Annotated in this window: 55 protein-coding genes and 2 pseudogenes (3 of these 57 cut by a window edge); 32 read left to right on the top strand and 25 right to left on the bottom strand. The window is 64.3% G+C overall.

All coding sequences use genetic code 11. From position 1 onward, the window contains the following. On the bottom strand, nucleotides 1-1,695 hold the 5' portion of the coding sequence (locus BUE39_RS17635; RefSeq protein ID WP_073430001.1) for a fumarate reductase/succinate dehydrogenase flavoprotein subunit. It extends 39 nt beyond the left edge of the window; the window shows 1,695 of its 1,734 coding nt (coding positions 1-1,695); it begins with the start codon at nucleotides 1,693-1,695; its stop codon lies beyond the left edge, outside the window. Continuing rightward, nucleotides 1,692-2,471, bottom strand: a complete 780-nt coding sequence (locus BUE39_RS17630) for a GntR family transcriptional regulator (protein WP_073430000.1) — start codon at nucleotides 2,469-2,471, stop codon at nucleotides 1,692-1,694. Before BUE39_RS17630 ends, BUE39_RS17635 begins: the two co-directional genes overlap by 4 nt. A 207-nt stretch (nucleotides 2,472-2,678) precedes the next feature. Here BUE39_RS17630 and BUE39_RS17625 point away from each other — a divergent pair, with 207 nt between their 5' ends. The 8 genes from BUE39_RS17625 (at nucleotide 2,679) to BUE39_RS17590 (ending at nucleotide 11,358) form a co-directional block, all read left to right on the top strand. After that, nucleotides 2,679-3,593, top strand: a complete 915-nt coding sequence (locus tag BUE39_RS17625) for a LysR substrate-binding domain-containing protein (RefSeq protein WP_073429999.1) — start codon at nucleotides 2,679-2,681, stop codon at nucleotides 3,591-3,593. Between the two features lie 178 nt (nucleotides 3,594-3,771). Then, the gene (locus tag BUE39_RS17620; protein WP_073429998.1) at nucleotides 3,772-5,049 is read left to right on the top strand and encodes a dicarboxylate/amino acid:cation symporter; all 1,278 of its coding nucleotides are present in this window, start codon (nucleotides 3,772-3,774) and stop codon (nucleotides 5,047-5,049) included. Further along, a complete protein-coding gene (gene cuyB / locus BUE39_RS17615) occupies nucleotides 5,046-6,503 on the top strand; it encodes a cysteate racemase (RefSeq protein WP_073429997.1) in 1,458 nt (485 codons plus the stop codon). Before BUE39_RS17620 ends, cuyB begins: the two co-directional genes overlap by 4 nt. 103 nt (nucleotides 6,504-6,606) lie before the next feature. Further along, nucleotides 6,607-8,025, top strand: a complete 1,419-nt coding sequence (gene aspA, locus BUE39_RS17610; protein WP_073429996.1) for an aspartate ammonia-lyase — start codon at nucleotides 6,607-6,609, stop codon at nucleotides 8,023-8,025. Nucleotides 8,026-8,181: 156 nt separating this feature from the next. Next, the gene (locus BUE39_RS17605) at nucleotides 8,182-9,036 is read left to right on the top strand and encodes a MurR/RpiR family transcriptional regulator (RefSeq protein WP_073429995.1); all 855 of its coding nucleotides are present in this window, start codon (nucleotides 8,182-8,184) and stop codon (nucleotides 9,034-9,036) included. Nucleotides 9,037-9,145: 109 nt separating this feature from the next. Further along, nucleotides 9,146-9,700: a carboxymuconolactone decarboxylase family protein gene (locus BUE39_RS17600; RefSeq protein WP_073429994.1), complete on the top strand. Its 555-nt coding sequence runs from the start codon at nucleotides 9,146-9,148 to the stop codon at nucleotides 9,698-9,700. Nucleotides 9,701-9,898: 198 nt separating this feature from the next. Continuing rightward, nucleotides 9,899-10,324, top strand: coding sequence for an OsmC family protein (locus BUE39_RS17595; protein WP_073429993.1), 426 nt, complete (start codon nucleotides 9,899-9,901; stop codon nucleotides 10,322-10,324). Nucleotides 10,325-10,509: 185 nt separating this feature from the next. Further along, on the top strand, nucleotides 10,510-11,358 hold the full coding sequence (locus tag BUE39_RS17590; protein ID WP_073429992.1) for an isocitrate lyase/PEP mutase family protein: 849 nt from the start codon (nucleotides 10,510-10,512) through the stop codon (nucleotides 11,356-11,358). Between the two features lie 42 nt (nucleotides 11,359-11,400). Here BUE39_RS17590 and BUE39_RS17585 read toward each other — a convergent pair whose 3' ends face one another. Continuing rightward, nucleotides 11,401-12,174 carry an SDR family oxidoreductase gene (locus BUE39_RS17585; RefSeq protein WP_073429991.1) on the bottom strand — a complete coding sequence of 258 codons (774 nt, stop codon included), beginning with the start codon at nucleotides 12,172-12,174 and terminating at the stop codon, nucleotides 11,401-11,403. Nucleotides 12,175-12,424: 250 nt separating this feature from the next. Here BUE39_RS17585 and BUE39_RS17580 point away from each other — a divergent pair, with 250 nt between their 5' ends. Continuing rightward, nucleotides 12,425-13,345 (top strand): LysR family transcriptional regulator, encoded by a 921-nt coding sequence (locus BUE39_RS17580; protein ID WP_073430022.1) that lies wholly within the window; start codon nucleotides 12,425-12,427, stop codon nucleotides 13,343-13,345. Between the two features lie 116 nt (nucleotides 13,346-13,461). Here BUE39_RS17580 and BUE39_RS17575 read toward each other — a convergent pair whose 3' ends face one another. The 11 genes from BUE39_RS17575 to BUE39_RS17525 form a co-directional block, all read right to left on the bottom strand. Beyond that, on the bottom strand, nucleotides 13,462-14,457 hold the full coding sequence (locus BUE39_RS17575) for an isopenicillin N synthase family dioxygenase (protein ID WP_073429990.1): 996 nt from the start codon (nucleotides 14,455-14,457) through the stop codon (nucleotides 13,462-13,464). Then, nucleotides 14,450-15,532, bottom strand: coding sequence for a vWA domain-containing protein (locus BUE39_RS17570; RefSeq protein ID WP_227470941.1), 1,083 nt, complete (start codon nucleotides 15,530-15,532; stop codon nucleotides 14,450-14,452). Before BUE39_RS17570 ends, BUE39_RS17575 begins: the two co-directional genes overlap by 8 nt. An 8-nt stretch (nucleotides 15,533-15,540) precedes the next feature. Next, nucleotides 15,541-16,098 (bottom strand): hypothetical protein, encoded by a 558-nt coding sequence (locus BUE39_RS17565; protein WP_073429989.1) that lies wholly within the window; start codon nucleotides 16,096-16,098, stop codon nucleotides 15,541-15,543. Then, nucleotides 16,095-17,093, bottom strand: coding sequence for a vWA domain-containing protein (locus tag BUE39_RS17560; RefSeq protein ID WP_073429988.1), 999 nt, complete (start codon nucleotides 17,091-17,093; stop codon nucleotides 16,095-16,097). The genes BUE39_RS17565 and BUE39_RS17560 overlap by 4 nt, the downstream gene beginning before the upstream one ends. Next, complete coding sequence (locus BUE39_RS17555; RefSeq protein ID WP_143031982.1) at nucleotides 17,090-18,031, bottom strand: calcium incorporation protein MxaA; 942 nt, start codon at nucleotides 18,029-18,031, stop codon at nucleotides 17,090-17,092. Before BUE39_RS17555 ends, BUE39_RS17560 begins: the two co-directional genes overlap by 4 nt. Beyond that, complete coding sequence (locus tag BUE39_RS17550; protein WP_073429987.1) at nucleotides 18,028-18,897, bottom strand: DUF58 domain-containing protein; 870 nt, start codon at nucleotides 18,895-18,897, stop codon at nucleotides 18,028-18,030. Before BUE39_RS17550 ends, BUE39_RS17555 begins: the two co-directional genes overlap by 4 nt. A gap of 28 nt (nucleotides 18,898-18,925) precedes the next feature. Continuing rightward, complete coding sequence (locus tag BUE39_RS17545) at nucleotides 18,926-19,945, bottom strand: AAA family ATPase (RefSeq protein ID WP_073429986.1); 1,020 nt, start codon at nucleotides 19,943-19,945, stop codon at nucleotides 18,926-18,928. A 94-nt stretch (nucleotides 19,946-20,039) separates the two neighbouring features. Beyond that, nucleotides 20,040-21,227 (bottom strand): NAD(P)-binding domain-containing protein, encoded by a 1,188-nt coding sequence (locus tag BUE39_RS17540; protein ID WP_073429985.1) that lies wholly within the window; start codon nucleotides 21,225-21,227, stop codon nucleotides 20,040-20,042. Between the two features lie 3 nt (nucleotides 21,228-21,230). Beyond that, nucleotides 21,231-22,508 (bottom strand): nucleotidyl transferase family protein, encoded by a 1,278-nt coding sequence (locus BUE39_RS17535; protein ID WP_073429984.1) that lies wholly within the window; start codon nucleotides 22,506-22,508, stop codon nucleotides 21,231-21,233. Further along, nucleotides 22,505-23,026 (bottom strand): GNAT family N-acetyltransferase, encoded by a 522-nt coding sequence (locus tag BUE39_RS17530; protein ID WP_159442575.1) that lies wholly within the window; start codon nucleotides 23,024-23,026, stop codon nucleotides 22,505-22,507. Before BUE39_RS17530 ends, BUE39_RS17535 begins: the two co-directional genes overlap by 4 nt. Nucleotides 23,027-23,069: 43 nt before the next feature. Then, nucleotides 23,070-23,903 (bottom strand): HalD/BesD family halogenase, encoded by an 834-nt coding sequence (locus tag BUE39_RS17525; RefSeq protein ID WP_143031984.1) that lies wholly within the window; start codon nucleotides 23,901-23,903, stop codon nucleotides 23,070-23,072. Nucleotides 23,904-24,459: 556 nt separating this feature from the next. On the opposite strand from BUE39_RS17525, the gene BUE39_RS17520 reads away from it, so the two are divergent. From BUE39_RS17520 to BUE39_RS17505, 4 genes and pseudogenes are all read left to right on the top strand, one after another. Continuing rightward, on the top strand, nucleotides 24,460-24,942 hold the full coding sequence (locus BUE39_RS17520; protein WP_073429983.1) for a cupin domain-containing protein: 483 nt from the start codon (nucleotides 24,460-24,462) through the stop codon (nucleotides 24,940-24,942). A 71-nt stretch (nucleotides 24,943-25,013) separates the two neighbouring features. Next, a pseudogene (locus BUE39_RS35525) lies at nucleotides 25,014-25,220 on the top strand (TetR/AcrR family transcriptional regulator); the annotation flags it as partial. Beyond that, entirely contained in the window at nucleotides 25,210-25,410 is a 201-nt protein-coding gene (locus BUE39_RS17510) for a hypothetical protein (protein WP_073429982.1), read from the top strand. The pseudogene BUE39_RS35525 and the gene BUE39_RS17510, both read left to right, overlap by 11 nt. A gap of 483 nt (nucleotides 25,411-25,893) precedes the next feature. Continuing rightward, a complete protein-coding gene (locus BUE39_RS17505; RefSeq protein ID WP_073429981.1) occupies nucleotides 25,894-26,166 on the top strand; it encodes a YodC family protein in 273 nt (90 codons plus the stop codon). A 73-nt stretch (nucleotides 26,167-26,239) separates the two neighbouring features. On the opposite strand, the gene BUE39_RS17500 is transcribed toward BUE39_RS17505, so the two are convergent. After that, on the bottom strand, nucleotides 26,240-26,551 hold the full coding sequence (locus BUE39_RS17500; protein WP_073429980.1) for a superinfection immunity protein: 312 nt from the start codon (nucleotides 26,549-26,551) through the stop codon (nucleotides 26,240-26,242). A 192-nt stretch (nucleotides 26,552-26,743) separates the two neighbouring features. Between BUE39_RS17500 and BUE39_RS17495 the strand changes: the two genes are divergently transcribed. The 3 genes from BUE39_RS17495 (at nucleotide 26,744) to BUE39_RS17485 (ending at nucleotide 30,688) form a co-directional block, all read left to right on the top strand. After that, a complete protein-coding gene (locus tag BUE39_RS17495) occupies nucleotides 26,744-28,207 on the top strand; it encodes a M20 family metallopeptidase (protein ID WP_073429979.1) in 1,464 nt (487 codons plus the stop codon). Between the two features lie 73 nt (nucleotides 28,208-28,280). Then, entirely contained in the window at nucleotides 28,281-29,384 is a 1,104-nt protein-coding gene (locus BUE39_RS17490; RefSeq protein WP_073429978.1) for a malate/lactate/ureidoglycolate dehydrogenase, read from the top strand. A 419-nt stretch (nucleotides 29,385-29,803) separates the two neighbouring features. Then, the gene (locus BUE39_RS17485; RefSeq protein ID WP_073429977.1) at nucleotides 29,804-30,688 is read left to right on the top strand and encodes a crotonase/enoyl-CoA hydratase family protein; all 885 of its coding nucleotides are present in this window, start codon (nucleotides 29,804-29,806) and stop codon (nucleotides 30,686-30,688) included. Between the two features lie 54 nt (nucleotides 30,689-30,742). On the opposite strand, the gene pdeR is transcribed toward BUE39_RS17485, so the two are convergent. From pdeR to BUE39_RS34885, 8 genes are all read right to left on the bottom strand, one after another. Then, nucleotides 30,743-32,746, bottom strand: a complete 2,004-nt coding sequence (gene pdeR / locus BUE39_RS17480) for a cyclic di-GMP phosphodiesterase (RefSeq protein WP_073429976.1) — start codon at nucleotides 32,744-32,746, stop codon at nucleotides 30,743-30,745. A gap of 220 nt (nucleotides 32,747-32,966) precedes the next feature. Continuing rightward, nucleotides 32,967-37,670 (bottom strand): DEAD/DEAH box helicase, encoded by a 4,704-nt coding sequence (locus tag BUE39_RS17475; protein WP_412534864.1) that lies wholly within the window; start codon nucleotides 37,668-37,670, stop codon nucleotides 32,967-32,969. Nucleotides 37,671-37,767: 97 nt separating this feature from the next. After that, complete coding sequence (locus BUE39_RS17470) at nucleotides 37,768-38,346, bottom strand: FUSC family protein (RefSeq protein WP_073429974.1); 579 nt, start codon at nucleotides 38,344-38,346, stop codon at nucleotides 37,768-37,770. 87 nt (nucleotides 38,347-38,433) lie between these two features. Then, entirely contained in the window at nucleotides 38,434-39,753 is a 1,320-nt protein-coding gene (locus BUE39_RS17465; RefSeq protein WP_073429973.1) for a cation:proton antiporter, read from the bottom strand. Between the two features lie 166 nt (nucleotides 39,754-39,919). Further along, the gene (locus BUE39_RS17460; RefSeq protein ID WP_073429972.1) at nucleotides 39,920-40,330 is read right to left on the bottom strand and encodes a DUF3175 domain-containing protein; all 411 of its coding nucleotides are present in this window, start codon (nucleotides 40,328-40,330) and stop codon (nucleotides 39,920-39,922) included. Between the two features lie 178 nt (nucleotides 40,331-40,508). Next, nucleotides 40,509-41,036 carry a PRC-barrel domain-containing protein gene (locus tag BUE39_RS17455; protein WP_073429971.1) on the bottom strand — a complete coding sequence of 176 codons (528 nt, stop codon included), beginning with the start codon at nucleotides 41,034-41,036 and terminating at the stop codon, nucleotides 40,509-40,511. A gap of 251 nt (nucleotides 41,037-41,287) precedes the next feature. Next, nucleotides 41,288-41,425, bottom strand: coding sequence for a hypothetical protein (locus BUE39_RS35170; RefSeq protein ID WP_167363305.1), 138 nt, complete (start codon nucleotides 41,423-41,425; stop codon nucleotides 41,288-41,290). A 146-nt stretch (nucleotides 41,426-41,571) separates the two neighbouring features. Further along, the gene (locus BUE39_RS34885) at nucleotides 41,572-41,709 is read right to left on the bottom strand and encodes a hypothetical protein (RefSeq protein ID WP_159442574.1); all 138 of its coding nucleotides are present in this window, start codon (nucleotides 41,707-41,709) and stop codon (nucleotides 41,572-41,574) included. Between BUE39_RS34885 and BUE39_RS17445 the strand changes: the two genes are divergently transcribed. Next, on the top strand, nucleotides 41,708-42,004 hold the full coding sequence (locus BUE39_RS17445) for a hypothetical protein (RefSeq protein ID WP_073429969.1): 297 nt from the start codon (nucleotides 41,708-41,710) through the stop codon (nucleotides 42,002-42,004). The genes BUE39_RS34885 and BUE39_RS17445 overlap by 2 nt on opposite strands. Here the strand turns inward: BUE39_RS17445 and BUE39_RS17440 are convergent. Then, nucleotides 41,947-43,242 carry a DNA topoisomerase IB gene (locus tag BUE39_RS17440; protein WP_073429968.1) on the bottom strand — a complete coding sequence of 432 codons (1,296 nt, stop codon included), beginning with the start codon at nucleotides 43,240-43,242 and terminating at the stop codon, nucleotides 41,947-41,949. The genes BUE39_RS17445 and BUE39_RS17440 overlap by 58 nt on opposite strands. Before the next feature lie 160 nt (nucleotides 43,243-43,402). Between BUE39_RS17440 and BUE39_RS35165 the strand changes: the two genes are divergently transcribed. The 6 genes from BUE39_RS35165 to BUE39_RS17410 all read left to right on the top strand — a co-directional run bounded on the left by BUE39_RS35165 (nucleotide 43,403) and on the right by BUE39_RS17410 (nucleotide 46,799). After that, nucleotides 43,403-43,753 (top strand): chemotaxis protein, encoded by a 351-nt coding sequence (locus BUE39_RS35165; RefSeq protein ID WP_073429967.1) that lies wholly within the window; start codon nucleotides 43,403-43,405, stop codon nucleotides 43,751-43,753. A gap of 223 nt (nucleotides 43,754-43,976) precedes the next feature. Beyond that, a complete protein-coding gene (locus BUE39_RS17430) occupies nucleotides 43,977-44,528 on the top strand; it encodes a type 1 glutamine amidotransferase domain-containing protein (protein WP_073429966.1) in 552 nt (183 codons plus the stop codon). Nucleotides 44,529-44,624: 96 nt separating this feature from the next. After that, complete coding sequence (locus tag BUE39_RS17425; protein WP_073429965.1) at nucleotides 44,625-45,188, top strand: DUF4142 domain-containing protein; 564 nt, start codon at nucleotides 44,625-44,627, stop codon at nucleotides 45,186-45,188. After that, on the top strand, nucleotides 45,185-45,529 hold the full coding sequence (locus tag BUE39_RS17420) for a DUF1488 family protein (protein WP_073429964.1): 345 nt from the start codon (nucleotides 45,185-45,187) through the stop codon (nucleotides 45,527-45,529). Before BUE39_RS17425 ends, BUE39_RS17420 begins: the two co-directional genes overlap by 4 nt. Nucleotides 45,530-45,617: 88 nt before the next feature. Next, on the top strand, nucleotides 45,618-46,199 hold the full coding sequence (locus tag BUE39_RS17415; RefSeq protein ID WP_073429963.1) for a hypothetical protein: 582 nt from the start codon (nucleotides 45,618-45,620) through the stop codon (nucleotides 46,197-46,199). A 147-nt stretch (nucleotides 46,200-46,346) separates the two neighbouring features. Further along, nucleotides 46,347-46,799, top strand: coding sequence for a PA2169 family four-helix-bundle protein (locus tag BUE39_RS17410; protein ID WP_073429962.1), 453 nt, complete (start codon nucleotides 46,347-46,349; stop codon nucleotides 46,797-46,799). 166 nt (nucleotides 46,800-46,965) lie between these two features. Here BUE39_RS17410 and BUE39_RS17405 read toward each other — a convergent pair whose 3' ends face one another. Beyond that, complete coding sequence (locus BUE39_RS17405; protein WP_073429961.1) at nucleotides 46,966-47,304, bottom strand: BON domain-containing protein; 339 nt, start codon at nucleotides 47,302-47,304, stop codon at nucleotides 46,966-46,968. Between BUE39_RS17405 and BUE39_RS34880 the strand changes: the two genes are divergently transcribed. Next, entirely contained in the window at nucleotides 47,294-47,719 is a 426-nt protein-coding gene (locus BUE39_RS34880; protein WP_143031985.1) for a hypothetical protein, read from the top strand. The two genes, BUE39_RS17405 and BUE39_RS34880, sit on opposite strands and share 11 nt — an antisense overlap. An 88-nt stretch (nucleotides 47,720-47,807) precedes the next feature. Then, nucleotides 47,808-49,292 carry an RNA polymerase factor sigma-54 gene (locus BUE39_RS17400; RefSeq protein ID WP_073429960.1) on the top strand — a complete coding sequence of 495 codons (1,485 nt, stop codon included), beginning with the start codon at nucleotides 47,808-47,810 and terminating at the stop codon, nucleotides 49,290-49,292. Between the two features lie 161 nt (nucleotides 49,293-49,453). Further along, a complete protein-coding gene (locus BUE39_RS17395) occupies nucleotides 49,454-50,632 on the top strand; it encodes a pyridoxal phosphate-dependent aminotransferase (RefSeq protein ID WP_073430017.1) in 1,179 nt (392 codons plus the stop codon). Between the two features lie 223 nt (nucleotides 50,633-50,855). Then, on the top strand, nucleotides 50,856-51,602 hold the full coding sequence (locus tag BUE39_RS17390) for a FadR/GntR family transcriptional regulator (protein WP_073430016.1): 747 nt from the start codon (nucleotides 50,856-50,858) through the stop codon (nucleotides 51,600-51,602). A 203-nt stretch (nucleotides 51,603-51,805) separates the two neighbouring features. Continuing rightward, the gene (locus BUE39_RS17385; RefSeq protein ID WP_073429959.1) at nucleotides 51,806-52,549 is read left to right on the top strand and encodes a (Fe-S)-binding protein; all 744 of its coding nucleotides are present in this window, start codon (nucleotides 51,806-51,808) and stop codon (nucleotides 52,547-52,549) included. Further along, nucleotides 52,546-53,937 carry a lactate utilization protein B gene (locus tag BUE39_RS17380; RefSeq protein ID WP_073429958.1) on the top strand — a complete coding sequence of 464 codons (1,392 nt, stop codon included), beginning with the start codon at nucleotides 52,546-52,548 and terminating at the stop codon, nucleotides 53,935-53,937. The genes BUE39_RS17385 and BUE39_RS17380 overlap by 4 nt, the downstream gene beginning before the upstream one ends. Beyond that, the gene (locus tag BUE39_RS17375) at nucleotides 53,924-54,520 is read left to right on the top strand and encodes a LutC/YkgG family protein (protein ID WP_073429957.1); all 597 of its coding nucleotides are present in this window, start codon (nucleotides 53,924-53,926) and stop codon (nucleotides 54,518-54,520) included. Before BUE39_RS17380 ends, BUE39_RS17375 begins: the two co-directional genes overlap by 14 nt. A 142-nt stretch (nucleotides 54,521-54,662) precedes the next feature. Continuing rightward, nucleotides 54,663-55,051, top strand: the 5' portion of a protein-coding gene (locus tag BUE39_RS17370; protein WP_073429956.1) for a DUF6088 family protein. 37 nt of this gene lie beyond the right edge of the window; 389 of the gene's 426 nt are visible here — the first part of the coding sequence; it begins with the start codon at nucleotides 54,663-54,665; its stop codon lies off the right edge, out of view. After that, a pseudogene (locus BUE39_RS17365) lies at nucleotide 55,051 on the top strand (nucleotidyl transferase AbiEii/AbiGii toxin family protein) (it continues 950 nt past the right edge of the window). The gene BUE39_RS17370 and the pseudogene BUE39_RS17365 overlap by 38 nt, the downstream one beginning before the upstream one ends.

The raw sequence follows: 55,051 nt of genomic DNA, 5'->3' as shown, positions 1-55,051 counted from the left end.
CTGATAGGCGTGGCTCTCGCGATCGTCGAGCGGCACCACGTAAGGTTGCACGGCGCGTTTCTCGCTGACCATGCGGCCCGTTGCGTCTTTCCTCAGATGCGTGTGGCAAAACCACTCCGCGTCGTTGCGCTGCGGATAATCGACGCGATGGTGGTACAAGCCCCAGCGGCTTTCCGTGCGATACAGCGATGCATGCGCCGCCATTTCCGCGCAGTCGCGAATTGCCCGAACCTCGGCGGCGCGCATCAGTTCGTGCGGGTTGTCGGCCTTGATCTGCTCGATGTCGGCGGCGATTTCGGCGAAGCGTTGCAGGCCGATTTCCATCTTGCGCGTGACCTTCGACGGTTGAAGATAGTCGTTCACCATGCGGCGCAGCTTGTATTCGACCTGCGCCGGAGCCAGCCCCGTCTCCCGTTCGAGTGGTGCGTAGATGCGTGTCCGCTCGGCGTCGATCTGCTCGCTATCGAGGGCCGCATGTTCACGGCCTTCGACGTATTGCGCGGCGTTGCGGCCCGCGAACCAGCCATAGGTGAACGCGCCGAGCATATAGTTGTGCGGCACCGCGGCCATGTCGCCGGCGGCGTAGAGACCGGCAACCGTGGTCTCGGCGCGTTCGTTCACATAGACGCCGGAGGCGCTATGGCCGCTGCAAAAGCCGATCTCGGAGATGTGCATTTCGATCATCTGCTGGCGGTAATCGGTGCCGCGTCCCGCATGAAAACGTCCGCGGCTCGGGCGCTCGTTGGTGTGCAGGATCTGCTCGATCGTTTGAATGGTTTCCTCGGCGAGATGGTCGAGCTTCAGAAACACCGGACCATTGCCGCTCTGCAACTCCTGATAGAACTCCCACATCATCTGACCGCTCCAGTAATCGCACTCGATGAAGCGTTCGCCCTTGCCGTTCGCCGTGAAACCGCCGAGCGGGCCGGTCACATAAGCGCAGGCGGGGCCGTTGTAGTCCTTGATGAGCGGGTTGATCTGGAAACACTCGAGATTGGCTAACGCAGCGCCGGCGTGATAAGCCATCGCGTAACCGTCGCCGGCGTTGGTGGGGTTTTCATAGGTGCCCATCAGGTAGCCGGACGCGGGCAAACCCAATCGTCCCGCGGCGCCGCAACTGAGAATGACCGCCTTGGCGCGCACCACGTAAAAATCCGCCGTGCGGCAATCGAAACCCAGCACGCCGCACGCGCGTCCTTGCGCATCGGTCAGCACGCGCGTAACGACAATGCGATTGGTGATCGCAACGCGCGCGCGTTTGAGCTGCCTGTAGAGCACTTTCTTGATGTCGTGACCTTCCGGCATGGGCAGAACATACGAGCCCATGTGGTGCACTTTCTTCACCGCGTAGTCGCCGGTGCCGTCTTTCTCGAACTTCACGCCCCAGCGGTCGAGTTCCTCGATCGTCTTGAAGCTGTGCCGGGCGTAGGCGTACACGGCCGCCTGATCGACGATGCCGTCGTTGGCGATGGTGATTTCCTTCGTGTATTGCTCGGGCGTCGCATGGCCGGGGATGACCGCGTTGTTCAGGCCGTCCATACCCATCGAAATCGCGCCGCTGCGCTTGACGTTGGCCTTTTCGAGCAATAGCACCTTGAGATCGGGGTTCTGCTCTTTCGCCTTGACGGCGGCCATCGGACCGGCGGTCCCGCCGCCCACCACCACCACGTCGTACTCGATCACCTGTGTGTTCATGGCGTGTTCCTTGTGCTGTTCGGTTCTTTTTGACGGTCGACGCGCAAACGGTAGCGAAACGCATCGCCACGAAAATAGAGGTATTCGTAATCGATCGGCGTGCCGTCCGCGGCGTGCGTGAGGCGTTCGATCCGAAGTACCGGGCTGCCTTCCTCCACGCTCAATGCTGCGGCGATTTCGTCGTCGGCCAGAATGGCGTCGATCGAGACGTCGGCGTGGCCGAGCGGCACGCCGCAATCGTTCTCCAGAATCAGAAAGATGTCGCGCGTGACGAGGTCGGCGTTGGCAATGCGCTTGCCCAATGCTTCCGGCAGCCAGGTGATTTCGAGCGAGACCGGTTCACGATCGAGCAGCCGCACGCGACGGATTTCGGCGACCTTTGCGCTTTCCGGCAGATCGAGGCGACCGGCGATTCGCGCGTTGGCGGCGATGAAGCGGATCTGTCTGACCTGGTTGACGATTTCGTATCCCATCGACGACATCGCTTCGGCGAAACCTTGCAACGCGCTGACGTTCTGAAAGGCTTTCGGTTTGGAGACGAAGGTGCCCTTGCCGTGAAGCTTGAAGACGAGGCCTTCTTTCTGCAGATCGCCGAGCGCCTGGCGCACGGTGATGCGGCTGACGTTGAACATCGCGCACAGTTCGTTTTCAGACGGCATCCGCGCGTGCGCGGCATAACTGCCGTTCAGGATGCGCAGTCGCAGTTCCGTCTTGATCCGCTCGTAGAGCGGCGGCGCGGGAAGGGGCAGCACGATGGCCGGGGCGGGTTGTTGCATGGTGTCGTCGGGTTGCCTGTACTTGTTATGACAAGTTGCTTCACAGTCTAGTGACGGAGCGTCGGCGGGCGAACGAAGAATTTGTGGTTTGCTTTCCTGCGGTGACGCGTTGGAGTCGCTGTCCGCTTTCAATTCGATTGCATGACTTCGCGGACTCGCGCACCGGCTACAATCGGGCCTCCGTCAAAGGCTGACCCGAAGGCTCAAATGGAAATCAAATGGATAGAAGATTTCATCGCCCTTGCTCAGTACCAAAGCTTTTCGCGGGCAGCGGAGTTTCGCAATGTCACTCAGTCGGGCTTTAGTCGCAGGATTCAGTCGCTTGAACAATGGGTCGGCGCCGAGCTGATCGACCGCAGCAGCTTTCCGCCGGTCCTCACACCAGCCGGCCAACTGTTTCGCGAAGTCGCCGAAGACATCCTGGCCCGGCTATTCGATACGCGAGCCATCATCCGTACCGAGCAGCGCATCGCGGGCAAGAGCCTGCAGATTTGCGCGGGGCACACCATCGCTCTGAACTTCCTGCCGACGTGGCTCAAGGCGCTCGCTCCTCAATTCGGCGAAGTGCGTGCTCGTGTGATCCCGACAAACGTTCACGACTCGATTCTCATGCTCGTGAACGGCAACTGCGAGCTGATGTTCGCCTATCATCATCCTGAACTGCCTCTGCACCTGGATCCCGCCAGGTATGAGCATGTCACGGTCGGTCTCGATACCCTGATGCCGGCCAGCCGACCCAACGAGCGTGCCGGCCCGAAGTTCCGCCTGCCGGGGACGAAGCAGCGTCCGCTACCGCTTATCTCCTACACCGAGACCAGCTACTTTGGACGGTGCCAGGCCCTGCTGTTGAAGCGGACCTCGGACGCGTTGTCATTGCGTCTGCACTACGAGTCCGACATGGCGGAGGTTCTCAAGAAGCTGGTAATGGAAGGAGAGGGGGTGGCGTGGCTGCCGAGGAGCACCATCGCAAGGGAACTTGCCGATGGCGAACTCGTTCCGGCGGGACCCGCGAGCTGGCAGTTGCAGATGGAGCTACGCGCCTACCGCGACTCGACCAATCGCAGCGAATTTCTCGACACGCTCTGGCATCATCTCGGCGCCGGCGCGGCGGCGCTGGAATAGGGTTTTCCCACGTTATGCGAAACGCGCATGAGCGCATGCCGCAACAGCATTAGCGTTTTTTTTGACCTCTCTACCATCCGTTCCACGATGAAAGCGGCGCTGCCCGCGTCGCTCTCATCCCTTCTTTCGCGCGTGGCGGTCACTTCGGCCGCCGGCGCCGCCACAGGGACGGATGAACATGAAGAATCGCCTTACTCTGAGCATCGCAGCCGCGATGCTTCTCGGGATCCTGGCTGGCTACGTGTGCCACACGTCCGTCACCGACCCCGCTACCCTTAAAGCAGTGGCCGGTTACTTTTCCATCGTCACGGATATTTTCCTGCGACTGATCAAGATGGTCATCGCGCCGCTCGTTTTCGCCACGCTCGTCTCGGGCCTCGCGGGAATGGATAGCAACGGCGACGTCGGCCGTATCGGACTGCGCTCGGTCGCGTGGTTCGTCAGCGCGTCGATCGTCTCGCTCGGCATCGGCCTCGTCATGGCCAATGCGTTGCAACCCGGCGCCGGACTGCATCTGACGGTGGGTGCCGGCGAGGTGAGCACGGGCCTCAACACCTCGGCGCTGAACGTCAAGGACGTCGTCACGCACGCGTTTCCGACGAGCCTGTTCGATGCGATGGCGCGCAACGACATTCTGCAGATCCTGGTCTTTTCGCTTTTCCTTGGCGTCGGTCTCAGCGCGCTCAAGCGCGACTCGCGTGTCGGCATCGTCATTCAGGCGATCGACGGCATAGTCCCGGTCATGCTGCGGCTGACGAACTACGTGATGCGCGCCGCGCCGCTCGGGGTGTTCGGTGCGATCGCATCGACGGTGACGCTGCGCGGCCTCGACGTGATCTACACGTACGGCAAGCTGATCGGCTCGTTCTATCTTGGGCTGTTCGTACTGTGGGCCATTCTCATCGCCATCGGATATGCGTTTCTCGGTCGCAAAGTGGTGAGTCTGCTGAAGGCTGTGCGCGAGCCGGCGATGATCGCCTTTTCCACCGCGAGCAGCGAGGCGGCCTATCCGCGTCTTACCGAGCAACTGGAGAAGTTCGGCGTCGACAAGAAAGTGGTCGGCTTCACGCTGCCACTGGGTTACGCATTCAACCTCGATGGTTCGATGATGTACCAGGCATTCGCGGCGATTTTCATCGCCCAGGCCTTCGGTGTCGATATGCCCGTTTCGCAGCAGATATTCATGCTGCTGATTCTCATGTTGAGCAGCAAGGGAATGGCAAGCGTGCCGCGCGGGTCGGTGGTGGTGGTCGCGGCTGTCGCGCCGATGTTTCATCTGCCCGCTGCCGGCGTCGCGTTGGTTCTCGCCATCGACCAGGTTCTCGACATGGGCCGCACGATGACCAACGTGATCGGCAACAGCGTCGCCACCGCCGTGATCGCGAAATGGGAGGCCGCGCGTGAACCGGCGCCCGACGACATGGCGTTCGAGCCGGCGGAGGTCGAGGCTCGATGAGCGCCGCCCCGATGAAGAGCAGGCGCAAGCTGGGCGTGGTGGGCGGCTTGGGTCCACTGGCCAGTGCCGACGTATTTTTCAAACTGGTGAAGGCGACGCCGGCCTTGTCCGACGCCGAACATGCCGACATCATTTTCGAGCAGCGTCCGTTCAGGGGTTCGGGTTCCGGCAGCGCCGCCACCACGGAGCGCAAGCTTTATATCTTCGACATGATCCGCGATTTCGAGAAGCGCGGCGTGAGCACGATCGTGCTGCCATGCTTTCTCAGTCATACCTTCATCGACGAGTTGAAGGCAAATACGAGTCTGCCGATCGCGAACATTGTCGACGCGGTTCGCAGCCATGTTCAGCGCAAGTTTCCCGACGCGAAACGTATCGGCGTGCTCGCATCCGACTACGTGCGCGAAATGCGGCTCTTTGAACGGTACTTTCCCGCTCCGCGATTCGAGGTCGTGCACCCGCGCGCACTCGGCGATACCGACCTCGTGACGCAAGCCGTCTATGGTGCCGACGGCATCAAAAGCGGCAATCTGGGCGGCCGTGCCGTCGCGCTGCTGCGTGCCGCCTGCGATGACCTGACCGATCAGGGCGTCGATGTGATCGTGCCGGGCATGACGGAGATTGCGCTCGTGGCCGAGGAAATGGGTCCGCTGAAAGTGCCGCTCGTCGACTCGAACATGGCGTATGCGCAATATGTCGTCTCAGACCGATCCAGCTCGCCCGATACGGTTTTCAAGGTCGGCGTGGTGGGCGGTGTCGGCCCCGCTGCGACCATTGATTTCCTCAACAAGATCGTCCGCAATACCCCGGCGTCGCGCGACCAGGATCACATCAAATTGCTGGTCGAACAGAACCCCCAGATTCCCGACCGAACGGAGAACCTTGTCGGCAACGGCGCGGACCCGACCATTTCGCTCTACGCGACGTGCAAGAAGCTCGAAGACGGTGAAGCGGACCTCATCGCCATTCCATGCAACACGGCCCACGCGTTCGTCGACCGGATTCAGCCGTATCTCGGCATCCCCATCGTCAACATGCTCACTGTCACCGTTGACTATCTGCGCGAGGCGTTTCCCGGTCTGCGCGATGTCGGCGTGCTGGCGACGTCGGGCACGATCGACAGCGGCGTGTACCGAAAGGCGCTCGAATCGCGGGGACTGCGGCAGATGGCGCCAGGCCCCGCGCTGCAGGCGCGCGTGATGGACGCCATCTACGGAAAGAAGGGCGTCAAAGCCGGCTTTACGACCGGTGAGTGTCAGGAGGACATTGCCGCGGCCGTCGAAGGACTGATTGCCGAGGGCGTCGAAGTCATCGTGCTGGGATGCACCGAGCTTCCCATGCTTCTTCCGGACGGTGAATTCATCGGCGGCAATGGCGTGCGCGTGCGGCTTGTCGACCCCACCGAAGTGCTCGCGCGGCAGTGCGTCGCGCACGCGATGGGCGCCGCCGACTGAGCGCGCATCAGCCCTCGGGCCCCTGAAAAACAGCGATTTCTCCGCTCGGTTCGTGAACTGGGCGGCGCGCCCGGTTCGTCCTTTTTTTGCATCGGAGCATCACATGTCAACCCGCACTGAACGTATCGAACACGACCTCCTTGGCGATCTACCCGTCCCCGACGAGGCCTATTACGGCGTGCATACCCTGCGCGCGCTGCAGAACTTCCCGATCACGGGTATTCCCATCTCGACGTACCCGAATCTGGTGAATGCGCTCGCCAGCGTGAAGGAAGCAGCCGCGTTGGCCAATCACGATCTAGGTTTGCTGCCGGACCACAAGATGAAGGCCATCGTGCAAGCATGCCACGCGATTCGTAGCGGCGTCGCACATGACCAGTTCGTGGTCGATGTCATTCAGGGCGGTGCCGGCACATCCACGAACATGAATGCCAACGAGGTCATTGCCAATCTCGCGCTCGAGTACGTGGGCTATGGACGCGGCGACTACGCGGCGCTACACCCCAACGAGGACGTCAATCTTGGGCAAAGCACCAACGATGTCTACCCGACTGCACTGAAAATCGCGGCTTACATGGGCATTGTCCAACTCGTTCACGCGATGGCTGTGCTGCGTGCTTCATTCGAGCGCAAGGCGGAGGAATTCAAAAACGACCTGAAGATGGGGCGGACCCAGTTGCAGGACGCCGTGCCCATGACGCTGGGTCAAGAATTCAGCACGTTCGCCGTGATGCTCGGCGAGGACGAAGCGCGCTTGATGGAGGCTTCGACGCTGATCTGCGAAATCAATCTGGGGGCAACGGCAATTGGCACTGGCATTAACACGTCGCCCGACTACGCGCCGCTCGTGTGTCGCCATCTTGCCGGCATCACGGGAATTCCGGTCACCACTTCGCCGAATCTCGTCGAGGCCACGCAAGACGTCGGCTCCTTCGTGCAATTGTCGGGCGTGCTGAAGCGCGTGGCGGTCAAGCTCTCGAAGATATGCAATGACCTCCGGCTGCTTTCGAGCGGTCCTCGTGCGGGCTTTGGAGAAATCAACCTGCCTGCCGTTCAGGCGGGCTCGAGCATCATGCCCGGCAAGGTGAACCCGGTTATTCCCGAAGTGGTGAACCAGATTGCATTCGAAGTCATCGGCAACGACGTGACCGTCACCTTCGCGGCGGAAGCGGGGCAGTTGCAACTGAATGCGTTCGAGCCGGTGATCGCACACAGCCTCTTCAAGAGCGTTGCGCATTTGCGGGCGGGCTGTCTCACGCTGGCATCGAAGTGCGTGGACGGCATTACCGCGAACCGCGAACGACTGCAGGCCCTCGTCGAGAACTCCATCGGCATCGTGACCGCGCTCAACCCGTACATCGGCTATGTGAATGCGACCCAGGTCGCGCAGCAGGCACTCATCTCTGGCAGAGGCGTCGCGGAAATCGTTGTCGAGCGCGGCCTTCTCACGCGCGCGCAACTCGACGAGATCCTGCAACCCGCCATGCTGACCCAGCCGCGCCAGGCGATCGCATTCGACTGATCCGGTGATTCACACGCCGGGGCTGGGCGGGTTCCGCTTCGGTTGCCGGCATGCCGTGCCGACGAGCCCACATCCCGGTGACAGCGCTGTTGGATGCGATGCACCGGGTGGTAACATTTGTTGTCAACTTTCTCGGCCGCTTGCCCGGACCATCGCATGCCAGACAGCTTCGACCAGCTTGCCGTCCTGATCCGCGCGCGCTTCTCCGAACTGAGTCCGCAGTTTCAGATGGGGGCGGCCTTCCTGCTCGATCATCCCGACGAAGTCGCGGTCTCGTCGATGCGCAAGGTGGCCGAGCGCGCCCAGGTGCAACCGGCGTCGCTGGTGCGTTTGTCGCAGCAACTCGGTTTCCCCGGCTGGAATGAATTGCGCAACCTGTTCGTCGCGCGCGTGCGCACGCGGCCCGAGCCGCTCACCAGCCGCGCACGTTCGCTCGTCAAGTCCAAAGACGCGCTGGCGAACGATCTGCTGGTCGCGCAGCAGCACAATCTCGAAGTCACCGCCGCGCACAATGGTCGCGTGATCGTGGAAGCGGCACGGCTGTTGCGGCGCGCGCCGCATGTGCACGTGGCGGGGTTTCGCTCGTGTTACGCGGTGGCGTTCGGTCTCGTGTACGGCTACCGGTTGTTCCGTTCGTCGGTGTCGCTGCTCAACGGCGAGGCCGGCACGCTGGAAATGCAATTGCGCACGGTCGAACGCGACAGCGCGACCATCGTCATCAGTTTCGCGCCGTATTCGGTGGAGGCCGCGCGCGTGGCGGAAGCCGCACTGGAAAAGGGCAGCAAGCTGATTGCGATCACCGACAGCGCGGTCTCCCCCATCGCGCTCAATGCGGACAAGGTGCTGATTTTTTCGCACGAGAGTCCGTCGTTCTTTCCGTCACTGGTCGCGGCCACGGCGATTGCCGAGTCGCTGGTCGCGCATCTGCTCGCGCTCGAAGGCACGGATGCGGTCGAACAACTCGCCATCGCCGAACAGTCGCTGCATGCCAAGGGCGCCTACGTCCCCTGAGTTTCGCGTCTGAAACTGTTGATCTTCGCTGTCAGGCAGCGTTGCTCGATGCCATCGACAGCGCACTTGCCGCCGTTTGAAAACAACTCTGCAACTTGCGAGACCGACGATGACCGAACGTTTGCCTCATTTCGAACCGTCCGATGCCACGCCCGAACAGAAGGCGGTTCTGGACGAGATTTTGTCCGGGCCGCGCGGCAATCTGAACGGTCCGTTTCTCGGCTGGATTCATAGTCCCGAACTCGCGCAACACGCGCAGCGCCTGGGCGCGTTCTGCCGCTATCGGACAGGCTTGCCGCTGCGCCTGTCGGAACTGGCGATTCTGGTCACGGCGGCGCGCTGGCGGGCGCAGGCCGAGTGGACCATCCACCATCCGATCGCGTTGCAAGCGGGCGTGGCCGAAGCGGACGCCGAGGCGATCCGCCAGCGGCGGCGCCCGGTTTTCGCTGATGCCGACGACGCGTTGATCCACGACTTCGCGAGCGAACTGTACGACACTCAACGCGTATCGGATGCGACCTATGCGAAGGCCGTCGAGCGCTTCGGGCATCAGGTGGTGATCAACCTGGTGGGTCTGCTCGGCTACTACGCGCTGGTCGCGATGACGCTCAACGTGTTCGACATGCGGGCGGCCGGGCAGGACAGCTTGCCCTTCGCCGGGTAGCGCAGTGCAGCATGCCGCCCGTCATGACGCCGACGCACGGAAGCGCCTATGATGAAGTCCGGTCCACGCCCCCGCCCACCGCGCCGCGCGAGACTCGCGACCCATGCCGACACCGCGGAACATTCGGGCGGGACCGTTGCGGCGGGCATCAGCTCAGGTCGTGGAGCGCGCGAAGCAGGGCACAAACAGGAGAGAGCGATGAAGCGCAAGGCATCAGCAGTCTGGCAAGGCGGCCTGCAAGACGGCAAGGGCTCGATTTCCACCGACAGCGGCGTACTCAAGGAGACCCAGTACTCGTTTTCCACGCGCTTCGCGGACGGCATCGGCACGAATCCCGAAGAACTGATCGCGGCTGCGCACGCGGGGTGTTTCTCGATGGCGCTATCGGCGGAACTGGGCAAGGCCGGCATCACGCCCGAACGTATCGGCACGACGGCCACCGTCACGCTCGATAAGGAGGGCGGCGGTTTTGCCATCACCGCCGTGCATCTGGACGTGGCGGTCAAGATTCCCGGCGGCGACAAAACCGCGTTCGACAAGGCCACCGCGGACGCCAAGGCGGGTTGTCCGGTGTCCAAGGTTCTGAACGCCACGATCACGATGGACGCCAAACTCGAAACCTGAGTTCGCGCCTGGGTGCGTACCCGGGTTCTTGCTGTTCCCAGGCTTTCTCAGGCCGTCGACGCAATGCGGCCGGCGCGCGGGGCGAAACCCGCCGCCGGCTTTTACCCGTTGACCGGCAATCTCAACGATCCGCCAGTGCGCCGCGATCATGCGCCGGGCCGGGTCGGTCTTTCATGGAACCGCAGATGACAACGCAATCAGAAAAAGCTCAGCTCTTCCGTTCGTATCACACAGCCGGCGAAGCCTTCATCATCCCGAACCCGTGGGACATCGGCAGCGCGCGGCTGCTCGCGCTGGCCGGCTTCAAGGCGCTCGCCACCAGCAGCGCGGGCTATGCGTTTTCGCGCGGCTTGCCGGATAACGCCATCGGCCGCGCGCAGATGATGGTGCACCTCGGCGAAATCGCCGGCGCCACCGCTCTGCCGGTCAGCGCCGATCTGGAAAACGGTTTCGGCGACGCCCCCGAGGACTGCGCCGAAACCATCGCGCAAGCGGCGGCGGCAGGGGTGGTCGGCGGCTCGATCGAGGACGCGACCGGCCGAGCCGACGAACCGGTCTACCCGTTCGAGGCCGCCGTGGAGCGCGTGCGCGCCGCGGTGGTCGCGGCTCGCGCGCTGCCGTTTCCGTTCACGCTCACGGCCCGCTCGGAAAACTATCTGGTGGGCCGCCCCGACCTCGACGATACGATCCGGCGTTTGCAGGCTTACCAGCAAGCCGGCGCGGACGTGCTTTACGCGCCGGGTCTGAAGACGCGCGAAGAGATCGCCGCCGTGGTGGGCGCGCTCGAGCGGCCGGTGAATGTGTTGATGGGACTGCAAGGCGTGCTGCTCAGTTTCGACGAGTTGCGGGCGCTAGGCGTGCGCCGCGTGAGCGTGGGCGGCTCGCTCGCTCGTGCCGCGCTGGGCGCGTTTCTGCGCGCGGCGCACGAGATGCGCGATCACGGCACGTTCAGTTACACGAAAGACGCGGTGAGCGGCAACGAAATCAACCAGCTCTTCAGCACGGCCGCGCGGAAGTGGCAGAAGCCGGGCTGAGACGGCGTCAGAAAGAGAGGGTGAGGGATTCCATTCGCCCACTTACTTGGTCGTGTAACCGCCGTTGATCAGAATGGTTTGCCCGTTGATCCACCACCCGTCGCTGACCAGATGGCGGATGAAGGGCACCACATCCCCGATGTCGGTCAAACCAGTCGAGGAGAACGGCGAGAGTGCGGCGGCCGACTTGTGGTAAGCCACCGCGTCCGCACCTTCGGCGGGATAGAAGAACGGCGTGTCCATGGGCCCGGGGCCGACGGCCGTTACGGAGATACCGCGCGCGCCGAATTCCTTGGCCGCCGCGCGTGTGAAATGTTCGACCGGCGCCTTGGTGCCCGCATAGGCCGCGTAAAACGGGGTGAACGCGCCAAGCAGCGACGTGACGAGCGTGACGATCTTGCCATTATCGTTGACGTGCTTGCCTGCCTCTCTGAGAAAGAAGAACGCAGACTTGGAATTCACCGCCGTCATTTCATCGTATTCGGCCTCGGTGATATCGACGAACGGCTTTTTCAACACCTTGCCTACCGTGTTGATTGCAATATCGGGGCGGCCGACGGCGGCGACGACATCCGAAAACAGCTTCTCGACCGCGCCGGCCGAGGTCAGATCGGCCTGGAAAGCGACTGCCGTGGCACCCGCCGACTCGATCGCGGCAAGTGTCTCGTCCGCCGCGGCTTTCGAGCTCGCGCTGTTGTAGTGGATCGCCACTGCCCTGGCGCCCTGCGCGGCGAGATTCCGTGCAATCAGCCCACCGAGATTTTTCGCCCCGCCCGCAATGACGACGGTTTTGCCTTTGATGCTGTGGTCTGCCATGTTTCATCCCCCAGTGCCGAAGCCGCCCTATGCAGCCTCTCATCCTGCTCGATGATATATTCCAGGAAAATCATTTAAACCTACTGTTTCTGACATCACTGGTCAGAAAAGTCGAACAGTGGAAGGGCGTGCCTGCACATGACGATGAGTGAGACCGGCGGCGCGCGCGCGTGCCGGACCGATGGACTGCATCCCCTGCGGAAAGCTCGATACGACGGCGAGCCGCGCGCTCGCGAAGGTGGGAGCGAACGTGGATCGTATTGACCTGTTTCGCGTCTTCGCGCGCGTCGTCGAATGTGCGAACTTCACGCGCGCGGCGGACACGCTCGGCTTGCCCCGCTCGTCGGTTTCCGCGGCGATCCAGGAACTGGAAGGACGGATCGGCGCCCGCTTGCTGCATCGGACAACGCGCAAGGTGTCGCCGACACAGGACGGCGCGGCGCTCTATGAACGCTGTCTTCGCCTGATCGCCGATGTAGAGGAGACCGAGAACCTGTTTCGGCAGACATCGGTGGGGCCGGGCGGCGTCTTGCGCATCGACGTGCCAGGCCGTATAGGCCGGTTGATCATCGCACCCGCACTGCCGGGATTCCTCGTCTCCTATCCGAAAATCGACATCACGCTCAGCCTGACCGATCGCACGATCGACCTCATCGAAGAACGCGTCGACTGCGTGCTGCGCGTGGGCAAGCCGCACGAGTCCGGCATGATCGCGCGTCCGATGGGCGATCTGCCACTCATCAATGTTGCGAGCCCCCTCTATCTGTCCCAGCACGGTACGCCTTGCACCCCCGGCGACATGACAACCCAACAGGTCGTTCACTATGCGTCGCCAACGAGCGGGCGTATCGCGCCCTGGGAATGGCTCGATGGCGAGACTGTCAGAACGTTGACAACCCAGGGCCGCGTGACCGTCAACAGCGCGGAGGCGTATATCGCATGCTGCCTTGCAGGACTTGGCTTGATCCAGATTCCTGCCTATGACGTGCAACAGCATCTGCGTGCGGGCGAACTGATCGAGGTGATGCCCGAATACCGGGCTGCGCCAATGCCGATGAACCTGCTCTATCCGCATCGGCAACATCTGTCGCGCAGGGTTCAGGTGTTCGCCGACTGGCTCGATGCGCTCTTGAAAGCGCAACTCGTTTGCGATTCGGGTGCGGGCGAATGAAGCCGGTCGATCAGGGCGTCGGTCTTTCGTCGCACAGCGGCGACCGATGCGGTTCGAGATAACCGAACGGACGCGGGAAAGCGTGGAGACCGGGATAAAGGCGGCCGCACAGCCAGCTACCGGAGTCTCGCCCCCGGATAAATCTCCTGGTATTTCCGGAAGGCATAGGGCCCATATTGCAGCGGCGCGGAAGCATTATTGGAAGCGCCCCTAACCTGGCCGAGCGGTACGACGAGGGTCTCGTAGTCGGGCTGGAAGAAGAACGGCAGTGAGAGGCGCTCGCATGCGGTATTCACACGATGGCGCGTCGCCACATAACGGCCTCCGGTCCAATACTGGAGCATGTCGCCGATATTGCAAACATATGCGCCGGGCAGTGTCGGTGCGCTGGTCCAGCACCCATCGCGCGTCTGAATTTCGAGCCCTGGGCTGTCTGCAAGCAACATCGTCAGACAGCCGTAGTCGGTATGCGCACCGCAGCTATAGTCCCCAATCTCTGTTTGTGCGAGCTTTTCTGCTGACGCAGGAATCGAAGCTATTTGCGGCAGATCCTTGGGGGCCGGGTAATGCGCGGTGCGAAACTGCCAGAAGGGGCGGTCATTGAACGCGAGCCGGAAAAAATCTTCCTGCAAATCGAGGCTCAACGCGATGCCTCGCATCAGATCGAAACCGAGCCCGACCATATGGCCGATATAGCATGTCAACGCCTCGCGATAGCCGGGGAGCGCCGGCCAGAGGTTCGGTCCATGCATTGGCTTGCCGGACACGACATCGGGATGGTTTGGCGCGAATTCGACACTGAACTCCATCAGCTCATACGGATTGCGTTTGCCGTCCGCCAGTTCCGACAGCAGCGGGGCATAGCCGCGGAAGCACCGGCTATGCCGTTCAAGCGACAGTTTCATTTTTTCTTCGACCGATAGGGCAAAGAAAGTCTCCGCGTGCTCGAACACGGCATCGATCGCGGCCTCCGGCACGCCGTGATTGACGATACAGAAGAACCCGGTCTCACGGCACGCGCGTCCCAGTTGCGCGGCAATCCGCCGGCTGCCGGCTGGGTCCAGGCGCCGCAGCGCACCGATATCGATAACGGGGATGGCGGTGTCATTCATCGTGTCTTTCCTCGATGAAACCGGACTGGAACGGCCGGTGTACGGCTGAATAGGCATCGTTGCGTGAAACCATGACCGCTCGTCCGGTCTTCGAAGCGGTGACCGCTGTCGCGAGTCGGCGGGCGCCGGCTTGCCCGATCCTCGCCGCGCGCGGCACGCGAATCTCCGGCATGAACGTGATCGCCAGCATCAGCAACGCGGCCACGGCGGCGCACCAGCGCAGATCAACGGCGATCGGCGCGCGTTGCGCAAAGCGCGAGTCGAGCAGGGCGTCGCCGAGCGCGGCGGGCGTCCACAGCCGGCGATAGCCGAAGCCAATCTGGCCGGACAGTGTTTGCAGATACGCTTCGCGCACCTGCGACAACTCTTCCCGGCTCACGGCAGCGGGCGCGCCAGGCCGTGCGGGGGACACCGCCGTCGTTTGGACTACCTCGCTGGCGAGCCAGAAGCCCGCCGGGCGACCGTCGTTGCCGGTTCTGGGAATCGGTGCGGGCCGCTCGCCGCCGACACCGATCAGCCAGCCGCCCACGTCGCCCGTCGTGATGCCCGGCAGCGATGTTTCGGACGGCGGACGCGGCGGCGCCTCCTGACCGTCGGTTACGAACACCACCGCTGTGTGGTCGCCGATCTGCTTCGCCTGCCGTATCGCCGAATAAAGGCCGCCATTGGCGATGCGGCTCGCGTTCGCCCAGCGCATGCGGCCGTCGATGCCGTCGAGGGACGCGAGCAGCGCGTCGTAGTGTTCGCATACCTCGACCGGCGGCAACAGCAGCAGCGCGCGCGCATCCGTGAACACGCTCCAGCCGATGCGCGATCCGCACGGCATCCGCCGCAGCGCATCGCGCATCGCCGCGCGCGCATACGCAAGACGGCTCGTACGCACACCGTTTAGCGTCACATCTTCGACGTTCATGCTTTGCGTGATGTCGAACGTGACGACGTAGTCGAAGCGTTCGCGCATCAACGTAATCTTCGGCATCCACAACGCGGCGGCGAGCAGGGCAAGCGCGGCAACCAGTGCGTATTGCCGGTAGCCGAACACGCGCGGCACGGCCGGCTTTATCGCTTTCCCCATCGCGTCTTTCACGGCAGATCCCCCAACACGACGTCCGGCACGGTCAGCGCGCGCCGATACGCCGGGGGCTCATGGCCGTCGCCGAACGCTTCGGTGGTCTCCGGTTGCAGCCAGAGCGCGCGCTCGAGGTTGTAGCGCGCGTCCCAGTCCGCCGGATAGGCGCGCAGCAGTTCGCGATAACGGTTCTTGGCGAGTTCGATCAGCGGCGCGGAAGCGAGCGGGTTCGCGGTCCCCGCCGCGATCGCCTCACGCAGGTACATGTTGGCGAGATCGAACAACGCCGTGCGCCCGGTCTCGTCGAGATGCGCGCGATCGATCAGACCGTTGTAGAGCTTCGACGCCGCATCGTGTTCTCCCGTTTTCGACAACGCGACGGCCTGTGCGAGCCGCACTCGCGCGGTCCGGTCGATTCCCGCGCCGGTGACGCTGCGCGCAGCCGTCGCGGCGCGCAACACCGCCGCGTTGCCGCGCAGCGCATCCACGAGACGCCAGCCCTGATAGCCGGCCAACGCCGCGCAGCACAGCGCAAGCGCCGCAAAGCCCGCATGAACCGTGCGTCGCTTCATGACCAGCTCCTCAATACCGCGAAGCGCAACCCGACCAGCAAGGCACAGCCCGCGAGCGCGACCCCGAAGCACAGCGAGCCATGACTGCCAGCGGGCACGCGCTCCAGATACGACACGGGGAAGTGCTGCTGCGCGTCGATGTCGGCCATCGCAGCCGCCAACGCGCCGGAGTCATCCGTCTGATAGAGGCGGTACGGCGTTTTCAGCGACTGGAAGTACCGATGCAGTGCGGCCTCCTCGGACGACTCGTCGCCCGGCTTGATCGCATTCAGATCCGCGCTGTTCGCGCTGCTGCGAATGTAAATGAAATAAAGCGTGATGCGATTGCGCGTGAGACTCGCCGCGATGCGTTCGCGCATCGCGGCGTCGAGTCGCGCACCGCCGTCGGAGACCAGCACGATCACGCGATTGCCGTTGTAATCGCGCTGGTCGAACTGACCGACGGCCGCCAGCAGCCCACGGTCGAGCCGCGTATCCGGCATGCCCCGGCCGATGCCGGTACTCGCCACCGCACTCTCGATCGCCTGTTTGTCGCGAGTGAGCGGCATGACGAGCAATGGGCTCGTGCCGAACATCATGAACGCAACGCGGTCGTCGTTGCGTTTGTCGATGAACTTCGTCAGCACCTCACGCGCGGCGTGGTTCTTCGACATGCCTTCCGATAATGCACCTGCGGCCTTGACGCCGGCAGGCGGGATGATCGCGTCCATGCTCGAACTGCGGTCCATCAGCACGACGATTTCCGCGCCGCGCGCAATCCGCGCCACTTGCCGCTCCGGCCGCTGTGGATCGGCAAGTCCGATCACGATCAGCGCCATCGTCGCGACCGCAATCGCCTTCAGTGCGATGCCGGCGGCATGCCCGAGCCGGTCGCGCGGCAGCCAGTCGACGTGCGAAAACATCAGTGTGTCGCTGCGCCGGGGCCATAACGGCAGCAGCGCGAGCGGCAGCAACGCCAGCATCCACGGCGACGAAAATGCGAGCATGGCGGTCATCGGTGATGACGCCTTTCGGCAAGCCGAAGCTCCCGGGCCAGTTCGAGAAGCCGATACGGCTCGTGCGTCGGCGAAACTGCGAAGAACCGCTCGCCCGACTGTGCGTAGAAGCGTTCGAGCCGCTCGCGCAATGGGCTCAAATACGGTGCGCGGACGAACAGCGCGCCCAACGTTCCTGCGTGAAGCGCCTGTCCGGCGGCCTCGTTCAGTGCGCGATGCACGGACACCCACGCGTCGGGTTCGCGGTCGACCTGCACCGCGTCGAGGCGCTCCAGCGCGCGGCACGCGCGGGCGAACGGCAAGCGGCCCGCATCGCGGCGATTGCGCCACAGCCACCACCCAAGCCACGCACATGCAACGAAAGCCAACACCGCCAGCGACGCGATCAGGCGCTGGCGCAGCGGGGCGATCGGCAACGGTGAGGGTTGACGGTCGGGCTGCATGTCCTGCAGCGAACCCTGCGCGAACGCGCTGCGCGGCGTCAGCGGCGCGACGCTGACCGGCCACGCGGCGACCGCCAACGCCGGGCTCGAAGCGACGGGGGCTCGCAGCATCAAGGCAGGCAGAGTGATCGCGGTGAGGGTCTGCGGCGCGTTGATGACTTGATACTCAAGCACCAGCCAGCGCTCGCCGCCGGCATCCGTTTCGACCTTCGCCGCGCGCCGCTCGAGCCACGCGCCGGTGCGTTCGAGCGGCGGCAGTGTCGCCGGTTCAAACGGACGGTCGTTCGCGCGAAGCAGGACACGCTGCGAAATCACATCGCCGAGCAGATAACCGAAGCTGCGCGGCTGAGCTGTCGCCGCGATTACGTTTTGCTGGGCAAGGGCGCCGTATGAAAAGCACGCTGAGGCGAACATACAGAGAAGCGCGGCGACGCGCGTCGTCAGCGACACGCGGTCGCCCACCTGTGGCCGCAAGAAGGAAACTCGCCGCGTCATGCCGTCAACTCCAGAAAGTAACGCGACAGCGCCTGCGGATCGAACGGACCGGTCAGGTAAAAAGGCCGCACGCCATGCGCGGTGCACAGCGCATCGATCCGCGCGCGTCGCTGTGCGACCGCATTACGCCACTGTGCACGTAGCGCCGGGCGCATCCATAACGTGCGCCGCCCGTTCGATTCGGCGTCGCGCATCATCATTAGCGCGTTCTCTTGCGGTGCTTCGAGTTCGAACGGATCCCACACGACGATCGGTACCAGCAGGGCCGGCATCAATAGATCGAACGATGCGCGCAGCGTGTCGAGTGGCCAGTGGAAATCCGATACGACAAACACGAGTCCCTGGCGTCCGCTGAGCCTTTCGGCCGCGCGACGCAAACCGGTCGCGCCGTCGCCCTCGCGGCGCAGTGCCGGCCGGCCGCCTTCGGACAGCATCGCACGCATCGCGGCGCCGGCGCCGCGATGATGGCGCGCGGGCAACATCAGGTCGTCGCGCAAACCGGTATCGAACGCAAGCAGGCCGACCGCATCGCCGACCCGAAACGCGCTGCGTCCCAGTGAATCGACAAAGTCGCCGACGACCTCGAGCTTCGCCCGGCGCGAACCGAACGACATCGATGCCGATACGTCGACGACCGCATGCACGGTGACGGCCGTGCGTTGCCGCTGCATCCGAACCAGCCAGTCGCGGCCAACGTGCCGCAGACTCGCGCGCAGATCGAGACGCCGCGGATCGGGATGGTCGAAAAGCCGCGCGTGCGTGGCAAAAGCCTGGCCGCCGCCCACGCTCGAACCGTGATGCGAGCCGGGGCGATATCCGCCTGTCCGGGATGGCATCCGGTAATGGAATTCGTGGATCGCACTCATCGCGTCGCTCGCGCCGTGTCGATCGGCATCATGGCGCGGCGACGCGGCGCATGATCGCCTGCACCAACGCGTCGGCCAGTTCCGCACGGCGCAGTTCGTAGATCGGTGTAAAAAACACGCGATGGCCGAGCGCGGCCGGCAGCACCGCATGGATGTCCTCGGGAATCAGATAGGCGCGTTCGGCCAGCCACGCGACCACGCGCGCCGCGCGCAGCAGCGCGCTCATTCCGCGCGGACTGGCGCCTGCGAGTATCAGCCGGTCGATATCGACGTCGCCGAGCCGGATGTCGTATTGCGCGGGTTTTTCGGTGGCCTCCCAGAGTTGCAGCACGTATCGCTCGATCGTCTCGCTTGCGCGCACATGACGCTGGATCGACGCGGCCACCGCATTCAGCTCACGCCACGACAGCATGCCGGCGGGCAACTGTTCAAGCACCGTGTCGACGTCGTGAAACAGCGGGTCGAAAACGAGCCGGCTGCGAATGGCGGGGTCCGCGGGCGTCGGCATGTTCAGTTCGAACATGAAGCGGTCGCGCGCGGCGGACGCCAGTTCGAAGGTTTCCTCCTTTTCGACCTTGTTGCGATCGGCGAATACCGTCATGTGCGGAAAGTGATGTTCGCGATTGAATGCGGATACCGACCGCTCGGCCATCGCGCGCAGCAGCAGCGATTGCACCTGCGGCCGCGCGCGGTTGATCTCGTTGAAGAAGAACGTCGTGAGCCGCTCGCCATGACGCAGCAACGGGCCGGGGTCGATGCGCGGCGCGCCTTCGGCGTCCACGTAGGTGTGGTAGACGAGATCGCCAGGCATCAGGTCGATCGTTCCCTCGACGCGTTCGAACTCGCCGCCGATCGCCCGCGCAAAAGCACGCAGCAGCGTGGTCTTGCCGACGCCCACGTCGCCTTCGAGCAGCACATGTCCGCGCGCGAACAACGCGACGGTGATCAGGCGTATCACCTGCTGCTGCCCGATGACCGCCTGCGCGACGGCCGCTTCCAGTTGCAGCGCGTCGCTGCGCCAGTCCTGCAACGCTTCTTCAGAGAGCATCCGGTTTCTCCGTTCTGGACGTCGGTTGAGTGGTTGCTGCACGCTGGTTGTGTATCTGATACCTGCTGTTTATCGCTACCTCTCGGCGCGGGCATCAGGCGGCGAGATGCCGCGCAATTCTCGGCGACGTGAAGACGGCGCCGAAGGCGAAGCGCATGACCGGGCCGAAGCTGGTCGCCGACACCGGCCCGACGAAATACAGACCGCGCACGGACGATTCGAAATGCGCGGAGAGACGAGGCGTCGATCCAATTAATGCGAGCCGGTCGACGATCCGTGGCGCGAGAAACGGCAGGCGGCGCGCATCGCTGCGGTAGCCGGTCGCCGCGATCAGGTGGTCGCCGCTTACGACGCGGCGCTTGCCATCCTGGCCTCGCAATTCCAACTCCACCTGGTTTCCGTCAGCGCGAGCCGCTTCGATTTCAAAGCCAAGCAGTTGGGAGACGGCCTCCGCCCGTTCGCGCATGAACCATCCGACCGAGGGGCCGAGAAATTCCCGCACGGTCCGCAGCCGGCGCTCGTCAGGGAAATAGCGGTATAGCCACGGCCATATGTCGGTGCAAGTACGCTGCTTCCAGCCCGGACCGACGCCGGACATCGGCATCGAAACGCGCTTGAGCAAGGGACGGTTTAGCGGCTCGTCGTAGTTGAATCTGACGGCTGAACGCCGCGCGATCAGCTGGACCGTCGCACCGGCATCCTCTAGCAATACCGCGAGATCGAATGCGGACGCGCCCGCGCCAAGCACGAGCACGCGCTGTCCGCGAAACCGCTCCAGTTCGCGATGCTCGCCGCTGTGTGACAGGCGCTCGGACGGCAGATGCGCGAGCACATCGGGAATATGACGGAAATGGTCGATGCCTACGGCCAGCACGACCTTGCGCGCGCTGAATGAGCCGCCGTTCGCCAGTTGCAGCGCAAAACCCTCCGCGCACGCGTCGATCGTTTCGACCGGCACATCTTCCAGACCGGGCGCGAAACGTTGCTGGAACGCCAGCCCATATGCCGAGAACGTATCTAATTGCACTGGTAGTCCGACTTCGTGATATGGAATGCCCTGTTGTTCGCAGTAGTGGCGCAGCGTGAAGGTTCGGCCCGGATCGCAGATCGTCGACGAAAAACCAGCGGACTTGAGCATCATCCCCTTGGGCATGTGTCTGCGCCAGATCTGCATTGGCGTGCCGAATATCCGCAACGACTTGCCGCTGCCGCGCAGGTGAGCGGCGATCGACAGCCCGAACGGGCCGGCTCCTACGATGGCGATATCAACATTGGCTTGCATGCGTCACTCCATCGTGGTAGATGCGGCGGGACAATCGCCTGTCACACGGACATCGCGATCCGGATTGCGGACGTGCTCGAAGCAATATCCGGATGCGAACACGAAGTCCTGTCCCGAGCCAGTCGCGACAAGAAACCGCTCGACTGTTTCCGAGGTCAGGCCCGTCGCGCCGCTGCGAATCGCTGTGGCCGACACGCCGTCGGTGCGCACGACTGCGCACGGAAAGACCCAGCCGCAATCGTCGAACAGGTTCCTGACCCACATGCCGCCCGTATCGCTGCCATGCAAGCCATGCAACGGCTGACCTCGATGCCGTCTGCGGACCTCGCGCAACACGCCGACGAAACCTTCCTTGTCGTAGATGTCCGGCAGATCCAGCACTTCGACGCGTTGCGCGAGGCCGGCATCGCCGCATGCCGCCCTGAGCAGTTCCCTGCGGACTTCGTAATCGTAAAAGCGATTGCCCGTCGGAAAGTAGTTCTTGCCAGGATCCGCAGACGAGGTTTTCGAATAGATGCGCATGCCGGCCTCGCGCGACATCGCTATCTCTCCGCGTTCGAGCGCCTGCCGATGCAGTTTCGGCACGGTCGTGCAATGCACATAGATCGTGTCCAAACGACGCCCGTCCAGTGCGTCGCGGATCATCCGCAGATGCGAGTTGTGCACGGGATTAAACGAGCCGAAAAACACGCCGACGCCTGCGCGTGGAAACCAGAACGAACGAAGATCGGCGAGCGCGCCGACGAGCAGGTCCGCTAAATAGACGGCCGCACCGGTCACCGCGAGATATCGCACGGCCGGTTCGACGACGACGCTGGCGACGAGCCATGCCGCCACGGCAAGCGCAAGAACGAGGTTGCTCGTCCGCTCGCCGCGTCCGTGGTACGCAAACCGGAATGCAAGAGATTGCAGAGCCGCCGAAGCGGCGGTCGCGATGACGAAGGTCATGGCGTCGAGTAAGCGCTGCCCCGTCGCTGTGCCAACCAGGGTCGCCACGACCAGTACGACAGGCGCGTGCAGCGCCAGCCTCGCGAGCCGGCCAGGCGTGACGCGCGCGAAACGTAACCCGATAGCGTCCTCGGTGCGAATCATTTTGACTGCAACAGCCGGCAGTAGTGACGCGCTAGCGGCAAGGCCGAAGCTTGCCGCTAGCGCGGCCTCGGCGGACGCGGCCGCGCGCGACCAGACGATCGCGATGGGCCAGGCTGCGGCAAGCCAGGGATAGACCCGCGAGCTGACGCGCAGCCGCGCTCTACCAAGCATAGCGGCCACCGTTTTCATGGACGCCCTCCGGGAGAAGAGTGCCCGCGAACCATTCCAATGTGCAGGATCCGGTCTTCGATGTACGGTTCGCCCTGCGGCGCGAAACCGAACGACTGATAAAACTCCCTCAGATAGAATTGCGACGATATCTTGACAGGGGTATTGCCGCGAACTTCATCAAGATGTGCGAGCGCGAGCGTGACAAGTTCGCGGCCGATACCGGCATGACGATGCTCCGGATGTACCACGACTCTGCCGAAGCTAAAAAAGCCCGGCTCGAACAGATCCTTCGGCAACACGCGCGCGTACGCAACGAGCCGGCCATCGACGAAGCCGGTTAAATGACGGCAATGCGGGTCGCGTCCGTCCGCGTCGAGATAAGGCACATTCTGTTCGACGACAAAGATGCTTTCCCGCAGGCTGATCGCCGCGTAGAGGTGCGCGACTGGCAGTTGCTCGAAGCTGGACCAGCGCCACGCGACTGCGTCGGCGCGCGCGTTGACGGAGTGCGAAGCCGATGCCGCCACTGCTTCCACTCTCGACGCCAGATTGCGGATGTGGCCGGTGGCTCCGTCATCGTCACGAGCGCGCTGCATGATCGCTCTCCGTGCCATACAGCATGTCAGCTGTCGAGCCGTATTCCATGACGGCGGTGCATTGAAACGCAAGGTTGACGACGGCTCGCCGCTCGCCGGCGCGCACGAGCGGTGCGACGCGATGCAGATTCATGTCGGCGCGCAGCAGATAGGCGTCGCCGGCCTGATGGCGATGGCGGTCAACGAGACCGTTTTCCTCCGCCCACGCGACAAGGTCGCCGATCGCTTCGTCCTGCCTGCGATGCTTGCGACGGCACAGGTCGGTCCAGTTCGGCACGACCTCGAGCTCGCCGCCGCCATTTTCACCAGGCAGTTCGGCAAATATCACGAGCGCATAGGGCGGGTCGTCCAGATGCCAGCCGTGCGTATCACCGCGTTGATGGAGAAAATTCGCGACCATGAATTCTTCGGGATGCGTGCACGAATAGACCGTGCGGCCGACGATATTTTCCACGCAGTTGCGCAATGCGTAATGGTGATAAAGGCTATAGAGAAACGGTGAATGAGCCTTGATAATCGATCCGCCGAGCGCCGAGAGACTTCGCGGCGTCGCATAGCCTGGCATTTCAAAACTCTTGCGTATCGCGAGTTGAGCAAGTTCATCAAGCTCGTTCTTTATCAGCTTCAACCCAGCAGGCGAGATAAATTCGAATAACCGAATATACCCAAATCGCATAAATTGCTCGCGCATTTGCTGGAGTATGTTCCAGTCGTATTGCTGCGGCATAACGATACTGTACAAGTCGGCAGCCCAGTTGTCCGCTGTGCGCTGCTGTACGCCATGGTCACGTGCTCCGTCAATTTCGGGTGCGTCCATGGACTCGCTCCATGTCATTAGTGAATATGCAAATTTCCTGTCGCGACATCGGACAAGACCCAGCTGGTGCCTGAAGGGCGCTTTTCGGGGCCAAGCATAAGCAACTTACGAGCCAAAAGCGGAACGCTTTAAGAAAGGGTGTGAAACCGGGTGCCAAATGTTTCCGGATCGGCACGAGAACCTGACAAGGATCGCATCGATAACCGTACTCCCAATCACTGAAACACAAAGTGTCACGAATACACCGCACAGTGTGCGAAAAGGCCCGTGACAAACTGGATCTCTATAATGGAACGCTTAATATTGCTTTGCAGCGCAATTGGCGATTTCGGCGTTGCGTCGAACTTCTTTTGTGCATATACGATCCACTTGGTAGTCGCCCACTTGATAGTCGCGTGGAATCGATAAACGCTAACCGCATTTCGTTGTCGCTAGTCGGCCAAAATGGCCGTTCGCCACGGTTGCTGCCCACATTCAAAATGCCGCGCGCCGCGAACTAATTTTGTCCTTTCCGGGAGCCGCTATCATCGACGTTCGTCCTGAAGGAGATCAACCGATGAGCCGACCCGATTTCATCAAACACTGGACCGAACTCGAAGAACCGGATCCACACTCCTATCGCGGCGATACCGAGCCAATGGCGCTGGACGCGCCGCTTTCCGCCGCACTCGGCATTACGCGTATCGGCATTCATCATGTCAGGCTTCTGCCCGGACGGCGGACCTCCTATCCGCACGCCGAAAGCACCGAGCAGGAGTTCGTGTACGTGCTCGAAGGCAAGCCCGATGTGTGGATCGACGGCGTGCTTCACCGCATTGCCGAAGGCGATTCCGTCGCGTTTCCGGCAGGCACTGGAATCTGCCACACCTTCATCAACAATACGAAGGACGAAGTCAGGCTGATGGTGATCGGCGAACGTCCGCGCGACGACAACCGTATTCGCTACCCGCTCAATGAGGCGCACGAACTGACTCGCGCGGACCGCTGGATGGACTGGCCCACCAGACCCCTCGGGGACCATGATGGGATGCCGGACTGAGGCTTACGCGGACGATTATTTGGGCCGATATCGAGGCGTCTGATACCGGTGTTGCAGTGAGTGACGCATCGCTGGCCGCGCTCGATCACTACGCCGAAGGCTGGGTGGCGCGCCTCACCGAGCGCCCCGACCCGCCGACCGCGCCGGAAGAGGCGCTACGCAACGCCTTGCTGCATTACGCGCGGCTCGCGTGCGCGCTGACCGGCAAGCGCAGTTGCTTCATTACCAATACCACGCTGGAGATGCAACCCGGCGACGAGGCATTGCGTGCCCGCGTTCGGCACCGCGGCGATCAGCGGCGCGTTCTTCGGCGCGATCGACGGCCGCGCGACGGCGGATGCCTACGCGCATGCGTTCCAGCTCAGCCTCGCGATCAATGCGTTGCTCATGCTGGCGTGGCATCGGTTCAAGCGTGCTGCTGGTGCTCATCCGCAATTTGTACTGCGCCGCGCCGCACGCCCGGCTTAAAAATACCGAATGCGTAATCGTTTTCAACGGTGCAGTGCGGGATAATCACGCGTCTTAAACAAAGTGCATTTATCCACGGCGCATTTACCGGTGATCGGGGCGTTCACAGGTAATTGCGCTTTGCGCCGCGAACGGGAATAAACCCGTGGCGCGGATCGATCATGCTTTTGATGTGACGAAACACGCATCGCATTTTTTACTCGCGGCGTCATACGGCCGCAGTAAATCCTGCGACCGTGCGGTGCCGCACAGAGCGCGCCCAGTGGCGCATTGAAGGGTTTTCCCCGTTTCATCCGACGAGCCTTCGCATGCGATACTCCTTGTACTGCCGATGAAAACGATGTGATTAAAAAGCACTTGCGGTGATTAAATTCGATTGTTAATCTTGGCAAACATTTTAGAGTTTCCATCAGCAACCTTTAATGTCGAAAAGCCCAGCGCAATGACTTAATACCGCTCGACGGTTTCCCAGGGGATTGAAATATGCCAACCGCCACCATTGACGCACTCCAGATTCCAGCAGCCGCACGCTTTAACGTGGGCGACGTTGTCACGCTGAAGGAAGGCGGCCCGCGCATGACGGTCACCTATGCGGGTGCGGTGGCGCTCAATCCCGGCGAATGGCTGATGTGCGAGTGGTTCGACGAACAGGGCGAACTGCGCCGCGAGATGTTCTCGCCCGCGAGCGTACGCACTGAGCCGCGCTCGATCCCCGCCGCCTCGGTCATGTGGAACCGGGTAGGCCGGGCCGCCTGATCGGCCGGATATTTTCCGGCTTTCGCCTGGCGCGCGATCGGCCGATCGGCGCGCCCGATTACTTCCTTCTGATCTACTTCTCCGAGCGCTCTCGCGCCGTCGCGCGTCGTTGCACGCGCATTAGAAGCGCCGATGAAAACGCGCGCATCCGCACGATCTTTCGCGTCTCCACGATCTGTCCGGCGAGATTCTTCGGCGGGTTGGGTTGCAACGACCAGTAGAGCGCGAGCAGCCAGCCGAAACCCGTCCAGCCGAGGCACGCATTGAAGAGCGCGAGCGTGAGCACGTCATGACGCTTGCGCCGGTCGGCCAGAATCGCCGGCAGAAAATACAGCGCGAGAACGAGCGCCGCCGCGATGGCCTGAACCAATAGATTGCCGTCCATGAAACCGGCTCCCAATAGGCGAGCTATGCGTTGATTGTCGCGCGATTGCGCGACTCACGCAGCTTCATGCGAACCCCAGGGCGCGGCTCGCCATGCGGCAGGCGCGGGCATTCAGTCAGCGGGACTGCAGCCTGCCTGGCATCGGGACTATCATGGGCGTTTCATCGAAACGAACCGCAACGGACCGCCACCATGATCTCCGACGATACGACCCAGCAGACCCAGCGCATCAACCCCGACACGCTACGCGAATTCGTCGACCGCAAATGGAACGACGAGATCGTGCCCGCGCTGACGGACTACATCGCGGTGCCGGCCAAGAGCCCGGCGTTCGACCCAAAGTGGGTCGAGCACGGCTATCTGGAGCGCGTGGTCACCGACGCGGCGCAATGGGCCGAACAGCAGCCGGTGAAGGGCCTGAAGCTCGAAGTGATCCGCCTGCCGGGCCGCACGCCGGTGATTTTCTTCGAGACCGCCGCGACGCGTTCGGGCAGCGAGGAAACCATCGTGCTGTACGGCCACCTCGACAAGCAGCCTGAATTCGACGGCTGGCGCAACGACCTCGGCCCGTGGACCCCCAAGCTCGAAAACGACAAGCTGTACGGCCGCGGCGGCGCCGACGACGGCTACGCGATCTACGCGAGCCTCACCGCGCTCGCCGCGCTGGACGCGCAAGGCGTCGAGCGGCCGCGCTGCGTCGGCCTGATCGAAACCTGCGAGGAGTCCGGCAGCTACGATCTGCTGCCCTACGTCGACGTGCTGCGCGAACGGCTCGGCAAGGTCGGGCTCGTCGTGTGTCTCGATTCGGGCGCGGGTAACTACGATCAACTGTGGCTCACCACCTCGCTGCGCGGCCTCGTCGCCGGCGACCTCGAGGTTCAGGTGCTCGACGAAGGCATTCACTCGGGCGGTTACGGCGGCATCGCGCCGTCGAGCTTCCGCGTCATGCGGCAACTGTTCGACCGGCTGGAGGATGCCGCCAACGGCACGCTGCTGCCGAAGGGTTTTCACTGCCCGATCCCGGCAGACCGTCTGCGTGAAGCGGAAGCCACCGCGCGGATTCTCGGCGACGACGTCTGGAAAAAACTGCCGTGGGCCTGCGGCCAGGACGGCCGCCAGGTGCTGCCCACCACCACCGATCCGCAAGAAGCCTTGCTCAATTCGACGTGGCGTCCGTCGCTCTCCGTGACCGGTGCGGCCGGCTTGCCCGCGCTCGCGGACGCGGGCAACGTGCTGCGTCCGCGCACGGCGTTCAAGCTGTCGCTGCGGCTGCCGCCGCTGATCGAAGCGGACAAGGCCGTCGCCGAGTTGAAGGCGCTGCTCGAATTCGATCCGCCGTACAACGCCCGGGTGACGTTCAAACCGGACGCGGGTGCGGCGAGCGGCTGGAGCGCGCCGGATCTCGCGCCGTGGCTCGCCACGGCGTTGAATGACGCGTCGCGCGAACACTACGGCGCGGACGTCGCCTATATGGGTCAGGGCGGCACGATTCCGTTGATGAACGTGCTGAAGGCGGGCTTCCCGAAATCGCAGTTCATGGTGTGCGGCGTGCTCGGGCCGAAGTCGAACGCGCATGGGCCCAACGAGTTTTTGCACGTGCCGTACGGCAAGAAGCTCACGGCCGCGGTGGCCGAAGTGATCGCCGCCGCGCCTTGAGCGCTCGTGCGGGTTCCTGTCGATCCGCGCTTTGATCCTTGTTTCGATCCTGCCACTCACGCCATCGATCTGAATGAACGAAAACCAGACTGCCCGACTTGCCACGCCCCGGATTCCGGCCGATCAATTGCACGCCTACGTGAAGGCGATCTGGGCGCGGGCGGGCAGTGCGCCGCGCGAGGCGGAACTGGTCGCGGATCATCTGGTGGCGGCGAACCTGACCGGCCACGACTCGCATGGCGTGGGCATGATCCCGCGTTACGTGGCGTCGCTCGCCGACGCGCAACTGCAACTGAACCGGCATGCCGAGGTGGTGAAGGACGTGGGCGCCGTGCTGACGGTCGAAGGCGGCAAGGGCTTCGGCCAGGTGGTGGCGTTCGAGGCCATGGAGCAGGGCATCGCGCGTGCACGGCGCCTCGGCATCTGCGCGGTCGGCTTGCGCGGCGCGCATCACATCGGGCGCATCGGCCACTGGGCCGAGCAATGCGCGCGCGCCGGGCTGGTGTCGTTCCACTTCGTCAACGTGGCGGGCGATCCGCTCGTCGCGCCGTTCGGCGGCGCGGATCGCCGCATCGGCACCAATCCGTTTTGCGCGGCGTATCCGCGGCCCGGCAAGCCGCCGCTCGTGCTCGACTTCGCGACCAGCACGGTGGCGTACGGCAAGACGCGGGTCGCCTATAACCAGGGCAAAGCGGTGCCGCCCGGCGCGCTGATCGATCACGAAGGCCGGCCGACGCTCGAACCCAAGGTCATGCACGAGGCGCCGTTCGGTTCGCTCACGCCATTCGGCGGCCACAAGGGATTCGGGCTCGCGGCGATGTGCGAGATTTTCGGCGGCGCGGTCTCGGGCGGCTTCACCACGCACACGGAAACGCTCGGCACGACCAACGCGATTATCAACTGCATGCTGTCGGTGATCATCGATCCCGCCGCGTTCGACGCACCCGATGCGCAAGCCGAGGCCGATGCATTCATCGACTGGGTGAAGGCTTCGCCGCTCGCGACCGGCGTCGATCGTCTCTACGAGCCGGGCGAACCGGAGCGCATCATGCGCGCCCAACGCGAGGCCGAAGGCATTCCGGTGGACCCCGCGACGTGGGCGCAGATTCGCGCGGCGGCGCTGACCGTCGGCATGAGCGAGCAGGACGCCGAGGGCTGGTCCGCGCGCTTGCGGTAACGCCGCCTGGGGCAAGCGCGGGCGCGGCGGAGCGCCCGCGTCCGCTTATCGGGGTCGAATAGTCCGTCTGTTGGACCACAAATAAAAGTTAAACCCCACAAGCTTTATTTTCGATTGCATTACCTAAACCGCGCGTATTTCGTTTTCTTTCGAATCGGCAACAAATTCCGCTTACGCGCGTTCAATAATCCGATTGCGGTCATGCGCCTATTGACCGTCTAATTTCGCTCATCTCCGGTGCGCAAGCGTTTGCGTCCCGTATTGCTTCCCCAGCCTGCCGCCTGCCCTGAGAGCCCCGCCTGACGCGGCTTGCGGCACTGCTTGCAATCATCTGTTGGTTACCCCGCTCCCAATCGATTCCGGTCTGATTTAGGCTCGCATGGCAATGCCGTTGTTTTAACTTTAAAGGACCGTTCAAAATGAATCTGCATAACCACCACGCCTGCCGCCCGTTCCTCGAAGCCGGCAATCTGTCGCAAATCTCCGCTTATTACGAAGAAGGCCGTAACGTGATGTGGATGATGTTGCGGGCGCAGCCGCGCCCCTGTTTCAACCTCGATCTGGTGCACGATATTCTGGGACTCGCGCAGGCAGCACGAGACTCGGGCTTGCCGATCGACTTCTGGGTTACCGGCTCGCTGATTCCCACCATGTTCAACGTCGGCGGCGACCTCGATTTCTTCGCCGACACAATCCGCTCCGGCAAGCGCCAGGCGCTGCTCTCGTACGCGCGGGCTTGCGTGGATTGCGTCCACGCGGCGGCGCGCGGCTTCGACACCGGCGCGATCTCGATCGCGATGGTGGAGGGCACCGCGCTCGGCGGCGGATTCGAGGCGGCGCTCGCCCATCATTTCCTGCTCGCGCAGAACGACGCGCGCATGGGCTTTCCCGAAATCGCCTTCAACCTGTTCCCCGGCATGGGCGGCTATTCGCTGGTGGCGCGCAAGGCCGGCATGCGGCTCGCGGAGGAGCTGATCGGCGTGGGCGAATCGCATACGGCGGAATGGCACTTCGGCAAGGGGCTGGTCGATCAGCTATTCGAGCCGGGCGACGCTTATATGGCGACGCGCACGTTCATCGATACGCTCAAGCCGAAGATGAACGGCATCCGCGCGATGCTGCGCGCACGTCAGCGCGTGCTGCAACTGTCGCGCGCGGAACTGATGGAAATTACCGAGGACTGGGTGGACGCCGCGTTCACGATCGAAGAGAAGGATCTCGCCTTCATGGAGCGGCTGGTGATGCTGCAAAACCGCCGCAGCGCGAATCTGCGGCAGACGGCCAGCACCGCCAGTTTCGCGTGAGCGGCGTTCGGTCGTAGCGACAGCGGGCCGCGCAAGGGGGCGCGGCGCGGAAGCTCAGGCGATCAGCCTGAGCTTCTGCCTGTCCTGCAACCAGCGCTCGAATTCGGCGGCGGGCATGGCCTGCCCATACAGGAAGCCCTGCACGTAATCCACGCCCAGGCCCTTCATGAACGTTTCCTCGGATTCCGTCTCGATGCCTTCGGCGACCACCTTGAAATCCAGTTCCTGCGCGACGGCCACCATCGAACGCACGAGCGCTTGCGCCTTGGTGTCGGCGTTGATCGAGCGCACGAAGCTGCGGTCGAGCTTGATCACGTCGAGCGGAATGCGGCCCAGTTGCGACAGCGAGGAATAACCGGTGCCGAAGTCGTCCAGATGAACCTGGGCGCCGATTTGCCGGAACTGCGTGATCAGATCGATGGCCGCCGCTTCGTCCTCGATCAGGCAACTCTCGGTGAGTTCCAGGTCGATCAGGCAGGGGTCGAGGTTCGCGTGCTGCAGCGCCTCGCTGAAATGCCGCACCACCGCCGTATCGACCAGTTGCCGCGCCGACACGTTGATCGCGATGCGCAGGTTGTAGCCGGCGGCTTTCCATTTGGCCGCCTGTTTCGCGGCCGTTTCCATGACCCAGCGGCCCAGCACGCCGATCAAACCGGATTCTTCCGCGTAACGGATGAATTCGGCCGGCATGATCTGCCCGCGCTCCGGCGAATTCCAGCGCACCAGCGCCTCGGCGCCCTGCACCGCGCCGGTGGTGAGCGACAGCTTGGGCTGGTAGTGCAGCGACAGTTGACCTTCCTCGATGCCGCGCCGCAGATTGGTGTCGAGCCACATGTACTCCGCCACCTTGCGGTTCATGACCGGCGAAAACACGCGGTAGGTGCGCTTGCCTTCGTCCTTGGCGACGTACATGGCGGTGTCCGCCGCGCGAATCAACGATTCGAGGCTCTCGCCGTGTTCCGGATAGCGCGCGATGCCGATCGAGCAGCCTGTGTAGACCTCGACGAGTCCGAGACTGAACGCGGTGCGCAGGCGTTCGAGAATGCGCTGCGCGGTGACTTCGAGCAGGTTCGCGGTGCCCTTGGCGGCGAGCACGATGAACTCGTCGCCGCCCAGGCGCGCGAGCGCGTCGCCCTCGTTCAGGCAGGTCTTGATGGCCGCCGACACGTCGCGGATCAACTGGTCGCCGAACACGTGGCCGTAGTGATCGTTGACGCGCTTGAAGTTGTCGAGATCGAGAAACAGCACGCCGACCGCCTCGCCGGGGGCCGCTTGCTCGATGGCGGCGCGGATCTTGTCCTGGATCGCATTGCGGTTGGCGAGGCCGGTGAGCGAATCCGTATTCGCCAGTTCGATGAGCCGTTCCTGGGCGAGCCGTTCGTCGGTGATGTCGGTGCCCGAGCAGATCAGGAATTGTTCGTCCACGCCGCTGCCGCTGTGAACGAACTTGTTGCGAAACAGAAAGAGCCGCTCGCCGCGCACCGTCTTGACGCGCCGCTCCACTTCGTAGGACACGCCGCGATTGAAAAAGCCGGCGATGTTCTGGCTCGACGCCGCGCCGTCTTCGGTGGACATGAAAAGCGCCCACACGTTGCGGCCGACGATGTTCTCTTCCTTCACGCCGGTGAGTTCCTCGGCGAGCCGGTTAAAGCGCTGAATGCGCCCATGCCGGTCGACGATCACCACGACGGAATTGACTTCGGAAACGACCTGTTCGGCGAACGAAAGACCGTGCACCAGATCGCGCGCGACCGATTCGGTGTCGTCGTAAGCCGACGCCGTGCCCGCCCAGGTGTTGCCATTGAGCTTCTTGCCGACGAGATGCAGACGCAGCGGCTCGCCGAACAGACGCACGTCGAGCACGAGGTGGGAAGTGACGCCGGTGAGGCAGCGGACTTGCGAAGCCTGCTGGGGATTCAGCGGAATGGCGACATGGGCGGGCACGTCCCCGGTGACCGGCGCGAGTTCCAGTGCGTTGCTGTCGCTCGACAGACGCCAGCAAGGACTGCTCGTACCGAACTGGGCGAATAGCACCTGGTCGTGTTGGTCGTCGTTCATGAGAATCCCCGGGCGGTGTATGCCGGCGGCCGTTGATCAAGGCCGGTTGGCGGCAAACAGTCTCTTCATCATACTTAATTGAGACTGGTCTCATTGTAGCGAAGCGGCAGCATTCAGGCTTATAAAGATTTGACGATTGCGCGGCCGCGCGCTTTGGCGCGCTTTGGCTCACTTCACGGCACGATTCCGGTGCAATCGTCGTGGCGTCGCGGGAAAAACCCTAAAACCTGCGCGCCAGCCACCCGCGCGCCCGTTCGCGCTCCGCCGGAAGCGCCTCGACCGAAGCTTCGAACCAGAAAACCCCGCCGACGAGCGTGCCGATAACGACACCGTCGCGATACAAAATACGATTTCCCGTAACCGCCGGCACCCGTTCGCCCACCAGCAGCGTTCCCGTGAGATTCAGCGGATCGGTCGCGGCGACACAGACAAACGCACCGTCGTTCGCGTGCCGCCGCACCTCGCGCAGCAAGGGAATCGCCTCGGGCAGCGCGAATTGCTCGCCGGCGAGGCCGTTCACGAAGCGCCCGCCGCGAATCACGCCGCGCGCTTCGAGCCGTTGAAAAACGCGCAGCAGATCGCGCCACGGCGGCAGCCATTCCGCCTCGCGTTCGAGCAGGCGCCAGAACACCACGCCATAGCGGCGCAGCAACGTCATCGCGACGTGTTCGAGTACTTCCGGCGGCAACTGCCGGCGCCGCTCCGGCGTGCTTTCCGCAGACGCGGCGGCGGCGCTGCCGCGCCTGAGCAGCGCCCAGCGTCCCGCGTCGTCCATGCCGCCGATGAGCGCGCTCGCGCGCGCGCGCCGGCTGCCGGAAAAAGCGTTGCGTTTGGCGACCGGCTTCAGCAACGCGCGCAAGCCCGCGAAACTGTCGGAATTCGCGAGGCCGGCGGCCACGAGTTCGCCCAGCGCGTTTTCCAGTTCCATACGCAGGACGCGAACTTCACTCAGCAGTTCGTCGAAGAACATCGCGCCGTGTTGCGACAGCGCGTCGTACACGCTTTGCGCGCGCGCCGATAACTCCGGTTGCCTCGACGGGTCGATCAGCGCGCTCCACACGCGGATGTGCGCTCGCGGCAGCAGCACGATCGGCGTGCCGCGCACGGGTCCGGCGGCGCTGCGCGCGCGCTCGGTGAGCCGGGTCCAGACGATCTTGCCGGCGCGGCATAGTTCGTCAAGCGAAGTACTGGAGTAGGCCTTCACGCGCGCGGGCAGGATGTCTTCTTCCCATGCGCCCGCCGCGGCCTGGAAGCCTTCCAGTTGTTCGAGCACCGCGGCGAGCGCGTCGCGTCCCTCGCTGCGCGTGTCCGGCGTCAAGTGCTGCCATTCGAACAGGAAGCGCATGAAGTCGTGCCGTTCCACCGGTTCGATCTCGCGCCGCAAGCGTTTGACGGTGTAGCGGTGAATCCGCGCGAGCAGGTGACGCTCGCACCATTCTTCTTCCGTCGCCCGGGGCGTGAAGCGGCCGCGCATCACGTAGCCTTCCGCTTCGAGACGCGTCAAGGTCCGTTCGACCGATGCCGCGGGCAACCCCAGCGCCTGCGCGATGGTGTTCACCGGCAGCGGGCCGAAGCCGGTGAGCCGCGCGCGTAACACGTCGAGCAGGGCGTCGTCGGCGTTCCATGCGTCGGCGTAGCCCTTCGGCGCGGTGAGCGGCGGCGCGAACGCGGCGTCGGGATAGAGCGCTTCGAAGCAGGTCAGGCGCTCGGCGCTCAGCCATAGCGTCGTGTGCGTGCCGGCGATGTTCAGGCGCGTGGCGCGGCCGGATTCGGCCAGCGACGCGAGCCAAGCCGGCCACCCTTCGTTGCGATGCGCTTCGGCCTCGGTGATGCAGGCGAGGCCCGTCAGCGCTTCGTGCATCTCGTCGGCGTTGCGCGCCTGCGGCCAGGCTTCGTCGCGCACGCTGTCGATCGCGGCGGCGTCGAGCGCGCCGAGGTCGTCGGCACTGGCGGGATCGGTCCAGCGGCGGTTCAGCACGGCTTGCGTGCGGCGCTCCTCGATCGGCGCGTCGTCGAGATAGGCGTACGGCTTGGCGGTGAGGATTTCGGCGGCCAGCGGCGAGGGCGCCGGCAGATCGCGGGCGACGAGCCGCACGTCGCCCTGTTCGATACGGCGCAGCAGCGCGATCCAGTGTTCGCTGTCCATGGCGTCGTGCAGACAGTCGTCGACGGTCTGATCCACCAGCGGATGACGCGGCAGTTCGCGCTCGCCGACGATGTTCTCCAGACACGCGGCCTGCTCGGGGAACACGCTCGCGAGCAGGTCCTCGCTGCGCATGCGCTGCAATTGCGGCGCGGTTTTGCGGCCGCCGGTGTAACGCGGCAAGCCGAGCGCGATGGTCGCGTTCCAGCGCCAGCGCACGCCGAACAGCGGCGCGTCGAGCAGCGCCTGGATCAGCAGATGCTCGGCGCTGTTCGAATGCAGATAGCGCCACACTTCGTCGAGCACGAACGAATGGCTGCCGGTGAGCGAGAGCACGATCGCGTCTTCGGTCGCGGCGGCTTGCAATTCGAAGTTGAAGTTGCGGCAAAACCGCTTCCTCAGCGCGAGACCCCACGCGCGGTTCACGCGGCTGCCGAACGGGGAGTGGATCACGAGCTGCGTGCCGCCGGATTCGTCGAAGAAGCGCTCCATGACGAGCGTGTCTTGCGTCGGCAGCACGCCGAGCGCGGCGCGCGCCCGCGCGAGATAGTCGACGATCTGGCGCGCGGCGGCTTCGTCGAGGCCGAGCGAATCGACGAGCCAGTCGATCGCGCGTTCGATGCGGGCGGTCATCGTTGGGTCGGTTGCGGCAATTGCGGCAGTTGCGGCGGGCGGCGCGTCGGCGGCGATTGCCGCCGACGATGCCGATTCCGCCGATCCCCCATCCCGCGTTTCGACAACAGCCGAGGCCGCCTTTGCGCGCGTTTTCGCCGTCGCCGACAACGCCGGCCGCTTCGCGTTCCGGCGCGTCGACGACGGCTCGCCGTGCGAAACCGTCGCGGGCTCCTCCTCTCCATCGAGCCAGCGCCCGATCTGCTCGCGCAAGCGCGCCACGCCGAGCGAGAGTTCATCGCTGCGCCCCGGCGCCTCGCCCAGCCAGAACGGAATGTTCGGCGGCTGGCCCTGCGCGTCCTCGACTCGCACGCGGCCGCTCTCGATCCGCAGAATCCGGTATGACGCATTGCCGAGTTGAAACACGTCGCCGGCAAGACTTTCGACCGCGAAATCCTCGTTGACGGTGCCGATATTGATCGCCTGCGGTTCGAGCACGACCGCATAGTCGGCGTTCTCGGGAATCGTGCCGCCCGAGGTCACCGCGACCAGCTTGCCGCCGCGCCGGCCGCGCAAGGTGCCGCTCACGACGTCGCGATGGATGTACGCGCCGCGCGGGCCGTTGCGGCTCGTATAGCCTTCGACGAGCATGCGCAGCACCGCGTCGTATTGCTCGCGCTCCAGCTCCGCGTAGGGCGCGGCGCGCCGCATCATCTCGAACAGCGCATCCTCGTTCCACTCGGCGCTCGACACTTCCGCGACGATCTGTTGCGCGAGCACGTCGAGCGGCGCGCGCGGAATCCGCAGCGCGTCGAGTTCGCCGCGCCGCACGCAATCGAGCAGCGCCGCGCATTCGATCAGATCGTCGCGCGAAACCGGAAAAAGCCGCCCCTTCGGCATGCCGCCCACGTGATGCCCCGACCGACCGACGCGTTGCAGGAACGGCGCGATCGCGCGCGGCGAACCCATCTGGCAGACCAGATCGACGTCGCCGATATCGATGCCGAGTTCCAGCGAAGCCGTGGCGATCAGCACGCGCAACTCGCCGCGTTTCAGGCGCTGCTCGGCATCGAAACGATGTTCCCTGGCGAGGCTTCCGTGATGCGCGGCCACCGCTTCCTTGCCGAGCCGCTCGGTCAGATGACGCGCGGCGCGCTCGGCCATGCGGCGCGTGTTGACGAAAATCAGCGTGGTGCGGTGCATCGCGACGAGTTCGGCGAGGCGGTCGTAGACGCGCTCCCAGACTTCGTTCGGCATGACCGCTTCGAGCGGCACCGGGGGAATGTCCAGCGCGAGGTCGCGCGCGCGAATATGGCCCACGTCGACGATCGCGCAGTCGGCGGGCAGCCCGCTGTCGATGCTCGCGCCGCCCACCAGAAAGCGCGCCACCGCGCTCACGGGTTTTTGCGTGGCCGACAGGCCGATGCGCGGCAGGCGCCGCGCGCACAGCGCGTCGAGCCGTTCGAGACTGAGCGCGAGATGGCTGCCGCGCTTGCTGCCGGCCAGCGCATGAATTTCATCGACGATCACGGTGCGCACCGTCGACAGCATGCGGCGGCCCGAGTCCGAACCGAGCAGCACGTAGAGCGATTCGGGCGTGGTGACGAGAATATGCGGCGCGCGCTTTCTGAGCGCGCTGCGTTCCTGCTGCGTGGTGTCGCCGGTGCGCACGGCGGTGCGGATGTCCAGCGGCGGCAGGCCGCGCGCGTCGAGTTCCGCGGCGATGCCTTGCAACGGCATTTGCAGATTGAGGCGAATGTCGTTCGAGAGCGCCTTGAGCGGCGACACGTAGACCACCAGCGTTTCGTCCGGCAACGCGCCGCCGTTGGCGAGACCCTGATGGACGAGATCGTCGAGCGCCGAGAGGAACGCGGTGAGGGTCTTGCCGGAACCGGTCGGCGCGGCGACCAGCGTCGAGCGGCCTCGGCGAATCTGCGGCCAGGCGGCGGCCTGCGCGTCGGTGGGGCCGGGGAACGTGTTCAGAAACCAGCCGGCGACCGCGGGATGGAAGTCGTCGAGCGCGCGGGCCGTGGCGGCGCTGATGGGGGAATCCACCGCGTCAGCCTGGGCAGGGCCCGCGGTCGCGGGTCCCGCGGAAGCCGCGCGCAAGGCGGCGGCGGAGGTCGAAGCCGAAGTCATGCCTGCGTAGTTGGGGGCGCGACGTGCCATATCCAGAGAGCCGCGAAAAAACGGCGTAGTGCGAGATCCAGAACCGAGTCTCGCAGGTTTTGCGGGCTTTGCCGAGAGCGCACCGGCGCAAGCGTAATCAGGGCTCAGTTTGCTTGCCCGTTCCGCCGAACCAGCGCTGCTCGATCGACGACATCAGCCAGGCCACCAGCAGCGCGCAGACGGTGCCGAGCGTCACTTCGCCGAGGCGCAGCAGCGCGATGTCCCACGCGGGACCGATGCCCGGCACCAGCAGCATGATGGTCGCGGTGATGCCGCCCAGACGCGCCGCGCTGCCCACGTTGACGACCCAGCAAATCACGATCGCCACCGCCACGGTGGCCGCATAGGCCGCGAAATGACCGCCGCCCAGCGCGGCGCCGAGCAGCCCGCATACACCGCCCGCCATCGCGCCGATGAACTGATCGCGCGACAGCTTGCGGGTGTCGATATAACTATGCTGGCTGACCGCGATCGCGGTGATCGCGGCCCAGAAAGCCTGTTCGGTGTGCAGCGCGCGGCCGATCGCGAAGGCGAGACTGGCGCCCGCAACGGCTTGCACGGCCATCACGCAGCCTTCGGTCAGCCGCTCGTTGAGCGGCAGCGACTTCAGAAACGCAAACAGCGAGTTGGCCTCGGACGCGCGCGCGCCGCGTGTGGGCTTGTCGGTTGAGCTCATCGGATGGGTCGGGACGCGTGATCGCAGCGGGAAGGTTCCGTATTCTAGTGACTGCGCGCCCGCTCACTGTCGCCGCTCACTGTCCCCCTAACCGTCCCCGCTGCGCAGCCGGTGATACCAGTTCATCAGCGGCGTGGCGGAGACGCCGTGAATCACCACCGAAGCGGCGACCACCGACAACGTGAGCGGCGCCAGCGGAACGACGTCCGCCGCCGCGCCGTGTTCGAGCGCATACGCGAGGTAGTAGAACGAGCCGATGCCGCGTATGCCGAACCAGCTCATCAAACGCCGCTGCGCGGGCGTCGCGCTCGATCCGATCAGCGACAGCTCCACCGCTACCGGCCGCACGAGCAGAAACAGCGCGGCGCCGAGCGCCACCGTCCGCCACGTGACGAGCGGCGCTTGCAGCGTGGCGAGCACGTTGCCGACCATCGCCATGACCGCGACTTCGGCGATGCGTTCGAGTTCGATCGTGAAGCCGAGCACCGACTCCGCCATATACGCGTGCGCCTTGCTCGGGTTGGCCGCGGTTGCGTCGACGTCCTCGGAATCCACAGTGCCGATCGCCCGGCGAGGCGAGACCGCGCCGCTCGCGCGATGCTCGACGCGGCGCATCGCGACGCCTGCCGCGAACACGGCCAGAAAGCCATAGGTATGCGCGAGTTGTGCCGTACCGAACGAAAGCTCGATCAGACCGAGCGCGAAAAAGCCTTCGAGACCGAGCGCCTGCGCATGGCGCGTGCGCAGCCAGGCGACCGCGTGCGTCGTGGCCCAGCCGAGCAGGGCGCCGATCGCGATCGCGCCCGCCACGCCCCATGCGATGCGGCCCGCGAGTTCGAGGTTCAGCACCTCGGACGCATCGGCGCCTGGCGCCGCGCATAGAGCGAGGCCGAGCAGCGCGAAGGGCAGCGCGATGCCGTCGTTGAGGCCGCCTTCGCCGGAGAGCGCGAAACGCAGCAGGTCGTGATCGCCGGGGTCGCGCACCTGCACGTCGTGTGCGAGCACGGGATCGGTCGGCGCGAGGATCGCCGCGAGCAGCAGCGAGGGGCCCCAACCGAGTTGCAGGACGTACACGCCGAAGAGCGTCAGCAGCGGAATGGTGGCGAGCATCGCGAGGAAGCCGAGGCGCAGCGGCACGGTCCAGAGTTTTTCCAGCACGCCCAGGCGCAAGCGCAGGCCGATGGCGAACAGCGACACCAGCAGCGCGACTTCGGTGATCGTGCGCAGCAGATGCGCGTCGGCCACCATATCGAGGTGCAACAGGCCGAGGCCGGGCGATGCGAGCGCGTAGCCGATCGCGAGGTAGAACATGGCGGCGCTGACGGGCAGGCGCCGCAGTGTCGTCGCCGCCACGCCCATGAAGACGAGCACCGCGCCGACGATGAGAAACCACAACGTTTCGTGCATGAGGATCCGGTGAGAGCCGGCGTGCGGATGACGCATGCCTGGCCGATTGAAAGACGCGCGCGGAAAACGCGCCGCGCCAGCGCGCGTCGGGGCATTCTTCAGGACACGCGTCGCACTCGCTGCGCATTAAACCGCATCAAGCCGCATCAAGCCGCATCAAGCCGCATCAAGGCGCGCGTCCGAACGCCTCGCGCAACTTGCGCTTCGCCTGTTGCAAGGTACTGCGGCGCGTCTTGGGCAAATTCCTGCCCGCGCGATTGATATAGAAGTTCAGCATCGACATCGCCGACTGGAACGGCGTGCCCTTGCGACGGCGGCTTTTCGTCGACGACTGCTTGAGCGATTGCGCAATCTCCTGGGCATTGCCGGTTTTGAAAATATTGTGTTCGAGGTCCATCGCGTCGCTGGTTTCCATCACGTGATGCGACCACTTGCGCGGACTCTTCGCGCCGCCTCCGTTGGCTGTTTTGGCGCGATGCGCCGCGTGCGCATGCGCATGGCGTTGGCGTGGCGGTCGTCCTGACTTGCCGCGCGCAACCGGGCGTTTCGATTTGCCGGTGGCTTTCCGGGTGGCCATGATTTCGCCTCCTTGTCAGGCTGGCTTCGCGCTCGTCTACCGTCGATCGCCGATGCGGCGATTCGCTAAGGCGAAGTGAAATGCGCCGGCTGCCGCCCAGGCGGCGAGCCGGCGCATGAAAAGCGGACGGGTGCCGAAACTCGACTTTCGTCGCACCCGTCCGCGATTGGCGTGCGGGTTACAGCTTCACCCCGCCGGCCTCCGGCGCATCCGACGCTCCGGGAGGAATGTCGCCGACGCCCACGTCGTCGCGTCGCGTGAACCGGTCGCGGCCCCAATAAGGTTCGGTGCCGTAGTACTGGTGCACGCTCGTGGCCCAGCTCTGATCCGCCATCGAGGGCCAGTGATCCTTGTCGAAGCCCGGTGCGGTCTTCACGCGTTCAGCCGTCATGTTGAGCACGAAGCATTTCTGGTCCGTGTCGAGCGTCAACGCGCTCCAGGGAATCGCCAGCAGCTTGTCGCCGATGCCGAGGAAACCGCCGCTCGACATCACCGCGTAGGCGATGCGGCCCGAGCGCACGTCGAGCATGATGTCCTTGATGTTGCCGATGTCCTCGCCGTCGCTGCTGAGCACGGTGTTGTCGTCGAGGGTATCCGCCGCCATCACGTCGGGGCCCGGACCTTCCGCGGTCGCGGCGCCCTTGCCGACGATACGCGCGCCCTGGCTTTGCCCTGCGCCGCCTTGCGTCTGTGTTTGATGGACCATGATGAGCCTCCTCTAAGGGTTGATGATGTATGCGGGACCCAGCAACGCGCGTTCCTTCCAGGCGGCTTGTCCCACGGCCGCCCATGACGAAAGTGAGTTGCGCCGCGTATGAGAACGTCTGAAATCCAGGCAGGGCGAACGCGTAAAGCATGCTGACGCGTTTGCAATTATTTCGTCGGAATGGACGGACTGAACTGATGATTGCACCGCTACCGCAAGGCTTCATTGCGTGGTTCATTGCGGTGAAACGTTCAGCCGTCTTCTCCCACTTCGGCGGGGTCCGGCAGTTCGGGCAGATCGCGATCGTCGGTCGGCGGGGCGGGTTGGCCGTGATCGTTTTCCGATGCCGGTGCGTTGGCTGCGTCGTCGGGTGTCGGCTTGGCTTGCATTGTTTTCTCCCTGAGGAACGTGGCGACGAAGATCACGCACGCCGCATGCCAAAGCCATTCGCGCCGCCGCCGCGTTCGTGCGAGGCATACCCCTTGCTGAATGCTGGACACACAGTGCGAGCCGCCGCGGTGGCGGTACACAAGGTTCATTCGCGCATGGAGGCAAGTGGCAACAACCGGTATTGCTCCGGCTGTATCGATGCGAGCGATGCATGCAGTGTGACTTTCGTCATGAAGTCATGAAGAGAACGCGCATGCAGGGCGGCATCGGGGAGAACGATCATGGTCCAACGAATTCATTACCAGATGAATATCTGCGGTGGCGATTTCAGTCACGTGCGCGAATGCTTTCGCAACTGGAAGTCCGAGACGCTCATATATCGCAGGAACCAGCGGATGTTCGAGGGGAAACAGGAAGTGCGGCCGTTGTCGGAACGCGTGTTCGATAACGGCGAAGTCGCGCACGAGGCGCTCGAACGCGTATGCGGGCCGCGCGATCCTTACGCGCTAGCCGCCGAGATTCACGATGGCGAGCGCGACGTGTGGCTCGTGATGGCCGCGTTCGAAGAAGAGGCTTGATGCGCTTTCGCGCCGGGTGAAGCGCCGGCGTCTTTACGCTTGCGCGCCACGCGCGACTTCTTCAGCAACGCGGTGAGCGAACCGTTGACGCTGTCGGCCACTTCCGCCTCGCGCGCCTTGCGGCCTTTCGCGCCCGACTGACGCGCCCGTTTCGCCGCGCGCTTCTCCGCCCGCGCGAGCAATGCGGCGAACGCCGCTTCATCCACTTTCAATCCCCGGCGCGTCTTGCCCTCCGGCAAGCAGCGCAATTCGTCGGCTTCGAACGCGCTGATCACGGCCGGGTGAATGTAGCAGCGCCGGCATACGGACGGCGTGTTGCGCAGCAAGTCCGCGACGTCCTTGACGGTGGCGACGAGGTGGCGGCGCGCTTCCGCCGCGCTGCTGCATACCAGCCGTCGCAGCGCGGCCATCGCGTAGACGCTGCCGGCCCACGTTCGATAGTCCTTCGCGGTGAAGTCCGCGCCGCTCGCGCGGCGCAGATAGTCGTTGATATCGGTCGAGCCTACCGTGCGGCGCGTGCCGTCCTCGTCGAGATACTGGAACAGGTCGTGTCCGGGCAGTTCGGCGCAGCGCCGAACGATGCGCTTGACGCGCGGATTGTTCACCGTGACCTCGTGTTCGATGCCGCTCTTGCCGCGAAACTTGAAGCGCAAGTGGCCTGCCTCGATCTTCACGTGCTTTTTACGCAGCGTCGTCAAACCGTACGACTGGTTCTCGCGCGCGTACTCCACGCTGCCGATGCGAATCAGCGTCGTGTCGAGCAACTGCACGATCGCGGCGATGACCTTGTCGCTCGGCATGCCGGGGCGTTTCAGATCGCGTGCGACGCGCGCGCGGATGCGCGGCAACGCGCGGCCGAACTCGGCCAGGCGCTCGTATTTGTCGGCATCGCGCGTCTCGCGCCAGCGCGGGTGATAGCGATACTGCTTGCGTCCGCGTGCGTCGCGCCCGGTCGCCTGGAGATGGCCGCGCGGGTCGGGACAAATCCACACGTTCTCGTAAGCCGGTGGAATCGCGAGCGCATTGATGCGTTGGATTTCGTCTTCGTCCTCGATGCGTTGGCCGTCGACGTCGAAATACGCGAAGCCGTCCTTTTCACGCTGGCGCGTATAGCCGGGCCGGCTGTCGTCCGCGTGCCGCAAGCCCGGCGGCATGGCGGCCGCCGTCGCTTGCCGCGCGCTGTCGGCGGCGCGTTCGCGCTCGGGGGGTCGTTGCAACGGCTTGATGGTGGCGGCCATGGTCGCGGGTAGAAGTTTCAAGCGTGAGGCGCGCTGTGCGCCGGTGAATGGCTAGAGCAAGGTCGATGCCTGCCGCCCGTTTCGCGCGCCGTGGCACGAGCGGGCGGAACGGTCCTTGCGAACCTTTGCTACGCGTCATCAACAGACCAAGGAGATCGTCATGAGCAGCACGCTGAATCCCGATGAAGAGCCGCAAAACGTCGTCAAGCCCACCGCGGGCACGACGGGCGAACTCGGCCCGAGCGATTCGTCCGACAGCGGCAGCGATATCGCCGGCGCCAAGCGTCATGAATTCGATGTCGACACCGAGCTGGACAACCATGCGCTCGAGACCGGCGAGGCCGAACTCGGCAGCGACACCGACCGCGCCGGCACCGGCGAGCGGGCGGCCGCCGACGGTGACTCCACGCTGGAGGCCGACCGCGACATCGAGCCCGACCGCATCATCGGCCCGGCCGACCCGCAGCTTACCGACGACGACGGCCTCGACGAAGATCCGAGCGGTGTCTAGCCGTCGACAAGAACGAGCGGTTCCCGCGTGTTGCGACCAGCGGCAACGCGAGCGCCGCGTCGAGCCGCGCCGCGCCGGCAAGCGCGGCCCGACGCCGAGGCGCTGCGGTCGAACGCGTGGAGCTAGCACGTCGACAATAGGCACATCTTTTGCTGATCCAGCAGCAAGCAGGGGACCACGCCGCGCGCTACGCCTGGTCCCGCACTAACGAAGGAGAGCATGCATGGCAAACACGTTGAATGGTTACAAGGTAGCGGTACTCGCCGTGGACGGTTTCGAACAGGCCGAGTTGATCGAGCCGAAACGCGCGCTCGCCGAGGCGGGCGCGACGGTGCACGTCATTTCCGCGAAGCCCGGCAAGATCCAGGGATTCAGGCACGTCGACAAAGGCGACACCGTGGAGGTGGATGCCACGTTCGACAAGGCGAGCGCGGACGACTACGACGCCGTGGTGCTGCCAGGCGGCGTGGTCAACGGCGACGCGATCCGTTCGCTGCCGCAGGCGCAGGCTTTCGTGAAGGCCGCCGATAGCGCGAAGAAGCCCATCGCGGTGATCTGCCACGGCACGTGGTTGCCGGTCTCGGCGGGGATCATCAAGGGACGCACGGTGACGAGCTGGCCGAGCCTGCAGGACGATATTCGCAACGCCGGCGGCACGTGGGTGGACAAGGAGGTCGTGGAGGACGGCAATCTGATCAGCAGCCGCAAACCCGACGACATTCCCGCTTTCAACAAGACGCTGATCGCGCAATTGGCGAAGCGGCACGCTGCCTAGGCGAGCTGCGATGCGCGAGGCGCGCGCCGGTTGCCATGCCGCGCCCCGTCGACCATCGAGCTTGCGCGCCGGCTCCGTCGAACAGGGAGAAAATGCATGAAACCCAAGTATTCCCTACAAGTGATGACCGTGGCGCTGGGCCTGGCCGTGGCATCGATCGGCACCGCGCATGCGCAGGCGAGCGACGCCCCGGCCAGTGAAGCGCCGGCCGGCGGCACCGTGCTTTCGCCGGCGGATCAGCAGTTCATGCAGAACGCCGGCCAGGCCGACGCCACCGAAATCGCCGCCAGCAAGATGGCGCTGAAGAATTCAAGCGATCCGAAGGTGAAGCAATTCGCGCAGCAGATGATCGACGAGCACATGAGACTCTCGCGCAGCATGGCGGTGCTCGCCGCGAAGAAGCGGCTCCCCGCGGCGCCGGCCGCCGACTCCGCGCTGGTCGGTAAACTGCAGACGCTCAAGGGCAAGGAGTTCGATCAGGCCTACGTCGAGCAGATCGGACTGGAAGCGCATCAGAGAGCGGTCGACCTCTTCGAGCAGGAAGGCCGCAGCGGCACCGACGCGCAATTGAAGGCCGCGGCGCAGCACGCGCTGCCCACCATCAAGCATCATCTTGCGATGGCGCAGCAACTCGCCGGCGCCATGAAGGGTTCGCCATGAGCGCAATCCTGCCGCGGCCGGCCTATGAGGATTCCCTTATGCAGATCACCTTTCCCGACGACGAACCGACCTTCGACGGAGCGAATCTGAGGGTGCGCTTCACCGCGCGTGTCGAAGGCGAGCCGGTTGTGTGCGAGATCACCGCTGAGGCGCTGGAAGATCATTTCGGCGCCGAGTCCTTGCTGGAAGGCGCGCTGATGGCCGCCTTCGAGCGCGGCCGCCATCGCATCCGTTCGGTCTGCGCGGAAGCGCTCGACCAGAACGGCGGCGAAAGCGTAGTGTTGCATAGCGGACTGTTCAGGGTGGAAGGCATGGACCCGGATTGCGGCACCGCGGGGTAGCCCCGGTGCATGCCGGCCGCGCGCTGGGCGGAGCGACACAGCGCGGCGGCATGGTCCGCAGACGCCATTAACGATGCAAGGAGGCCTCATGTCACTCATCGTCGCAGCGCGCTTCACGACTTTCCCCGCCGCCGAGGAAGCGGCGCAAAAGCTCTTCAACGCAGGGTTCGTCGAAGAAGACGTCACCCTGTTTTTCGTCAATCCGCGCGGCCAGCACGCGCGCTATCCGATCGGCGGCGATAGCGCCACCGATCCGGGCGCGAAGGGGGCGCCCAAGGGCGCGGGTCTGGGCGTCACCATTGGCGCCGTGGTCGGCGCGGTGGTGGGCGTCGGCATTTTCGCGGCGTTTTCCGCGCCGTTTATCGTCTCGCTGATCGCGGCCGGCGTCGGTGCCTACGTCGGATCATTGATGGGCGCGATGGCGCGCACCGCCCTCGACGGCGAGAAAAACGGCTTTCCACCCGTCCACCATGAGTTGCGCGATTCGGGCGTGCTCGTCGCCGTGCATGTTTCGCCCGACAATCAGCTCGACGCCGCGCGCGTCTTGCGCGAAGCGGGGGGCGCGGCGATCGAGCGGGCAAGCGGGCGCTGGCAGCAAGGACGCTGGGCCGATTTCGATCCGCTCAAGGAACCCGTGCCGCTCGACGAGTACAGCGAGAAGCGCGCCTGATCGGGACTGCGCAGACCGGAAGTTCGCGCGCGTCAGCTTGCGGGCAAGCGCAGGCACGTCTGATGCGGGTAGCAACAGCGAACGCCGTTGCCGCACGCAAGTGCCTGGCTGCGGATTCGACGATCAACGAAACCCAGGAGGTATTGAATGGCTACGAACGTTGTTTCCGTGCTGAACGATCTGATCGAAACGTCGAAGGACGGCGAGAAGGGTTTCCGCAAGGCCGCCGAGGATGCGCACGATCCGCAATTGAAGACGGTCTTCGTGTCGGCGGCCGACGCCTGCGCGCTCGGCGCGCGCGAACTGCAGGACACGGTTCAGGGTCTGGGCGGCAAGCCCGAGACGGGCGGCAGCGTGGGCGGCGCCTTGCATCGCGGCTGGGTCGACGTGAAGTCGGCCGTGGCCGATCGCAGCGATCACGCGATTCTGGTGGAATGCGAGCGGGGCGAGGATGTCGCGAAGAAGCGCTATCACGACGCGCTCGAAAAGGAGCTGCCGCTGGACGTCCGCGCGATAGTCGAGCGGCAATATCAGGGCGTGCTGCAAAACCACGACCGCGTGCGCGCGCTGCGCGATCAGTACGCGGCGGCTAACCGGTAATCGACGCTGTTCAGGGCGGCCGGCGCGTTGTCCGGCGCCGGCCGCATGAACGGAAAGCCGTCCGCGTGACGGCTTTTTTACTGGAACGCCTTGTTCAAACGAAAAAAGCGCCGGCCAGAAGCCGGCGCCTTGTCTTCGATATCGGCGCTCGTTGTCGATCCCGATCTTATTCGGCGGCGACCTTGAGATGGTTCTTCACGCTCGTCACGCCCTTCACGTTCTGCACGACCTCTTCGGCCGCGGAACGCTCCTCGGCCGACGGCACCGTCCCCGTGAGCGAAACGACGCCCTTGCGGGTCTTCACGTGGATATGGGTCGACTTGAGGTTCTTCGTCGCCAGCAGATCGGCCTTGGCCTTGGTGGTGATGGTGCCGTCGCTGATGTGCTCGCCCATGGTCTCGGACGCTACCGGCCGGATCGAGTCGTTCGTTTGCGCGCTCACGTTCAAGGCGAAGGCGACACATGCGATGCTGCCAGCGGTCTTCAGGACTTGAATGGTCTTCATGTTTCTTTCTCCTTCTGGTGTTGATGAAAATTGCGGTCTTGTTACCTGCGATCGATCGCGGCGAAAAACCGCCGATGAGTCGCGTGGGGCCGTTGCCGCTACGGTTCCTTCCGGGCCCCCGTTATCGACACCGGACATTGCCGCGCTCCTGGGTAGCGCGCTGCGCTTCATGCGCGCAGCCATGTCCGTCCACATCGTGCCTTTCCGCAATCTTCATGCCCGTAGGCGAGGGCGCGCCGTCATCGCGCGTGCGGAGGCATGCCGGGGTTCGTCGATGAACGGACAAGCGAGCGGCAGCCCTGTCGGGCGCGTCTTCGCGCGCGATGCCGGGACGCGGACCGGAAATTGCCGGGTGCTTGTAAAAATGGCGCTCGCGGCCTGCGCAATTCGCGCGCCCGAAAAAAGCAAAGCGTAGGAAAAACAGGGCGTTGCGCGAGTTGGTATGACAGTTGCTCTGAAGAGGTCACTCACCACGATCAGCTCATTAACGGGACCTCACTACAATGCCTTCAATTGAACTACGCACAAGGCAGTCTCTCGCACTCACGCCGCGCCTGCAGCAATCCGTGCGTCTGTTGCAGTTGTCGTCTCTGGAGTTCCAGCAGGAGTTGCGCACGGCGCTCGACACTAATCCGTTCCTCGAATACGACTCGTCGGAGACCGAGGATGTGGCGCTTGCCGGCGCCACGCCCGACGAGGACGGCGCCGGCGTGCTGCCGGTGGCCGATACGGTCGCCGCCGTCGAGCCGGACCCGTTGCCGGCTGAGAGCGCCGTCAGCGAGACGCTCGAAAGCGCGGGCCAGGACGAGATGCCCGGCGACTTTTCCGGCGATTACAACACCCGCGGTTCGACGCGCCAGAACGGCGATTCGGACGGCAGCGATCCCGCCGAATGGGCGCGCTCGCAACCGACCTTGCGCGAGCAGTTGCACGACGCGCTGCGCCTCTATCGGCTCGACGATCGCGACCGCGCGGTGGCGCGCTTCGTCATCGAGGCGCTCGACGACGACGGCTATCTGCGCCAGGATCTCGCGGACCTTGCCGACAGCGTCGATCTCGAACCCGAACTGACCGAGGAAGAATTGCTCGTCGCGCTGCGGCTCGTGCAGTCGCTCGACCGTCCGGGCCTCGGCGCGCGCTCGCTGTCCGAGTGTCTGTTGCTACAGGTGAACGCCTTGCCCGCCGACACGCCGGGGCGCGACGTGGCGCGGCAAATCGTCGAGCATCATCTGGAACGGCTCGCGCGCCGCGAACAGGCCGAACTGCAAAAGCAGATCGGCTGCAGCGCCGATGAATTGCGAGTGGCCTGCGCGCTGGTGCGCAAGCTCGATCCGAAGCCGGGCAATTGCTACGGCCGTACCGAAGACAACTACGTGGTGCCGGACGTGATCGTGCGCCAGGTGCGCAACAAGTGGGTGGTGACGATCAACCCGGCGGTGCAGCCGCGCGCGCGTATCCACCGCATGTATGCGGAACTGTTCGCGCAGTCGGCCGGCGCGAGCCGCTCGCCGCTCGCGCAGCAGTTGCAGGAGGCGCGCTGGCTGATCCGCAACGCGCAGCAGCGCTTCGATACGATTCAGCGGGTGGCCGAATGCATCGTCGCGCATCAGAAGGCCTTCTTCCAGTACGGCGAAATCGCGCTCAAGCCGATGGTGCTGCGCGACGTGGCCGATGAACTCGGCCTGCACGAATCCACCATCTCGCGCGCCACCGGCAACAAATATATGGCCACGCCGCGCGGCATTTTCGAATTCAAGCATTTCTTCCCGCGCGAACTCGGCACGGAAAGCGGCGGCACCTGCTCGGCCGCGGCCGTGCGCGCGCTGCTCAAGGAAATGATCGCCGCGGAAAACACGCGCGATCCGCTCTCGGACGTCACGCTGGCCAGGATGCTCGCCGATCAGGGGGTGCTGGTGGCGCGCCGCACGGTAGCGAAATACCGGCATCTGATGAAGGTGCCGCCGGCGGAACTACGCCGCCAGATTTAGGCGCACCTCGCCCCGTGCAAACGGGGCCGCGCTGAAGGGCCACGCGAGGCTGATTGATCGCGTGGCTTTTTTTCGTCCTTGCGCGGGGTTGCTCCATCGTCGCTGGACGTTTGGCACCCGCCCCATTACATTGGCGGCTTCGGTTGAACGGGATGAGCGCCATGAAGTACTCGAATCTGGTCGAGCGTTTGCAAGGCAGGCGCACGTCCGCGTGGGAAATCCATCGCGCCGCGTGGGAAGCGCTCGCGCGGGGCGAGGACGTCATCGTGCTGAGCGTGGGCGACCCCGACTTCCCCACGCCCGCGCCGATCGTCGAGCGCGCGGTCGAGGCCTTGCGCGAGGGCGACACGCATTACAGCGCGGTGTCGGGCCGCGAGCCGGTGCGCGCGGCGATTGCCGCGGAACACGCGCGCATGACCGGTTGCGAGGTCAGCGCCGCCAACGTGATTCTCACGGCGGGCGCGCAGAACGGCGTGTTCGCCGCGTCGCTGTGTCTGCTGGAAGCGGGCGATGAAGTGATCGTCCCCGAGCCGATGTATCTCACCTATGAGGCTTGCGTGCGCGTCGCGGGCGCGACGCTGGTGCCGGTGCCGGTCGATGCCGCGCGAGCGTTTCATGTCGACTGTGACGCGCTCGAAGCAGCCGTCACGCCGCGCACCAAGGCGATTTTCTTCGCGACGCCCTGCAATCCCACCGGCGTGGTGATGCAGCGCGCCGATCTCGAACGCATCGCGCGGCTCGCCTGCGAGCATGATCTGTGGGTGCTGTCGGACGAGGTCTACGCCGATCTTACGTTCGAGCGCGAGCATGTGAGCATCGCCGCGCTGCCCGGCATGGCGGAGCGCACGGTGACGCTCGGCAGTCTGTCGAAATCGCATGCGATGGCGGGCTGGCGCGTCGGCTGGGCAATCGGACCGGCGGTGCTGATCGAGCACATGGGGCGGCTGGCGCTCGCGATGCTGTATGGCTTGCCGGGCTTCATCCAGGAAGCCGCGCTGACGGCCGTGCGGAACAAGGCGCACATTGCCGCCGAGATGCGCGACATTTACCGGCGCAGGCGCGATGTGGTGTTCGAGCGACTGCGCCGCGTGCCGGGCTTGCGTTGCCTGCTGCCGGAAGCCGGCATGTTTATGATGGTCGACGTCAGCGGCACCGGCCTCGATACGGTTGATTTCACGTGGCGGCTATTTCGCGCGCAAGGCGTGTCGCTGCTCGACGCGAGCGCTTTCGGCGAGACCGCGAATGGCTTCGTGCGCTTGGGCTTCGTGGTCGACGAGGCGCAGCTCATCGACGCATGCGAGCGGATCGAGGCGTTCGTCGTGGGGTTGAATCGCGCGTAAGCGTTTCATTCGACCGCGGATGGAAGCGGGCGGCGGCTGTTTTTATCCGCGCTGCCGGGCTCATCGGCGAGCTTCGCCGCGGGCCGTTGACCGCTATAATTGACGCGTCCCTGGACGGCACCGACTCTCGACGGCACGTTCACGCGCTTCATCCATGCCGCGTCCCAGGCTGCTGTTTTCCACCTCGTTGTGCTTTGATAACCGGCTTCGCCAAACGCTGCCCATGCCCTTCGCCCCGATCCAGTCCTTCACGCGCAAACGACTCTCCGACGTCGTGTCCGACCAGATCAAGCAACTGATCTCGGACGGCTCGCTGATGCCCGGCGACCGCCTGCCGGCCGAACGCGATCTGGCCACGCAACTCGGCGTGTCGCGGCCTTCGTTGCGCGAGGCGCTGATCAGGCTGGAGGCGGACGGTTATATCGAAACGTCGGGGCGGGGCGGCTTCACGGTGGTCGACGTCACCGCGCCGATCATCTCCAAGCCGCTCGCCGAACTGTTGCTGCAAAACCCGCGCACCAGCGCCGATATTCTGGAGTTGCGCCAGGGGCTCGAATCGATTTCGACGGCGTATGCCGCCGAGCGCGCCAGCGCCGCCGACCTGAAAAAAATCACCCGTGCATTCGAGGCGTTGAAGGCCGGCTCGCTGTCGCGCGACCGCGTGAATCTGGCGGAACTGGACGCCGCGTTCCATCTCGCGATCGCCGACTCCACCCATAACATCGCGCTCGCGCACGTGATGCACGGCATCCATACGCTGATTCGCGAAGGCATGCGCCAATACCATCGGCTGATCGATTACGACGACGCGATGGAGAAACAGTTGATGAGCCAGCACCAGGCCATCTACGACGCCGTCATGGCCCGCGACCCGCAAAAGGCGCGCAAGGCCACCGAGCGTCATCTGGCGTATGTGCGCGAGATGTATAAGGAAGACGCCGCGAAGTCTTCGTCGAGCGTGGTTTCCTGACCCGCCGTGCCTGGCCGCGCCCCGGCGGCCTTCATCGACAGGTGAGCGGTTGCGGCGCTTCGCCTTCAATCTTCTCCAGCCCGATTTCAGATTGACGCCTCGCGGGGACTTCCCTATAGTTCGTGGTCAGACCAACATTACCAGTCTTGCTGCCGGGCGATGCGGAACCGGACAGGGCGGCTGTTTATCTCCCCAATGAACTTATGAAAGTCGCGCTGTTTATCCCGTGTTTCATCGACGCGTTCTATCCCGAGGTGGGGATCGCCACGCTCGAATTGCTCGAACGCTTCGGCATCGAGGTCGATTATCCGCAGGAGCAAACCTGCTGCGGCCAGCCGATGGCGAACAGCGGCGCGCACGCCGAGGCAGCCGGCGCCGAGCGGGTGTTCGTGCGCAACTTCGCCGGCTACGACTATATCGTCGGGCCGTCGGCAAGCTGCATCCATCACGTGCGCGAGCATCTCACCGCGCTCGAACAGACCGACGAAGTCAAAAAGGTCCGCGCCGGCGCCTACGAACTCGTCGAGTTTCTGCACGACGTGGTCGGCGCGCGCGAATTTCCGTGGGCCGAGTTTCCGCATCGCGTGGGTCTGCACAACAGTTGCAGCGCGTTGCGGCATCTGAAGGAAGCGTCGGTCTCGGAAGTGGCGTGCACGCCGTTCTCGAAGCCGCGCACCTTGCTCGAAGGCGTGAAGGGCATCGAATTCGTCAAGCTCGCGCGGCCCGACGAATGCTGCGGCTTCGGCGGCACGTTCTCGGTGACCGAGGAGCCGGTATCGGTGCGCATGGGGCAGGACAAGGTTCGCGATCATCTGAATGCGGGCGCCGAATACATCGTGTCCGGCGACATGTCGTGCCTGATGCATCAGCAAGGCTGTGCGGAACGCATGAAAGCCGACGCGCGCTTCATCCACATCGCGCAGGTGCTCAACGGAGCGCGCGCATGAGCCGGATCGATCACGCGAAAGCCGCTGGCGCGTTCATCAAGAAGACGGAGCACGTCGCGTTTCACGACAAGCGTCTGTGGGATTTGCGCGAGAAGCGCGATGCGCAGGCGCACGGTATCGCCGAATGGGAGACGCTGCGCGAACTCGCGTCGGGCATCAAGGAACACACGCTCTCGCATCTGTCCGATTACCTCGAACAGTTTGCCGCGGCAGCCGAGGCCAATGGCGTGGTAGTGCATTGGGCCGCGACAGCGGAAGAGCACAACGCGCTGGTGCACCAGATCATGTCGGAGCGCGGCATGACCACGCTCGTCAAAAGCAAGTCGATGCTCACCGACGAATGCAAGATGCGCGAATATCTCGAACCGCGCGGCATCACGGTGATGGAGACCGATCTCGGCGAACGCATCCAGCAGCTCGATCATCAGGACCCGAGCCATATGGTGGTGCCGGCGGTCCATAAACTGCGCGCCGATGTGGCCGAACTGTTCGGCCGCACCATCGGCACCGATCCGGGCAATAGCGACATTCACTATCTCGCGGAAAGCCAGCGCATGAATACGCGGCCGTACTTCGTGCGCGAGAAAACGGCCGGCATGACCGGCTGCAATTTCGCGGTGGCGGAGACGGGCACGGTCGTCGTGTGCACGAACGAGGGCAACGCGGATCTGTCCGCGAACGTGCCGCCGTTGCATATCGCGTCGATCGGCATCGAGAAGCTGATTCCGAAGGTGTCGGATCTCGGCGTCTTCGTCCGCATGCTCTCGCGCAGCGCGCTCGGCTCGCCGATCACGCAGTACACCTCGCATTTTCGTGCGCCGCGTCCGGGCACCGAAATGCATTTCATCCTGGTCGACCACGGCCGCTCCGAGCGGCTCGCCATGGAAGACTTCTGGTACTCGCTCAAGTGCATTCGCTGCGGCGCGTGCATGAACACATGCCCGGTGTACCGGCGCAGCGGCGGCTTGTCGTATGGCGGTACGTATTCCGGGCCAATCGGCGCGATCATCAATCCGACCTTCGATCTGAAGCGCTATAGCGCGTTGCCGTTCGCATCGACGCTCAATGGCAGCTGCACGAACGTGTGTCCGGTGAAAATCAATATTCACGAGCAGATCTACAAATGGCGGGCGGTGATCGCCGAGCGTCACGAAGTGCCGTTCGTGAAGCAGGAAGTGTTGAAGATGGCGGGGCGGCTGCTGGCGAGCCCGACCTTGTATCGCGCGACGGTGTCGTCGATGGGCAGCGCATTGCGGCGGCTGCCGAATTTCGTGCTGTATAACCCGCTCAATATCTGGGGCAAGCAACGCGAGTTGCCCGAGGCGCCGAAGCTGACCTTCCACGCCTGGTACAAGAAAAATCGTGGAGGCGGCGATGGCAACGCGTGAGGCTTTTCTGGCGAAGGTGCGGCAGGCGCAGCCGAGCGCGCGGCCGCGGCCCGAGGTGCCGTTGTTCAGCGCGGCAGGCGGTGATTTGCGCGCGCGTTTCGCCGCGGCGTTGCAGGCGATGGGCGGTCACTGCGTCGAGGCGGCCGCTGCCGGCGACGTGCTTGCGTTGATCCGCGAGCGGTTTGGCGATGCCACGTCCGTGGCATCCGCGACGCCGGAAGTGCCCGGCACGCGTGACCTGACGGCCGACACGGAGCCGGCCTCGCTGCAAGACATCGACGTCGGCGTGGTGCGGGCGCGCTTCGGCGTCGCCGAGACCGGATCGGTGTGGTTGAGCGAAAGTGAGTACGTGGTCAACGCGCTGGGGTACATCGTTCAGCATCTCGTGGTGCTGCTGGATCCGGCGCAATTGCTCGACGGTTTGCAGGACGTGTATCGGCGCGACGACTTTCGCGAGGCGCGGTATGCGGCGCTGGTTACTGGTCCCTCGGCAACGGCGGATATCGAGGGCGTGCTGATTCGGGGCGCGCAGGGTGTGCGGTCGTTGACGGTGGTGTGGGTGGCGGAGCCGCGAAAGGGTTAGCGGACGGCTCGGCTCCCACGCCCATACGGTCTCTCCGTGACGACGTGTTACACTTACCAGGTGAGCGGTATTGGATTTTTTATTTGTTTATAATCAAGCGGTTGCGGGTGTTTTAAGCCGAACACGATGAGCGGAGTTTGCCATGTATCTCGAAGGCCGGCTGAAGATAGCGATTGCCAAGCGAGCGTCCGACGTGTTCCTGCGGACCGACTTCGCACGTCTCGGCAGCGAGGCGCAGCTCGGCCGGGCGCTGCGCAGTCTGATCGAGAACGGGGTCATCGTTAAGCTCGGCGTCGGCGTGTATGCAAAAGCCAAGCGCAGTGTTCTCTCCGGCGAGCCGATTCCGGTTCAGCCGGTTGAAGTTCTGGCTGAAGAGGCTCTCGGCAGGCTGGGCGTAAAGGTTTATCCGAGCAAGCAGGTCGAGTTGTACAACGCGGGAAAAACGACCCAACTGCCCGCGGCAACCGTGGTCAATACCGGCAATCGCCGCATCGTGCGGAAACTGGGTTTCGGCAAGAAAACTGTTCAATA

Source organism: Paraburkholderia terricola (assembly GCF_900142195.1).
Taxonomy (GTDB): domain Bacteria; phylum Pseudomonadota; class Gammaproteobacteria; order Burkholderiales; family Burkholderiaceae; genus Paraburkholderia; species Paraburkholderia terricola.
This window is presented reverse-complemented; position numbering and strand designations above follow the sequence as displayed.

Bases quoted from the DNA above. Each gene is read 5' to 3' on its own strand.
- BUE39_RS17630 (WP_073430000.1), bottom strand. From the start codon at position 2,471: ATGCAACAACCCGCCCCGGCCATCGTGCTGCCCCTTCCCGCGCCGCCG.
- BUE39_RS17625 (WP_073429999.1), top strand. From the start codon at position 2,679: ATGGAAATCAAATGGATAGAAGATTTCATCGCCCTTGCTCAGTACCAA.
- BUE39_RS17620 (WP_073429998.1), top strand. From the start codon at position 3,772: ATGAAGAATCGCCTTACTCTGAGCATCGCAGCCGCGATGCTTCTCGGG.
- cuyB (WP_073429997.1), top strand. From the start codon at position 5,046: ATGAGCGCCGCCCCGATGAAGAGCAGGCGCAAGCTGGGCGTGGTGGGC.
- aspA (WP_073429996.1), top strand. From the start codon at position 6,607: ATGTCAACCCGCACTGAACGTATCGAACACGACCTCCTTGGCGATCTA.
- BUE39_RS17605 (WP_073429995.1), top strand. From the start codon at position 8,182: ATGCCAGACAGCTTCGACCAGCTTGCCGTCCTGATCCGCGCGCGCTTC.
- BUE39_RS17600 (WP_073429994.1), top strand. From the start codon at position 9,146: ATGACCGAACGTTTGCCTCATTTCGAACCGTCCGATGCCACGCCCGAA.
- BUE39_RS17595 (WP_073429993.1), top strand. From the start codon at position 9,899: ATGAAGCGCAAGGCATCAGCAGTCTGGCAAGGCGGCCTGCAAGACGGC.
- BUE39_RS17590 (WP_073429992.1), top strand. From the start codon at position 10,510: ATGACAACGCAATCAGAAAAAGCTCAGCTCTTCCGTTCGTATCACACA.
- BUE39_RS17585 (WP_073429991.1), bottom strand. From the start codon at position 12,174: ATGGCAGACCACAGCATCAAAGGCAAAACCGTCGTCATTGCGGGCGGG.
- BUE39_RS17575 (WP_073429990.1), bottom strand. From the start codon at position 14,457: ATGAATGACACCGCCATCCCCGTTATCGATATCGGTGCGCTGCGGCGC.
- BUE39_RS17570 (WP_227470941.1), bottom strand. From the start codon at position 15,532: ATGGGGAAAGCGATAAAGCCGGCCGTGCCGCGCGTGTTCGGCTACCGG.
- BUE39_RS17565 (WP_073429989.1), bottom strand. From the start codon at position 16,098: ATGAAGCGACGCACGGTTCATGCGGGCTTTGCGGCGCTTGCGCTGTGC.
- BUE39_RS17560 (WP_073429988.1), bottom strand. From the start codon at position 17,093: ATGACCGCCATGCTCGCATTTTCGTCGCCGTGGATGCTGGCGTTGCTG.
- BUE39_RS17555 (WP_143031982.1), bottom strand. From the start codon at position 18,031: ATGACGCGGCGAGTTTCCTTCTTGCGGCCACAGGTGGGCGACCGCGTG.
- BUE39_RS17550 (WP_073429987.1), bottom strand. From the start codon at position 18,897: ATGAGTGCGATCCACGAATTCCATTACCGGATGCCATCCCGGACAGGC.
- BUE39_RS17545 (WP_073429986.1), bottom strand. From the start codon at position 19,945: ATGCTCTCTGAAGAAGCGTTGCAGGACTGGCGCAGCGACGCGCTGCAA.
- BUE39_RS17540 (WP_073429985.1), bottom strand. From the start codon at position 21,227: ATGCAAGCCAATGTTGATATCGCCATCGTAGGAGCCGGCCCGTTCGGG.
- BUE39_RS17535 (WP_073429984.1), bottom strand. From the start codon at position 22,508: ATGAAAACGGTGGCCGCTATGCTTGGTAGAGCGCGGCTGCGCGTCAGC.
- BUE39_RS17525 (WP_143031984.1), bottom strand. From the start codon at position 23,903: ATGGACGCACCCGAAATTGACGGAGCACGTGACCATGGCGTACAGCAG.
- BUE39_RS17520 (WP_073429983.1), top strand. From the start codon at position 24,460: ATGAGCCGACCCGATTTCATCAAACACTGGACCGAACTCGAAGAACCG.
- BUE39_RS17505 (WP_073429981.1), top strand. From the start codon at position 25,894: ATGCCAACCGCCACCATTGACGCACTCCAGATTCCAGCAGCCGCACGC.
- BUE39_RS17500 (WP_073429980.1), bottom strand. From the start codon at position 26,551: ATGGACGGCAATCTATTGGTTCAGGCCATCGCGGCGGCGCTCGTTCTC.
- BUE39_RS17495 (WP_073429979.1), top strand. From the start codon at position 26,744: ATGATCTCCGACGATACGACCCAGCAGACCCAGCGCATCAACCCCGAC.
- BUE39_RS17490 (WP_073429978.1), top strand. From the start codon at position 28,281: ATGAACGAAAACCAGACTGCCCGACTTGCCACGCCCCGGATTCCGGCC.
- BUE39_RS17485 (WP_073429977.1), top strand. From the start codon at position 29,804: ATGAATCTGCATAACCACCACGCCTGCCGCCCGTTCCTCGAAGCCGGC.
- pdeR (WP_073429976.1), bottom strand. From the start codon at position 32,746: ATGAACGACGACCAACACGACCAGGTGCTATTCGCCCAGTTCGGTACG.
- BUE39_RS17475 (WP_412534864.1), bottom strand. From the start codon at position 37,670: ATGGCACGTCGCGCCCCCAACTACGCAGGCATGACTTCGGCTTCGACC.
- BUE39_RS17470 (WP_073429974.1), bottom strand. From the start codon at position 38,346: ATGAGCTCAACCGACAAGCCCACACGCGGCGCGCGCGCGTCCGAGGCC.
- BUE39_RS17465 (WP_073429973.1), bottom strand. From the start codon at position 39,753: ATGCACGAAACGTTGTGGTTTCTCATCGTCGGCGCGGTGCTCGTCTTC.
- BUE39_RS17460 (WP_073429972.1), bottom strand. From the start codon at position 40,330: ATGGCCACCCGGAAAGCCACCGGCAAATCGAAACGCCCGGTTGCGCGC.
- BUE39_RS17455 (WP_073429971.1), bottom strand. From the start codon at position 41,036: ATGGTCCATCAAACACAGACGCAAGGCGGCGCAGGGCAAAGCCAGGGC.
- BUE39_RS35170 (WP_167363305.1), bottom strand. From the start codon at position 41,425: ATGCAAGCCAAGCCGACACCCGACGACGCAGCCAACGCACCGGCATCG.
- BUE39_RS17445 (WP_073429969.1), top strand. From the start codon at position 41,708: ATGGTCCAACGAATTCATTACCAGATGAATATCTGCGGTGGCGATTTC.
- BUE39_RS34885 (WP_159442574.1), bottom strand. From the start codon at position 41,709: ATGATCGTTCTCCCCGATGCCGCCCTGCATGCGCGTTCTCTTCATGAC.
- BUE39_RS17440 (WP_073429968.1), bottom strand. From the start codon at position 43,242: ATGGCCGCCACCATCAAGCCGTTGCAACGACCCCCCGAGCGCGAACGC.
- BUE39_RS35165 (WP_073429967.1), top strand. From the start codon at position 43,403: ATGAGCAGCACGCTGAATCCCGATGAAGAGCCGCAAAACGTCGTCAAG.
- BUE39_RS17430 (WP_073429966.1), top strand. From the start codon at position 43,977: ATGGCAAACACGTTGAATGGTTACAAGGTAGCGGTACTCGCCGTGGAC.
- BUE39_RS17425 (WP_073429965.1), top strand. From the start codon at position 44,625: ATGAAACCCAAGTATTCCCTACAAGTGATGACCGTGGCGCTGGGCCTG.
- BUE39_RS17420 (WP_073429964.1), top strand. From the start codon at position 45,185: ATGAGCGCAATCCTGCCGCGGCCGGCCTATGAGGATTCCCTTATGCAG.
- BUE39_RS17415 (WP_073429963.1), top strand. From the start codon at position 45,618: ATGTCACTCATCGTCGCAGCGCGCTTCACGACTTTCCCCGCCGCCGAG.
- BUE39_RS17410 (WP_073429962.1), top strand. From the start codon at position 46,347: ATGGCTACGAACGTTGTTTCCGTGCTGAACGATCTGATCGAAACGTCG.
- BUE39_RS34880 (WP_143031985.1), top strand. From the start codon at position 47,294: ATGGTCTTCATGTTTCTTTCTCCTTCTGGTGTTGATGAAAATTGCGGT.
- BUE39_RS17405 (WP_073429961.1), bottom strand. From the start codon at position 47,304: ATGAAGACCATTCAAGTCCTGAAGACCGCTGGCAGCATCGCATGTGTC.
- BUE39_RS17400 (WP_073429960.1), top strand. From the start codon at position 47,808: ATGCCTTCAATTGAACTACGCACAAGGCAGTCTCTCGCACTCACGCCG.
- BUE39_RS17395 (WP_073430017.1), top strand. From the start codon at position 49,454: ATGAAGTACTCGAATCTGGTCGAGCGTTTGCAAGGCAGGCGCACGTCC.
- BUE39_RS17390 (WP_073430016.1), top strand. From the start codon at position 50,856: ATGCCCTTCGCCCCGATCCAGTCCTTCACGCGCAAACGACTCTCCGAC.
- BUE39_RS17385 (WP_073429959.1), top strand. From the start codon at position 51,806: ATGAAAGTCGCGCTGTTTATCCCGTGTTTCATCGACGCGTTCTATCCC.
- BUE39_RS17380 (WP_073429958.1), top strand. From the start codon at position 52,546: ATGAGCCGGATCGATCACGCGAAAGCCGCTGGCGCGTTCATCAAGAAG.
- BUE39_RS17375 (WP_073429957.1), top strand. From the start codon at position 53,924: ATGGCAACGCGTGAGGCTTTTCTGGCGAAGGTGCGGCAGGCGCAGCCG.